Genomic DNA, 57,671 nt, shown 5'->3' with positions numbered 1-57,671 from the left:
AAGAAGATACGGATCGGTTTTGGTGAGATTCGGGTAAACAGCTTTTCAATTTGAGCGTAAAATAAAACCGTTAAAATGGCTGGAAATACTTGTGACGCATAGGCGATATTTTGTAAACCGAAGCCCATGAACGCTGCGCCATCTGTCAATAGTGTCGTTAGTTCAGGCAAAATCAAGGCACCGACAGCGGAAACCGCCACCAATTGGTTGACCTTTAATTTATTTGCCGTGGTGATCGCCACTAAAATCGGTAAGAAATACAATGGTGCGCCACCGATCAGATTCAAAATTTGATACGTCTGGCTCGTATTGTCCATCAATCCAGTGACAGAAGCAAGTAACAGTAAGGATTTCAAGACGCCCCCTCCAGCGACTGCTGGAATCAACGGTTGAAAAATCGAGATAATAAAATCAAGCAGGACCGCACCCCACGATTGTTTTTGTTTCGTTTCACTTCCTCCATCCGCTGTTAGCTCATGACCTAACACGTTCATAACCTCATCATACACTTCGACGACATCATTGCCGATGATGACTTGGCATTGGACATTTTGTCGCACCCCAATCACGCCATCGACTTTTTCCAAGGCATCTTTTTGTACGAGGCTATTGTCTTTTAAGGTAAAGCGCAAGCGTGTGGAGCAATGTTCCAAATGTGCGATATTTTCTTTTCCGCCAATCAACTCAACGATGGCAGTTGCCGTTTCTTTTACATTCATAATTTTCTTCTCCTTTAATTAGTTTTCCTTTGTTGGCCAAACAAAGAAAAAAGCAGGCAGCACCTACAAAAACATTGAACGGAATCCAACGATCCCTTCCATGTTTTTTATAGGTCCTGCCTGCATTACCAGTCACATGCCTGTTTTATTACTTGCATAATACCATGCTTTATTTGAAAACGCAACCACCGTTTGAAAAATATTTTGCTAAGCCTTTTGCTGAAACGACAAGTTTGCTACACTTAGTGGATAATCAGTTGTTTCGTCTTCCTTGGCTTGCACCAGAAGCAAGAAGAACAACGCTGGCTAAACGTATCACAAGAAAGGATGAATCGGATGACTCCATTGAATCACTCATTGCATGTTGCCGTCCCAACAGCATTTGATCATGCAGAAAGACTTGACACGAAAAGGACGATCGCTCATATCTTGCAACTGCAAAAGCAAGGGATCAAATCGGTTTTGGTGTGCGGCTCCACCGGTGAACAGCACTCATTGACCTTGACAGAAAAAAAACAGCTTCTACATGCCTTAGCGCAAGAAACCAGCTGGGCAGCCGATTTCGAAGTCCTCTTCGGTTTAGCTGGCATCGTATTTCATGAAACGCTCGCGTTGGCAGAAGCAGTCAGCAAAAATCCCCGAATCGATGGTGTGGTTTTAGGCTTTCCCCCTTATCTTTGCCTGACGCAAAAGGAAACCGTGCTCTATGCTCAGGGATTGATCCATACTTGCGAAAAACCAGTTATTTTATACAACAATCCCCGCCGCACGGGCTTTGATTTATCTGCAGAAAGTATCTTGACCTTGATCGCTGACCCTCGGGTGATCGGCTTAAAGGAAGCTGGCAGGAAGGAGCGAGTGCCTCAACTAAAAACAAAGACGGCTGCCGATTTTCGTTTTTATGCTGGTGGTGAAGCGGACTTGGCGGAAAAGGTCGCACTAGGGTTTAACGGGCTGTCATCAATGGCAGGAAACCTTTGTCCCAAGGAGATCCAGGTGATTTGGCAGGGCTTATTGAAAGGTGATGCAACGATTTCTACGTCGAATGAATGGCAGAATATGGAACAAGCAGCTGCTGGCGATCCAACCAATACCATCAGTTACCTTCCGTGGCTCAAGCAGCAAATCACCATTGATGGACAGCCCTTTGGCTTTTGTCGTCAGCCGCTAGGTCTAGAAACAATTGATCGGTTTGGCACTGGCTCAATTCCCCCTCATCTAGCACATGAAAGGCAGGAGAACCAGACAAATGAAGATTGATGCACCGATTGATCCACAACTAAAGCACTATATTGAAAGCTCCATCATCCCGCAATACAACCAATTGGATAGCAGTCACTCCCCAGCGCACGTCCACCAAGTGATCCAAAATAGTTTTGAAATTGCTGAAACATTGCCCGTTGACCTGAATATCGTCTATACGGTAGCTGCCTACCATGATATCGGCTTGCTCTATGGCCGCAAAAACCACGAAAGCAATTCCCGCAAGATCGTTGAACAAGATGCTGTGTTGCCACGCTTTTTCTCTCCTCCAGTCATTTCAATGATCGGCGAAGCTGTAGAAGATCATCGCGCCTCGCTGCCCTATGAGCCTCGCTCGCTTTATGGCAAAATTATTTCCGAAGCCGATCGCGACTTAGATTTTGAGCGAATCCTCAAGCGAACCTTGCTTTTTGCTTATGAGAAAAAGCAGCTGACAGATTTAGAACAATTGCATCATGAAGCGTATCAGTACATTTCAAAGAAATACGGTCCTCAAAGTGAGCTGAAGGTTTGGTTGGATTATCGCAAAAACCAAGACGGTTTGGCGATCATCTATCAAAAATTAGCACAACCTGAAAGCTTCCGTCACTCCTTTGAAAAAATCGTGCCGTTAGTTATCGCTACAAGCAAAGAAACTGACGATTGACACTTTGATCCAGCACCAGACTTCAAATAGGAACCCTCTGATTCAGCGCCGCAGTTGTGTCTGCACTGAATCAGAGGGCTTTTACTGTTATTCTAAACGTTCTTTCTCCACTAAAAACCCCCGCTCCTTCGTTGCTCCTACGCGCCTATTCAAATCAAAGGGTAGCAAGTGGTTTTCTTCAATCAACAGTCGCCCCTTCTAAATAACCTTCCTTTTTTCACCGAATTTACTCTTTGTAAGCAAGATAGTTTGCTGAAAATAAAAAAAATGGTATTTTTATTTTATCAAGTGATAAAATATTAGGAGGAATCGTTATGTTTTTGGCAATCAATGAAATACGCCATTCCAAATTGCGTTACGCCCTAGTCACAGGGGTCATGTTTTTAATCGCCTATTTGGTCTTTTTTTTAACTGGGTTAGCTTATGGGTTGGCTCAAGATAATCGGATGGCGGTCGACAAATGGGAGGCAGATCAAATTTTGTTGACCGAAGAAGCAAATGATAATTTAAACATGTCGATGCTTCCTCGCAGTCTTTATGATGAAGTCGATGCACCAGAAAAAGCAGTTTTGGCGCAAACCGCTGGAGTTGTGACCAAAGAAGACAACGGTGAAAAAGTCGATGTCACCTTTTTCGGCATTGATCCAGATCAATTTTTAGCACCCAATATTACCGATGGCGAGATGTTTGCTTCAGATGATGAAGCGGTCGCCGACAGCAGTATTGAGGAAGAATACGGGATTTCCATTGGTGACACCATCAAATTAGCAGGCAGTGACAAAAAATTGAAAATCGTCGGTTTTACAGATAACGCCCGCTTCAGTGTCGCTCCGGTCCTCTACACCTCGATCGGTGCTTATCAAGAAATTCGTTTTGAAAAAGAAGATGATTCTGAAAATGCCCGTATCAACGCGATCGTGACTCGCGGCAAAATCAAAGAAGTGCCAGATGATCTGGTCGCTACGGATATCAGCAAATTTATTAATGAATTGCCTGGTTACAACGCACAAGTGCTGACCTTTGGCTTTATGATCGGGTTCTTGATCGTGATCGCTGCCATCGTTATCGGTATTTTTATCTATGTGCTAACGATGCAAAAATCAGAAATTTTTGGTGTCATGAAAGCTCAAGGGATCTCTAGCCGCTACATTGCTTTTTCGGTGATCGCCCAAACGTTCTTATTGGCAACCTCGGGTGTTTTGATCGGTGGTTTGGCAACGATCGGTACCGCCCTCGTGTTACCTGCGGCAGTGCCATTCCAAATCAATCTATTATTCTTTGCTAGTATCAGTGTCATGATGATTCTGATCGCGATGCTAGGTGCTTTCTTCTCGGTGCGAACGATTGTAAAAATCGACCCATTGAAAGCAATCGGATAGGAGGAAAAAACATGAGTGCCATTGAATTCAAACAAGTCAAAAAATCATTTAAAGATGGGGACGCGACAATTGAAGCCTTGAAAGAAACCAACTTTTCGGTAGAAAAAGGCGAATTTGTCGCCATCATCGGTCCTTCTGGCTCTGGGAAAAGTACCTTTCTAACGATCGCCGGTGGTCTGCAAGCCCCCTCTGAAGGCGAAGTGTTTATCAATGACGAACCCTTCAGTAAACAAAAAGAAAAGCAACGGGCAAAAACTCGTTTCAAAAAGATCGGCTTTATTTTACAAGCTTCCAACCTTGTCCCTTTTTTGACGGTCAAAAAGCAACTCCAATTAGTGGATAAGGTCAGCAAAGAAACCCAAGAGCAATCAGCAACTGAATTGTTTGAACAACTTGGGATCGAAAAGCTGCAGAACAAATACCCCGATGAACTTTCTGGTGGTGAAAGACAGCGTGTGGCTATTGCCCGAGCGCTCTATCATGATCCCACCATCATATTGGCAGATGAACCAACGGCGAGTCTTGATTCAAAAAAAGCCGTCGAAGTCGTCAAAATCTTAGCAAAAGAAACCAAAGAAAAACAAAAAGCCACCATTATGGTGACCCATGATACCCGTTTAACAGATTATTGTGATCGGGTTCTCGTCATGAAAGATGGCGTTTTAGAAGAAAAAGAACACACGAAAAAAGAAGCCGAATCAGATGATTCGCAGAAGGAGCAAGCATGAAAAAAATTATTGTTGTCGGTGCGGGCGTGTCAGGATTAGCTGCTGCTGTCCGTTTGCAAAAACTTGGCTATGACGTCACCCTCTACGAAAAAGAAGGTCAACCTGGGGGCAAAATGAATCAGATCAAGGAAAACGGCTTTACCTTTGATGTGGGCCCCACCATCGTGATGATGCCTGAAATTTATCGTGAAGTGTTTGAATTTGCTGGCGTTGATCCGAATGACTATATTCCTATGGAGAAAGTCGATCCGATGCTGCAGCTATATTTTGCCCAAGACGAACCGCTGACCTTCTCAAATGACTTAGTAGAATTGACCAAAACGCTAGAAGCGATCTCAGAAGAAGATGCTCAAGGCTATTTTGCCTTTTTAGCAGATATTTACAAACGCTATGTGATCGCCAAAGAGTCCTTCATCACCAAGTCGTTTCGGACATGGCGAGATTTTTACAATCCCAAATCATTATGGGCAGGGTTAAAGCTGCGAACGTTTAGTGACGCCTACTCTTCCATTTCTAAATTTGTCAAAGATGATCGCCTGCGTAAATCATTGGCGTTTCAAACCTTGTATATCGGTGTCTCCCCTTACCAAGGGCCGTCCCTTTATACGATCATCCCTATGATCGAGTTGATGTATGGGGTCTATTTCATCAAAGGCGGCATGTATACGTTAGCCACTGGTATGGCACGTTTGTTCCAAGAATTAGGCGGTACGATCCATTACAATACGCCGATCGATGAATTATTGATCGAAAACAAGCAAACCAAAGGCGTTCGTGTCAATGGAGAAACGATCACCGCAGATGCCGTGATTTGTGCGGCTGATTTTCCTTATGCCATGGAAAGCTTGATTCCTGATGAATCAAAACGTGGCAAATACACCAATCAAAAAATCGCTTCGATGGATTACTCTTGTTCTTGTTTCTTGCTTTATTTAGGTCTGGACAAAAAATATGAGGATAGCGCACTCCACAGCATTTATTTTGCCAATGATTTCAAACGCAATGTAGACGATCTTTTCGAGGCTGGCAAGCTGCCAGAAGATCCTTCCTTCTACTTGTATCGCCCAACCCTGAAAGATGCTTCCTTAGCACCTGATGGTCAAGAAGGTCTTTATGTTTTAGTCCCAGTACCTGAATTATCTAAATTTGATCAATGGACGGATGAAACGATCCAAAGCTACCGCCAGCAGATCATTGGATTATTAAAAGAAAAAACGATCTTTACGGATATCGATGAACACATCGTGTATGAAAAAATGTATACGCCAGATACGTTCAATGATCGGTTCAATGCCTACAACGGTGCGACATTTGGCTTGAAACCGACCTTAGCCCAAAGCAATTACTATCGTCCCCATAATAAATTTGATTATGCAGAAGGCCTATACTTCTGCGGCAGCAGTACGCATCCAGGAGCGGGTGTGCCAATCGTGATGCAAAGTGCCAAGTTAGCTGTGGAGGAGTTGTTAAAAGATGACCGTTAAATCATTAAGCGTCTTTGATGAATACGACAACGATTTTTTATACTGTGAGGCCATCATAAAAAAGCATTCGAAAAATTTTCATACCGCCTTTTCTCAATTGCCAAAAGACAAAGCCCGCGCCGTCTATGCCGTCTACGCCTTTTGCCGACGTGCCGATGATGCCGTCGATGAAAAGCAAGACCCATTGTTGATCGAAGCCATGGAAAAACGCTTGGAAGAAATGCAAAAACAAGTATCAGACGATACGATCGACTTGCCGCAAGCCGTCAAGGAAGAAGATCCTGATGAAGCCATTTGGCGGGCATTGACCCTTTCTTTCCAACAGTTTGATCTGCAATTTCAACCCTTTTTCGACCTATTGGTGGGGCAAAAACAAGACCTTGACTTCCAGCAGCCCACCTCTGAAAAAGAGCTTTCTGACTATAGTTACTACGTAGCTGGCAGTGTAGGTCTGATGCTCTTGCCGATTCTCTCGCAAGCAGCCGCTGCGATTCAAGAGCCTGCCATCAAATTGGGTGAAGCGATGCAGCGCACCAATATTTTACGTGATATTGGCGAGGATCTGCGGATGGGCCGCATCTATTTGCCGCAAACGGTCTTGGCGCAATACAACCTTTCGCGAGAGGCTTTAGCAGCTGGCAATCAAAACCCGCAGTTTATCGAGATGTGGGAACACGAGGCGCAACTGGCAGAGACGCTTTATCAAGAATCTTTTGTCATGATGCCGCAAATCGATGAAGATTGCCGTGAAGCTCTATTAGCAGCTGCTTTGATCTATCGGGAAATCTTGACTGTGATTCGCAAAAACAACTATCAAGTATTTGCTGAAAAAACAGCGGTACCGAAACAACGGAAAATCCAACTTTTGTTTACCGCGAAAAAAATGCTTCGTCAGGAACGTTGGGAGGGCTGACTTTGAACTTGCGAGAAAAAATATTACGAGTGGCAGAGAACCTGTTTATGCAGCAGGGGTATCAAGCAACTTCTACTAGACAGATCGCAGAAGCCGTCGGCATCACCCAACCCAATCTTTATTATCACTTCAAAGGCAAAGAAGCCATCTATTATGAAGTGATGGTCTCTTTGGCACAAGAGGTTTCTGGAAAGCTAAATCAGACCGTTGAAGATACTTCCTTGACGATCTCTGAAAAAATCTTGAACATGTTTCTTTTTTTAAGAAGTCGGCATCGGATCAATTTTTATATGATGATGCACGACATTCAGCATACCGTTTCTGAGGACACTTCTAAAAAACTGTACTTGCTTTGGCGGAAAAATTACAAAGAACCGTTTCTTGACTTGTTTCGTCGCAGTGATTCCAATCTCCGTTCGGATGTCGACCCAGAATTTGTCACCAGTCAATTGTTAGTACTGATGGCGGCTCATTTGGACTCACCAGAAAAAGAAGACAAGATGCCAGAAGCGATCGATTTGTTTTTATTCGGTGCACTAGGCAATGGGCCAATTGCGAAATAGCTGGAACGTTGGCTTTTGTCCCGAGAATAATCATTCGACGAATTTCTGACAATCGCGTACACTGATCCAGTAAACAGAAACTTAAAAGGATGGATGTACATGTCAAAAAATCGAATCGAAGCCTTTACCGATGCGGTCATTGCGATCGTAATGACCTTATTAGTATTGGAATTGCACCAGCCCGAAGGCGATACCTTTGCTTCTTTTTTAGGAGTGGAACAGCAATTTATTATTTATTTGATCAGCTTTGTGATGTTAGCGATCTACTGGAACAATCACCATCATCTGTTTCAAGTAGTATCTAAAATCGACGGTTGGACCTTGTGGGCGAATCATTTGTTGATTCTGGCACTGACCCTCTTTCCTTTTGTAACGTCATGGGTCAGTCGTTATCCAGTCGCTCTTGCCCCACAGCTGCTATACGGGGCTGTCATTTTATTGACGGATTTCAGCTATTTCCTAGTTGGAAAATCCTTGGTTCGTGCCAATCCTGACAATCAAGCCATCGTGGAACTGTTTCGCGGATACAAGAAACTCTACTTTACGTTGTTTATCAACGTGCTGGCATTGCTCCTCGGCTGGCTGATCCATCCCCTATTTATCATCACACTGGATAGTCTTGTACTATTGTTGTGGGTGATCCCTGAGAAAAAAGTAGAAACCTTTTTAAAACAATAAAAACACTTGCGTCCTTCTCCTAAAAGCGGTGAATGATTGCGCACAAGCAGCCGATTGGTCTACTTTTGCGCAGTCATCCATCAAGAGAAGGACGCAAGTGTTTTTTCTAGCGAATTAAGTCTTTCCCTGGTGCCTGTAAGACTTGTTCAACTTGTTCTTTGGTCGTTAAGGGGACATCTCCCAGCATCGTATGAGCCAAAACTGCATTCGTGATAGCAAAATCAGCGGTGCGTTGGAGCGACCATTTTTCGGCATAGCCTAATAATACGCCAGCAGCATAGGCATCCCCTGCCCCGATCCGATCCAACACTTGCAGCAGCTGCGGTGCCGTTTCATAGGTATCTTGTGCCGTAATGATCCTTCCGCTGATAAACTGCTTGTCTTCCACGGCTAGACGCCGTGTCCCGCAGAACCATTCTAGTTGATACTGGTCAATAAAGGATTGGATCAACGCAAGCTCGGCGCCTTCGGTTTCCTCTAAGGGATAAGCCAAGAGCTCCTCCAAGTCACGGACAGAGCCGAAAACTAGATCACAATAGGGTAGGATCGTTTCATACCGTCGTTTCAGTACCTCCCGATTTAATTCTTCATTCAAGCTTGGACGGAAGTTGAAATCAAAGCAGACGCGAATCTGCTTGGCATGGGCCTGTTTGGCCAAAGCCAAAGCTGTTTGCCAGGTTTTCTCAGTCAAACTAAGAGAGATCCCGCAAATATGAATGAGATCGACCGTTTCTAAAAACCCATCGATAGCATATTCTTCTGGACCTGAAACGCCAAAGGAACTATGATGTCGATTTTGATACGTCACATAGGTCGGACGAGCGCCGTAGCCGATCTCGGCGAAATAACTGCCGATATGACTATATTTTTTGCCAACAAATGCCGTTTGAATCCCATAGGAACGCAAGCTGGCTTTTGCCGTATCTCCTAATCGGTTGGCTGGCACCTGCGTCAGCATCGACGTCGTCAAGCCGAAATGCGCCAAATTGCCTAACAGATTGACCCCTGTTCCCGTAAAATCCATCCGCAAAGAGTGGGTCTGTTCCAACGTTCGATATTCTGGTGGCGTCAACCGCATCATTACCTCACCGTAAGCACCGATCCGCATCATTGATCCCCCCTATTTGGCTGCTGCCAACACCTTTTTCGTCATTTCTGCTAATGTCTGTACATCTCCAGGGCGTGTGTCCCCTGTTTCTCCATCGATGATCGAGCTGTAAATATGTGGAATGATTTTTTTCACTCCTGCATCAACAGCGATCTGCAAGATTTCTTCAAAGTTTTCTAAATCGATACCGCCGGTCGGTTCCAAATAAAAATCATTCGCGGCACAAGCCTCGGCTACCGCTTGATATTCTGCTTTATGAGCCAACCCTTTCATTGGAAAATACTTTATAGAACTAGCGCCCATGTCTTTTAATAAAGCGATCGCTGTTTCAACTGGGACTTCTGCAGATGGAGTTTGTGAACTCAATGGACCAGTCGCAATATTGACATAGCCGACTTTTCCCGTTGGTGAAACAAGGGCATTGACGATCGTTTCAGATTGTCCTAGCAAAGCTCGTGAGGTCCCCGCTCCCGTGAACACTTGGTTAACATGCTGTGGTTGAAGAACAGCGGAAATTCGGGAGACCATTTCACTTTGATTGGGGTCGCCAGCACCAAGCCCTACAGAAAGGGCATTATTTGTTGCCACTTGATAGTTCTTCATGTCAGCGATAGCCGCCTCGTCACTATCATAGTTTTTTGATAAAACACCTAGGACGATGTTGCCCTCTGCTGCTTCGTAACAAGCTTTCGCATTGTCGATGGAGTTTGCTAACACATTTAGACAGACACGGTCAGCGAAATAATTGGGTGAAGTTTTCATTTTTGGGTTGCTCCTAACATAATTTCTTGTAAGCGATCAGTGATCACTGCCATTTCTTGTTCATTGACTGCTCGGATATCAAATTCAATAATGCCGTTATTGGCTTGGTACTCACGGGTATAAATCGCTGGTTCTCCTGCTTTTAGCGCGTCGATCACTGCTTTGGCACTTGGTTCTTTCACTTTAACACTCGCCCGATAAATGTCTCTGCCAGCGCTGTCTTGAACGATTTTTGCTTCGAAACCAGTGATTTCATTGATTGCCGCAATAAATGGTTGCAGACGCTCTTGCATCGAAGCGCCAGATTCTGTTCCCTCCGCTAGATAATCCGTCACGGCTTGGGTAAATCCGAGAATATTGTCTTTACCGATTTTCATTGCTCGACCTATCCCTTTGGATTGCAGGCGCACCCAAGAGACATAGGGCTGCTTGCCGATCACTAAGCCAGCACTCGGTCCTGAAAATGCTTTGGCACCTGAATAGATCACTAAATCAGCACCAGCTTGGGTATAGGCAAACAAATCTTCCTCAGCAGCCGCATCAACGATCAATGGAAGATCGTGTGCCTTGGCAACTTGGGCCGTTTCTGCTACCGTCAGCATACTTTTTTGAACGGTGTGATGACTCTTTATGTAGAGGATCGCCGCCGTTTCGGGTGTGATCATCTGTTCAATGTGCTCGGGTGTACACATATTGGCATAGCCTGCTTCCACTACCTTCCCACCACCTTGTGTCACCATCACTTCCACTGGTGTGCCATAATCTACGTTGTGGCCTTTGGGCAAGATGATCTCCCGCTTACTGATTTTCTCACTATATGGATGATACAAATGATAGCTGTCGCCTTGACCGATGAGTGCCGCCACTGATTGGGCGATCCCCGCTGAAGCGGAAGAAACGATCTGTGCATCTTCCGTTTTCAACAATTCTGCTAAATAGGCTCCGGTTTTTTCTGCTAGATCTGCCATTTCAAAGAAATGCTCCCCGCCGTAGCGCTGGGCTGCAAGCACACTTTCGCTGACTTTCGAGACACCTAGAATCGTCATTTTGCCAGAAGCATTGATGACTTCTTTCAAGCCTAATTCCTCAATATTCAGTGTCAAAAAGTTCCCCTCCTATCACCGCTTTTTGCGGCACGATCTGTTGTGTCGTGATTCGGCGATTGCCGTTAGAATCCGTCAATTCCTTTTCGCCCGCTTCAAAGCGGAAAATCGTAAAATCAGCATCATATCCCAATGCGATCTCGCCTTTGTTCTGTAAATGAAATTGCTTCGCAGGGGCACTGGTCACCTTCTCGATGATCTCACGCCAATCATACCCTACGACCGCTAATTTTTCCATAGTCGTCGCTAAATCAAAGACTGGTCCATTGGTACGATTGCGAATGTAGATATCTGTACTAATGGAAGAAGCCTTCAGCTGATTGGCAAAGGCTGTCTCCGCCACGTCAAAATTGAAACTGTCTGTCCCATGACCAATATCGAAGACCAAGCCTTTTTCATAGGCAGCAAAGACGAAAGGCTTGATGGTTTGGTTTGTCTGATCCAAAATCCCATTGGCTTTGCCGTTAAAGCAATGGGTTACCACATCGCCTGTTTCCAATTCAGCGAGAATCTCTGCTAAATTCGGTGGTGCTGAACCAATATGGACCATCAAAGGCAGCGGTTGATTTTCAGCTTGGATCGTTTTCGCTAATTTTAACGGCGTGATGCCATTTTCGCCGATCACCGTTTTGCTCATTCGGGCTTTGATCCCGACGATAAAGTCAGGAAACTTCTGCAGTGCTTCTTTGACCAATTCTTTTTTGACTTTTGACAGATCCGCAAGTTCATCCTGCTCTACGATCCCCCATTTGGAAATGTTGACTAAAGCAAAGACATTGGTTTTGGCTTCTTTGGCTAAATCATAAAACCGATGGATATTTTCAGCGCCCGTCGTCCCCGCATCGATAACGGTCGTGACGCCTTGTTTGACACCGATCTCGTCTGGATAATCATAATAGAGCGTCATTTCCTCGAAACAATGGACATGGTCATCGATCCAACCAGCTGACAAGAACTCCCCTTCTGCTAAGGTCAGCTCTTGTTTCGCCTGCTCCTGCAATGTGGGTGCCAGAGCAGTGATTTTGCCGTCTTGAATCCCAATATCAAATACTTCTTCATCGATCGTGCGGGCTTGACGAATAATCATATCAAACATTTCGTTACACCTTCCTCTCTGTGAAAGTGAATTTCGACCAAGGATGGATAAAGGGCAGCAGAACTAACTCTTGTTCGACGATCGAACCGATTTTATTTTTTCGTGGATCTGAGTGAGGCTCCAGCACGACTTGCAGCTCGTTTTTGTACTTGCCAAAACGATCGTTGCCGATCACAACGTCCCCTCGTTGAAAGACGCCTTCGTGGTCATGGACAGGATTGTCATGGTTCTTATACTTTTTACGAACTTCTGTGGAACGGATCATCCGATCGGTGATGTCGCCTCGACGGTAATGCTGCTCGTCCAGGGCGATTTGGCGTTCAACTTCATTGATTTCAGGCACAAATTCAATAGCAAATGCAGTCTGGTAGCGATCAATCGCTCCTAGCGCTGCCAATTCTGCTTCAGAAGCATAAGCATTTCCGATAATGACATCGTCGATCAAGCCTGTGGCAAACAAATGCTTTGCAGCTGTTTCTACAGGCATTTTCCGGTGCATTTCTAAGGTCGGTAAGCCATCATTGATATCCCAAGGTCCGATCGTTCCCGTTTGAGAAGAGATAAATGCGGCGGTTCGAATGCCTTTTTCCTTGAAACGACGACTGCATTTTTCAAAGAAATCATAGGGCAAGGCAGTCCCTTCTTGCGGATAGAAATTGTGGCAGCCATATAAGTAAGGAATGTTGGCTTGATAGGTCAAAATATTGTCTAAATACGCCACATCATTGCTCATATTCAATTCAACAGCTAAGCCAAAGGGATTGTAGGTCAACATCGCTTCTTTATTGCCGTCAAAGCCTAAATCTAAACGAATCCCATCGGCACCTAGTTCATGGAAAAAGGTCAAGTCATCATAGGAGATGCCTAGTTCCGAAAAGATGGCTGGTGCCACGTCTAAAATCGTTTCATAGCCTAATCCTTTGGCAAAATCAATCAACGCTTTAAATTTTTTCTGCACATTTTCTTTGCCGTCACTCACTTCCAGCATACTCATAAAAATGCGGCTAAAGCCATAATCATGGGCTAATTGCAGATAGGCTTTGTCTGTTTCAAAATCACTGTGATCGGGATACACCGATACTCCTAGTTGTCTTTTCAACTTATCTCATCCTCATTTCTTCATAAAAAGCAGTAAAACGTGTCAGTAAAAGCGAACTGCAAACAATCGTCGCCGTTATCGTCAAAAATGGTCCCCACGGAAACTGACGGCTCAGTAGGATCGCTGCAGCAACGCCAAGAATCCCGAACAAAAGCATCCGCCAAAACGGCACTTCTTGAATTTTTTCCCTTGTGCTGATTTTGTTAACCAAATTTGACAACCAAAAAATAAACAAATGGCATAAATCCCCATGTTTGCACCTCACTCTTTTTTGTCTTGCTTAAGCGGCTGTTTCTTCTTCTTGTTCGCGGGCAATCTGCTGTTTCTCAAAGACTTTAAAGAATGGGTAGTAGATTGCGAGTGTGATAAAGAAGTTGACGATTACTAAAATCGCTGCTGCGATACTCCAGTCCGTACTCATCCAGGCGGCGATTGGTGCTGGAATGGCAAACCCAAGTCTGGCAGCCATCATCGGTACGACACCCGTAATAGTCGCGAAGTAAGAAATCGTTGTCGTAATCAATGGTGCCACCAAGAACGGAATGCCTAAGATTGGGTTCATTACGATCGGTGCACCGAAAATCACTGGTTCATTGATATTGAATAAGCCTGGCAAGATGGATAAACGGCCCAATTGTTTCAAGTATTTTGATTTGGAGAAGAAGAACAAAACGACCAACGCTAAGGTCGTACCGGCTCCACCGATCCAGACGAACCATTGTAAAAATTGTTCCGTAAAAATATTAGGCAATTCATGCGCATTGCCAGATGCTTGGAACGCTTCCATATTTTCAGCGATGGAAATATCCCAGAATGGACGAATGACAGGACCCATGATGGCTGGTCCATGAATCCCCAGTACCCAGAAGAAACAGATCAAGAAGACAGTCAATAAGCCACCAAACAAGCTGTTACCAGCTAGCACGTCTTTTAACGGCATCAACAAGTTACTTAAAAAGCCATTGATATCAAAGCCTAACATATGACGGATCACCCAGAACAAAATCAGGATCGCTCCTCCAGGAATCAACGCCATAAATGAATTCGTTACTTCTGGTGGCACACCATCTGGCATTTTGATGGTAATGTTTTTTACGATAAAGAAACGATAGATTTCAACGGACAAGATCGCCGTGACAATCGCGCCAAACAAAGAGCCTGAGCCTAAGTTTGCCACATTGATATAGCGTCCTGCATCAATGATGCCTTCCACAGAATCGAAGACTCGCAACGGTGGTGCAGCGGTTACAAGAAAGGACATCGTTGCTAAGATACCCGCAGTCAATGAATCCAGCTTGTAGCTTTTTGCTAGCGATGAAGCAATCCCATACGTTGCATACAATGCCAATAATCCGACTGTATAACGAAAGGGAATATCCAAAACTTCCCGATACGGTTCGATCACCGCAGCGACTGATTCGATGGGAAAATTCAGTAAGATCGTGAAGAAAGACCCAACGATCGTTAACGGTAACGTAGCGATGATCCCCTTACGAATCGCTACCATGTGCCGTTGCATCCCCACTTTATTTGCAATCGGCATCAACTTCTGTTCAATAAATTCTACAAACCCTTTCATAATTGCCTCCTTAGTTTATAACATTATAATGTTTATACAAGGATAATAGCACAGAGGATCTGGGTTCGTAAATAGTTTTTTAAACAGTAGATAGAATAATCTTTTCGCAATAACATTTCCTACAGTAACCATCAAGCGTCCTATCGTTGTCCTTTCGGTCGATACTGATACATAAAACGATTTTGGATGACGGTACAATTGATAATAAGTAACAAAATGAAAACTGGTGCCAAAGGAGTGCGGATCAACAAGAAAAACAAACTGAGTAAGAAAAGTAAGGAAACAAGTAATAGTTTCCAAAAAGCCAGCGTGATTTTGGCATTATTTTTTTCTAAAAGAAGATGGGTCAGAAAAATCAAGAGCAAACAACTCACTACTAGAACCATTCTACTCACCTTCTTTAGCTGTTTCTAGCTCTTGCGCCACTTGAAGTTTCTCAAATGCTTTAAAGAATGGATAGTAAATCGCTAATGAAACGAAGAAACAGACGAAGACCATCAAACAAGCAACCCAATTCCAATTTGAGGTAATCAATGCGCCAAGAGGTGCGGGAATCGAAAATGGTGGTTTGACCATCATCTTAGGCATCCAATCTAAAGCGGTAACGATATAGACTAAGATAGTATTAGCGATTGGCACAAGAATAAACGGAATTGCCAACAGTGGATTCATCACAATTGGTGTCCCAAAGATCATCGGTTCATTAATATTAAAAATCCCTGGTAAAATGGAAAGACGACCCAATTGTTTTAAATAGTTTGAACGAGAGAACATAAACAAAACAACCAATGCAAGCGTTGATCCAGTACCACCCATTTGCGCATACCATTGATAAAATTGTTCGGTAAAAAGATTTGGTAGATCAAAGGCAGACATACCGTTTTGGAATAATTCCGCATTTTCTAAAATTGCTTGATCCCAAAATGGACGAATGATGGGTCCTAAAACGGCATGGCCATGAATACCCAATACCCAGAAAACGCAGATAACAAATTGTGTGATGATACCGCCAACCAAATTATTGCCTGTTAAGAAACCTTTTAAAGGAGAGATGGCGATCGTCAGTAATCCATTTAAATCGAAGCCGAAAAAGTGGCGCGGAATCCAAAAGACTAAGATAACCAGCAAGGTTGGTAGGAGTGCCGCAAAGGATTCGCCTACAACAGGCGGTACGCCTTCTGGCATCTTGATTTCCAAGTTTTTTGCTTTTGTAAAATGATAAATCTCTACTGAAACTAGCGCCGCAATGATCGCACCGAATAATCCTTGTGATCCAAGTGAAGCGATGGGTAAATACCTTCCTGCAAGTACGGCATCTCCTGTCGTGCTGATGCCTTCCGCCAAATTGATCGGAACGACCATTAAAATCGTCGCTAACATGGATAAAAACCCACTTGTTATTCGATCGAGTTTGTAACTAGCACCTAAGTTGGAGCCAATCGTAAATGAGGCATAAAGAGACATTAACCCCACCGTAAATCGAAAAGGAATGTCAAGTGCCGGTAAATAAGGAGCGACCCATTCGGTATAACCAGGAATCGGCAAATTTAAAATAATGGTGAAAAAAGAGCCAACGATCGTGAGCGGCAAAATAGAAATCAACCCATTTCGAATTGCCTGCAAGTGCCGCTGCTGTCCAATAGCATTGGCAATCGGTAATAACTTCATTGCAACCGAGTCTAAAACTTTCATTATAAAACCCTCCTAAAATTCGTTTGAAAAACCATTTTTTTGAATCACTTCTTTAAACCATAGACCAGACTTTTTCATCGTTTTTTCTCCCGTTTCTAAATCCAGACGATAAAAGCCATAGCGATTTTTGAACGCATTCTGCCAACTCCAACAGTCCACAAATGTCCACATGTGATACCCCAGACAGTTACTCCCCTCCATCATTGCTTGATGAAGCTCAATTAAATGCTCTTTTAAAAAAGCAATTCGGTAGTTGTCTTGCACTTGCCCCCCTTCGATAAATGTTTCTTCTCCCTGGATTCCGATGCCATTTTCTGAAACAAACCAATCAATATTCCCATATTCTAACTGGATTTTTTTAGCGATATCATACAAGCCATGAGGATAAATCTCAATCCCCCTTGAAGTATTCATTCTTCTGCCAGGCATCTCGTAATCATCGTAAAACCATTCTGGTGCGAAAACTCCCTCGGGATTAGGCAAAGATTCTTTGGCTTTCACTCGCCGTGGACGGTAATAATTGATTCCTAACAGATCAATCGTTGTTTCAGCAATCAAGGCAAGATCTTGTTCTTCCACTCGTGGCATTTGGTTGTAGCGCGTTAAAATAGCCTTTAACTCCTGCGGGTAACGACCTTTTAAAATCGCTTCATTAAGCGAGCGAGTATAGAAGAGGTCTGCCATTTCCGCTGCTTTTAAGTCGGCAGGATGCTGGCTTCTTGGGTAAACTGGAATCACATCCATAATGATACCGATTTTTCCTTGATATGTTCCTTGTCGAAAGACCTTAACTGCCTCACAGTGAGCAAGGATGATATGGTGAAGTACTTGCGCCGCTCGTTTAAAATCAACTACATAAGGATAGTGTCGGTCATGCAAATAGCCGGCTTCTGCTGGAATCATCGGCTCATTAAAGGTAAACCAGTACGCAACTTTCTCATGAAATAGATCAAAACAAATTTTTGCATACGCCCGATACGCTTCGATGACCTCACGATTTTCAAATCCGCCGATTTCTTGTAATTTCATTGGCATGTCAAAGTGATAAAGATTGATAAACGGTTTGATGCCTCTTTGATTTAACCCATCAAGCATTCTGGTATAAAAGTCAACAGCTTCTGGATTAACTTCCCCTGTACCTTCGGGAATAAGACGTGACCAAGAGATCGAAGTCCGAAAAGAATTAAAAGAAAGTGCCGCCATTCGATCCAAATCCGCTTCCATTTCCTGATAAAACCTTGATGTATGTTCTGTTGTAACTCCTTCAAAAAACCGATGGTTATAGTTTTTTGATGCATAATCCCAAATGTTTTCTCCTTTATTGTCTCCAGCAATCGTTCCTTCTGATTGTGTCGCACTTGTTGCTGCACCCCAGAAAAAGTCCTTCGAAAAATTATACGCCATGTCGCCCTCCTACAATTCCTTTTTTACTAAGCGAAGCATCCGCTTACATTCTTGAACAACGAAAGTATAGCATGAAGTAAAATCAATATAATGTTATAATCCAAAATAGAAGACGTATTCATCCCTTGTCATTTGTTCCACAAAAAAAACACTTTGTTACGGAGGTGCATCATGCTTTTTCTTGACTACAATCCTGAACTTACTGCACTAGAATACGAGGTTTACCGATTTGTATCAAAAAACTTGGCTTCAGTGTCTAAAATGAAGATGAAAGAACTTGCCAAAGAGACCCATACCAGTACTGCTAGTATTAGCCGCTTTTGCAAGAAATTTGAATGTAATACGTTTACTGAATTTAAGATCAATTTGCGCTTTTACTTAGATTCTCTCGTAAAATCTAAAATATCCGATAGTGATGAATCCCAAACAATTGATTTCTTGAAGCGAGTAAACCAGCCCTTTTTATCTGAAAGAATCGATCGAGCAACAGAGATTCTTAAGAACAAAAGCTTCGTGCTATTTATTGGATCAGGCTTATCTGAAACGATTGCGGAATATGGCGCACTCTATTTTACTGACTTGGGAAAAACGGCATTAAAAGTTGACGATCCCTCAAATTATCCTATCGACTGGTTTCCAGAAGACATATTGTGCAAAACCGGTATCATTGTTTTGTCTATTTCTGGGGAAACACAAGAAATGATTCGATACTTACAAAAGTTAAATCAAAAAGATTGTCAGATTATTGCCATCACGAATACTGAAGATTCAACCATAAGCCAGTTATCCGACTTAACGGTGCCCTATTACATCGAAAGAGAGACTATTTTTAAAGCCAGTCAGAAAAAAGAGAAAACCATTGAACTGACTTCTCAACTACCAGCAATCTATTTAATTGAAAAAATTGCCAAAAGAATACGCCTATCAGAAGAACTTCTCTGATAGGCGCAGGTAGTTTCATTTATTCAGCGATCTTCACAATCTGTAACTAAATCAAATAAAAGTTCCACCAAATAAATGGCTGGAATTTGTGAGGACAATGAATCAGCTGCTTGATTATCGGAAAAATAATAAGCAAAGTTTCGCTCAGAAAGTTTGGCAATTGACGTTGTTGAACGATTTGTTAGTGAAATAGTCGAAATTCCAGCGGTGGTACATTCAGTAATCAAGGATTCAAGGAATGGATCGGCGCCTTTATTAGAAAAAACCAGCAACGTGGCTTCGCTACTTAAGGTTCGCCAAACAGATTTAATCGGTGCTGCTTCTTCCTCTACGCTCACGATCTTATCTAAACGTGCAAACTTTTGTTGGGCATAGGTCAAAGCAAGTGTTGATTCCCTATCACTGGCTAAGATCAAAAGTTTTGTCTTGCTTATTCGTTTAGCAATCGTTAATAATGTTTCTCGATAGAAGGATTCATCCATACGTTCAAAAAAATAGTGCAGGGCTTTTTTATCTTGTTTGAATAATCGGTCAGTCTTTCCTTGTTTCTGTAACGTCTTTTTCAGCTTGATTTTAAATTCTGAAAAACCTTCGCAATCAAATTTTCGACAAAACCGTAGAACAGTCGTTGAGCTAGTTTTTGTTGCATCCGCCAACTCACGAATAGACATCGAACAGACTTCTGCTTGCTGATTTAATACGTACTGAAATAGTTGCCATTCTTTCTTACTAAATGACTTATTCTCGGCAGTGAGTTCCATCAGTTTTCTCCTTGCTGCGCACCTTCGCCTTCAAACCATCTTCTTCTCATAAATAAAATCATCCATCACAAATCCTGAACCAATCGTAACGGTGCGTTCAGAAACACGCGTAAAGCCGCGATGCTCATAAACAGCGATCGCCTGCTGGTTTTGTTTGTTGACGTTTAAATGCAGTGTTTTGCCTGAGGCGATCTCCTCATACCAATCAAAGACTTGGCTGGCATAGCCTTTGCCTCTAGTGGATTGATGGAGATACAATTTACTTAAATAAATCTGTTGCTGCGTTTCTTCATACGCTGTATATCCTACTGCTCGGTCTCCTTCTAATAACAAAAGATAGACTGCTCCTTGCTGGACTTCGTTTTGAATCGCTGCTGGTGATTGGTAATGAGCCAGCATATACGCGACTTGATCGGACCCAATGATAGGTGTAAACACTTCTGGCCAGATTTCTTTGATCAAACGATCCAACGTTTGGAAATCTTCAGGTGATTGAACGATTTTTTTTGTGATTGCCATAAGAACCCCTTCTTTCTGCTGCACGAAACAAAAACTCGTTTATAAATATCTCTATTATAAGGGATAAGGAAAAAAAAGAAAGGGCACGTGGAACAAAGACCCCAAAATGTCTCAAAAGATGGTAAACTAGAAGTGAAAAAATGGTGACGAAAAGGAGGTAGCAACACGATGCAGCTCTTGCAACTACTTTTACTGGCAATCATTTTTGTTTCGTTCTTCATGGCGTTGATTGGCTGGGTTTTATCGATGACCAACGGCTTGATCTTCTCTCGTTCTCCTCAGCAATTTAAAGCGCATGCCCATGATCCTAACTATGAAAAAGAACGACAAGCAGGCAAGCGCTTGAAAGAGATTATATTCCGACGCATTGTTCCTCTAGGAATAGCCTCTTTGTTCGTCTATGGGTTAATCGCACTATTAAACGTCCTTTAAAAGTTTTTAAAAAGACTCAAACAAATCAAAAAACAACCGGCATCTTTTCCTGTTGATCAATGCGCCTTTCGCTTTCGCTGAGGGGAACATCAATGCATAAGATGCCGGTTTGTTTTTTATTTGCTTACTGCTGCTTTAGAGGCTTGAACTTTTTTCAGTAAAGCGAAGAGGACTTGGCTATCATCAATAGCCGCAATATATTGTTGGCAAAGTGCCATCATTTCTTTTTCATCCATTTTATCTAAAGAAATAACTAATTCATTTTCTACTACCTGCTTATTATTCATAGGGCTCCCTACTTTCTTCCTTTGTTACCTCTAGTTTGCCATGAATAAGCAGGTTCCGTAAGAACTTTTCAGTTTACAAACAGGAAACGGGTGGTTTACATCCTTGTCCTATCAAGGTTTTGCCAGAAAATTTATTCGGTAGCAGGCTCGATGTGGATGTCAGTATCAAACACCTGAAAACGATCAGCTAAGAGATCTTCAATAGCATCTGCTACGTTATGACTCTTTTCAACCGTCAAAGATTTGTCCATCGTCACGACGACATCGAGAAAAACATTGGCGCCATACATTCTTCCTCGAATCGATTTGACAGATTTCACTTCAGAAAAACCAGCGATTGCCGCTTCATACTCCACGACTAACGATTCATCAAACCCATCAGAAAGTGAAAAGGCACTCTCACGAAAAATATCGACGGCGGTTTTGATAATCAAAAGAGCTACCACGATCGCAGTCAAACTGTCCAACCAACCGATACCAAATGAGGCGGCAAAAATAGCGATCGCCGTTCCAATACTCGTCCACGCATCGCTGCGGTTGTCTTTAGCAGCTGCTAGCAGAGCGGAGCTTTTTACGCGAGCGGATAATCGCTTATTATAGTAATACATGCCATACATCAAAATAGCTGAAATGATACCGACGACTGCCGCGATCATATCGGGACTTTGCGTTTCTCCGAGTAGAATCGTTTGAATGGAAGACCATAAGACCTGCAGACCGACTGCCAGCATAATCAAGGATGTTACGAGACTTGCCACGTTTTCTGCTTTCCAATGACCATATTTATGGTCTTCATCTGCTGGCTTTTGAGCCAAACGCAAACCAATCAAGACAGCGATCGACGCTACGATATCCGTCGCATTGTTCAACCCATCTGCCCATAGTCCTTCAGAGTTTGCCAAACGACCGATGGCAAGTTTGGCGATGGAAACCAAAATGTAAGCAACGATACTTAAGATGGCGCCTCTTTCTGCTTGTTTTAATTCTGCGTATCTTGTTTGATTCATGTCATCCCCTCCAAATAGTCAACTTGAAAATAATAGCTGAAATTTTCACAGTTTGCATCATTTATTTGAGAGATTTTATTTTTTAGGAGCGGCAAACATTCACTTCTAGTGAAACGAATTTCTGTTCTGAGGACACCAAAAAAGCAGGACCCATAAGGGACTCCTGCTTTTTCTACTTTTTCTTTCACAAAGAAGCATGGCTACTCATTCACCAACAACTGGCGATTTCTTTCACTGAATTTCTCATTGTGGGATGAAACCATCGCCTGTGGGACACTGGTCGGTTCTAAATAGTGTTTGATTTGGTTGACTGCTTGCGCAGCATCTTGAAAGGCTCCCGCCAAAAGATTCACTTTGCCTTTGAAATAATGAATGTCGCCCGCCGCAAAAACACCGGGATGGCTAGTTTTTGTAGGAATCTCGCAATTGAGGTAAAAGTCTTCATGGCGTGCAAGATCAAAGGAGACTTTATCTAACAAGCCACTGTCACGGTCATACCCGTGTTGGATCAGTAGATGATCACATAAAAAATCGATCGTTTCATGGTTGGCACTGTTTTTTAGTCGTAGAACCATATTGAATGTTTCTGCTTGATTCACCCCATCGATGGTGTGATTCATCAGCACTTGAATCCCTTCTGCTTTCATCTTCTTTACTTGTGCTTCATGGGCTTTCAATTTTTCTCCTCGGTAACACAGGGTGACTTTTGCACCATAAGACACTGCTTCGATCGCATAATCCACTGCCGCATCACCGCCGCCAGAGATCACTAGATGCTTGCCTTGAATCGCTTGCTGGTCAGGAAACTGATAGTGGATATAGTTGTCGACATTATTATGGATGAAACATGGCAATTTTTGCGGAGAAACGACACCGCCGCCGATACAGACTAAAACGGTGCGTCCAACATGGGTCCTCCCTTGGTCATCCACTGCATAAAAAAGGTCGTCTTCCTTGGTCAATGAAATGATTTTCGTTTTCAGATAGATCGTTGGATCAAACAACTTGGCCTGTTCAATCAAGTGTTCTTTGACTTTCTTTCCCTTGGTGGGCGGCAATGCACCCACATCCCAGACCATTTTTTCAGGATAGAAATTGATCTTCCCGCCTAATTCGGCTTGTGCTTCAAACAATACGACCGATAGATCACGTAATCCAGCATAAAAACTCGCATAGAGTCCAGTGGGTCCTCCGCCGATAATCAGAACATCTGCTATAGTGGTCATTGGCTAGCCTCTCTTTCGTAAATGAAAATCATTCTCAATTAGTTAGTTCGATTATAGACAACGATCGTCCATTTGTAAAGAATTTTCTGAAAACAAATTAATTATGTTTACCAATTATTTTTCTTTACATTGTAAAGAAAAAAGCCTTTTCCTGAACTTCTGGTAAAAAAAAGATGAGCAGATTGTTATTTTTTCTCATTTTATCTAGTGATATATTTGTGATCGTCCCTGACTTCAAGGTATACTCTTAGAAAGTAGGTGAAAAAATGGAAGTTGAAAAATGTTACGCGCCCTTACCGGACGGGTCTGTCCTCTATTACGAGAAAACCGGTTCAGGACGCCCTCTTTTTTTATTGCACGGAAATGGCGGCAGCAGTGCCTATTTCTCAAAGCAGGTCGACGCCTTGCGTCAAAAACATCAACTGTATTTAATCGATAGTCGAGGGCATGGCGAATCCACTAATACGCAGAAGAAAATCGATTTTTTTAAAATGGCAACAGATCTTTTAGCAATTATTCAGCAAGAAAAGCTAACGAAAATCGCCTTACTAGGATTTAGCGATGGTGCCAATCTGGCGATGGTCTTTTGCCATCTCTACCCAGAGCATGTCAGCTGCATGATTTTAAACTCTGGCAACACGGAACCGCGAGGTGTGAGGCTCTTTTCTCGAATCGGCAGTGTCTTGCAATATCTGATCGTTTGGCTTTGTTCCCCATTCTCCAAAGGCATGCGGGGCTTTCTGCCTATTTTGGGATTGTTGTTTCGTCCAATCGGTTTATCTACAGCCGATTTGAAGCACCTCAGTGTGCCGACATTGATTTTGGTCGGCAAACGTGATTCGATCAAGCTTTCCCATTCTTTTTATATTGCAAACAGTATTCCTCAGTCCAATTTTATCGTCGTCAAAGGACAAGGACATAGTTTTGCACGAAAAAATCCAGAAGTATTTAATACGAAAGTTTTATCTTTTTTAGAAAAGGTCGGTGAATAACTATGAGAATCTTTACTTGGCTCCGCGACCACCGCTCACTGTTTAAAACCCTCTTCTTAATTGCAGTCGCCGTGATCGTGTTCGGCGAGCTGCTTTCGTTAAGCAAGACGATCTCGATTGATCAACTAAAACAATTGTTTGCGCAGCTATCCCTTTGGCGAGTGGCTTTAATGGCTGTCATTGGCTTACTGTGTGTCTTTCCCATGGTCTTATATGATATCGTCTTGAATCGCTTGCTAGGGGACAAACCTGATCGCCGTTATTTACTAGAAACCAGCTGGATCATCAATACCATGAACAATTTGATCGGCTTTGGCGGTTTCATCAGTATCGGGTTACGGTCGGAATTTTATGGCAAAGGAAAAAAAGGCAAAGACGTTGCCCAAGCAATATCGAAGATTTTTATCTATTTGATGTCTGGTCTTTCGATTTTATCGCTTGCTGCGCTGGCATTCGTCCTCTTCGGTCCCACGACCGATTATCTCCAACAGTATTGGATCTGGCTTTTAGGCGGCAGTCTTTATTTTCCAATCGTCTATGCGCTTAGTTTTTCCAAAAAAAATGCCTACTTAGGTGGGCTGCAACGACGCGATCGTCTGCAGCTGATCGCCGCTTCCTTATTGGAATGGCTAGGTGTTTTTGCCGCCTTCTTTACGACGGGTCTGTTGATGGGTCTCTCGGTCGATGTGTTTCAGCTGTTGCCGCTTTTCATCGCTGCTTCCGTGATTGGGATCGTCTCGATGATTCCCGGGGAACTGGGAACCTTTGATGTCATGATGATCATGGGAATGGGTTCACTACAGATTCCCCGTGAAAGTGTCATTGCCTGGCTCTTGCTGTTCCGTCTGTTTTATTACATCATTCCCTTTTTGATCGGTTTGCTTTTTTTCTCAAAAAATGTCGGTGTCTCCCTCAACCAGCGCTTTTCTGGTATTCCAAAAAGCTTGTTGTTGGAAGTATTCCACAAAATCGAGGTGTTGTTGCTTTATCTGACTGGAACGATGTTGGTGCTTTCCGCCACGATCCCAGAAGCCTTTGATCAAATCAAATGGTTAGCCCACCTCAATCCGATTCGCTTGAATTTTGTAATGCAGTACCCGAGTATCTTTCTCGGCTATCTCTTTTTGATTGCCGGTCGCGGCATCTCTGCCCGTGTCAGTCGCGCGTATGTGCCGACGCTTTTGTTGATTGCAGCAACGATCGGCTATGCTATTTTTGCGGGTTTCCGCTTTTCGACCATGCTGTTTCTTCTATTATTACTGGCGATCATGATTTTTTCAAAAAGCGAGTTATTCCGAAAGCAACTGGTTTTCGCTTGGGAATGGCTCACGATCGATGGTTTGCTGATTGGTTCATTGACGATCCTCTATGTCATTATCGGGGTCTACAATATGCCCCATATCAATCGGCATCCGACGCATCACCATTCGATGGATTTTTTGCTTTTCCCTTCTGAAAAATTATGGCTCCAAGGCTTCGTTGCGATTTTATTCGTCGCCGTTGCGATGCTGCTGTTTGCCCGCTACTTGATGGGACCAAAGCACCAACTCGGCGTCAGTGCCGCCACCGATAAAGTGAAGCATATTTTGAACACTTATGGCGGCAATAGCGACAGCCATCTTGTCTATTTAAAAGACAAGCAAGTGTACGTTTATCCAGAAATCGGCGAGCCGACGGTCTTTTTTCAATTTACGACCTTTAATAATAAATGCTTAGTCATGGGGGATCCTTCTGGGAAGCAAGCAGACTTTCCCCAGGCACTGGAAACCTTTCTAACAGAGATGGATCAGTGGAATTACTTGCCAGTCTTTTATGAAAGTAGTGAAGAAATGGTGATGTTGCTGCATGAATTTGGCTATGACTTTATCAAATTCGGTGAGAAAGCCTATGTGGATCTGCCTAGCTTCACTCTCTCAGGAAAGAAAATGAAGGGACAGCGGGCATTGAACAACAAGATCACCAAAGAAGGCTTTACCTTTGATGTGCTCACTCCACCCTTTTCAGCCGAAACCTTTGCCACCCTTAAAGAAATTTCTGACAACTGGCTAGATGGACGGAAAGAAAAAGGGTTCTCCCTTGGATTCTTTTCAGAATCCTATCTGAGTACCGCACCAATTGCAGTCGTCCGTAATCAGCAACAAGAGATCGTCGCGTTTGCTTCCTTTATGCCAACTTATCAGACAGGCTTAGCTTCCATTGATCTGATGCGTCACGATCCTGAAAAAGCCCCGAACGGAACGATGGATTTCTTGTTTATTCAGCTGTTTGACTATTTTAAAGAACAAGGCTACCAACAATTCGATTTAGGTATGGCACCATTAGCCAATGTTGGTACTTTCCGCAGTAGTTTCTTACAAGAGCGGATCGCCTATCTCGTTTACACCTTCGGGTCTCGCTTCTATTCCTTTGAAGGATTGCGGGAATACAAACAGAAATATGCCGCTTCTTGGTCCCCTCGCTACATCTTATATTCTCGGGACAGTTGGATCGGTTATGTCATGATTGCCCTGTTGATTGTCGATAATCAAGCGGCAGACAAAACGAAATAAAAAAGCTCAAATGCGCCGGTTTATTCTCGGAGCATTTGAGCTTTTTTAATTGTTGCGCTTAGAAGTTATTCTGCTGATTTAGATGGTGCGTTTTCCCAAAGTTGTTTGACGACTGGAATATTTCCTAGTTCCGTCATATTGGATGGCAGAATGACCGTGTTGGTATTGCTGTTGACCACGTCTTTAAAGGCTTCGATCCCTAGATAAGATAAGGAGCGCTCGTCTAGCTGGCTTTCTTTGATTGCTTCATTGATAGCTAAAATCCGTTTGCGTTCAGCTTCAGTGATTTTCGCGATTCGTTCCGCTTCTGCCTCAGCATCGATCCGTACACGTTTTGCCCGCGCCTCTGCATCGATTTGGGTTTGTTCTGCCCGAGCTTGCGCGTCGATCGTCATTTGAGAAGCTTTGGCTTCGGCACTTAAGACTGAAGAAGATTTCTCCCCTTGGGCTCTTGTGATCATGGATTCTTTGTCTCTTGAAGCTGTGATCAATTTATTCATTGATTCAATGATTTCTTGGGAAACTTTGATTTCCCCGATATTGATCCGGTCGATCGCTAACCCATAGCCAGCAGTGATGTCTTTGATCGAAGTAAATAGAGCCACGTTGATTTCTTCAGTTCCATTTAGAACCTCGTTCAGATCCATTTTCCCGATGATCCCCCGTAAGTTTGATTGGGCATCTTGAATCATTGAGATAACGGAGTTTTCATTTTCGTAAACAAAGGCACGAACATCTGTGACGTGGTATTTGATTGCTTCATCGATCTGCACGATTACGTTGTCTTTTGTAATTGCACTTTGCGGTTCGATCTCCAGAGGAATCTGTTTCAAGGACACTCTTTCTCTTACGGTATATAAAATCGGAACAAGAAAATGAAGACCTGGTTCCAACGTTCGAACATATTTCCCAAAACTTTCCACAACTTTGACTTCCCCTTGACGAACGATCACAGCAGTGCTTGCGATCAGCCAAATCAGAATCACTAATACGAAGATAACTAAAATAATTTGGATAATGATCATTGTAAAAACCCTCTTCCATTTTCAAATAATGTATTGTTAACACGGGTCAATAAGACACCGTTTTCAACCCCGATAATCTCTAACATGACATTTTCAGCAGGAATCCCTGCAATCACCCGATATTCTGTGTAGGTGCCATAAAGACGGATATAGCCTGAATAATGATCCGTCAGCGATCGAAAATAACGTCCAACCGCGCGTTGTTCCATGTAGTCTACGATGATTTTCCACCCTCTTTGCCTTCGTGCAGGTTATTTTTCGTTTCAATTGATTCGTTCATTCTATGACAAGTGTTACTAACTATAATAGCACGTTTCACCCAAGAGGACAGTATACATTTCATAATTCCCTCCTTTTTAGAAAAAAAGACGAGCTGAAAACAAATCCCTTGCATTTACCAATTAAATTGCATACAATCTAATTGTACAAAATATAAAAATCAGGAGTGAAGAAATAATGAAAAAAATGTATTCGACAAAAATGATCAACACTGGCGGCCGTTCAGGAGAAGTTCATAGTCCCGATCATTCATTTGAACTAAATATTACTGCACCTGGCAAACGTGTTGAAAATGCCACCAATCCAGAACAACTTTTTGCGGCTGGGTTTAGTGCTTGTTTCAATAGTGCCCTTGAATTAGTGAAAAGCAACAAAGGAATCGACGGTGCTTCGACTGTCAGTGCACAAGTGACCCTATATGCAGAAAGTGAATCAAGCTTTGTTTTAGGCGTTGAGATCGAAGGTCAAATCGAAGGTTTATCAACAGAGGAAACACAAGAATTGCTTGAAATCGCTCATACCGTATGTCCTTACTCAAAAGCTACAGCTGGCAACATTGAAGTGACTGTCAAAGCCGTTAGCGAGTAGACTTTCGTTGAAAAAACAGCTATGATAAGAGGCGGATGTTAGAAAAAGGGGTGAAAACATGAATGTCTTAGCGTTAGAAAACCAATTGTGTTTTCCTCTATACGCCGCTTCAAAAGAAATTATCAAACAGTACAAAGACTTACTGGACCCGTTGAATTTGACCTATACCCAATATTTAGTGATGTTGGTGTTATGGGAAGATGAAGCGATCAGTGTCAAAGAATTGGGGAAGCAATTATGTCTAGATTCTGGCACACTGACACCGGTTTTAAAAAAGCTTGAAGCAAAAGGATACCTAGTAAGAAATCGAAATCAAGACGATGAACGTTCCTTGCGGGTCACATTGACTGATTCAGGCAAAAGACTCCATGAACAAGCACTAGAGATCCCCTACAAAGTAACGGAATTCTTGCCTCTTGAACCGGAAGAACTGTCAGTCCTCCACGAATTGACGACCAAAATGGTCCAAAAATTTCAAGAACAAGAAAAATGATCCGCTGTTTTCACAGTGGATCATTTTTTTATCTTTTAAACCTTCACTAACAAACAGCGAAGAAAACCAGATGACCTACGAAGCTTTGGTTTTCAATTCGCCAATAACATTTCGCAACTGAGTTAATTGTTCTGGGTCTTCAATTTTTTTGATCGCAATTTTTACCAGTTCAAAAATTTGTTCCTCCGTCAAACCACTTTGCAAAATCTCCAATTCGGTGACGGCTGGTTGGAAACGACGAGCCAAAACTGACCCACTCATCTTGATACTTGCGATCTCAAGTATCCCTTTATTGACTAACTTACGAATCACTGACAATGACGTGTTGCGATTCAAGCCGAAGCGTTCACTAAATTCGGTACAGCATAGCGGCTCATCCACAGCCCAAAAACAAACTAAGACTTCCCACTCTTTTTTTGAAAAACTCAAGTAATCCATAACTGCTCCTTTCCATGCCAATCAGGCTGGTTCTTATTTTCTAATCAAAACAATCGCAGCTATTGACATAAGCTATCTATCCTCTTCATTTTACGATTGTTTTTTCTTTCACTAAAAGGATTATATACCAATAATAATCTATTTTATTCATAATTTCAAAATAATTTTTATTTTAATGATAAATAACACGTTTAATTCTCCTTCTTCTCCATAAAAAAAAAGCGACTAGATGCGCTAGTCGCTTTCTTTTCTATCAAGTGATCCTAAGAAGAACCGCTTATTGGATGTTGAAGATCAGGCTTTCGTGCTCTTTTTCTTTTAAGGAATAGCCACAAAACTCTTTATTCAAATTCGGATAATCGCGTTCGATCATCTGAATAACCTCGATTTCCGTCAAAAATTTGTCTTCCGACAATTGCAGCGAGTTCAACAAGACAAAGCGTGAATCATAGCCTAAAATCTCTGGCATCAATTGCCAAAAATTTGAGTGATCAATTTGTTGGATCGTTTCTTCAAAGTTAGCAATCAATTGTTGTACATGATCATAGACTTTGGGATAATCAGATTTTAACAAATCCAACAGTGCTTGATCGACCACCTTATCCAAATAAGCCTTTGTGTCCGTATAGATTATTGAAGAAATCACTTATTTCATCAATCCTTTCATTCAAATGCCATATTCGACATCGTCAAGGATGGCTCCCTGTTCCTATATATAGCATATTATCGGTGATTTTCGTTCTCAGATTAAGGACAGAATCAAGAAAAAAAGGAGAAGTCGTTTTTGATTCCTCAATCTTACTCCACAATAGCAAAATTTTGCTGAACTGATAAGCAAAGCGAATCAGCAACATCTGAAAATGAGAAATTTGTCAGATTTCCCTCCTTTTTTAGATAGATTGCCTCTCTTCTATACGAAAAATCAGCCGCCAAGGATCGCATCCTTTAGCAGCGATCGATTTGAACCAAACAACCAGCAGCCCTTATTGCCCTTCACAAAAAACGGAGACAGCATAATCTCAGACAGAACCTTCAGCAACATGTATAATTAAAGTAGAGAAAGTCATCAAAAATAAACGAGACGAGGAGTGGAGCAAAGATGAAGAACCATTGTAAATGCGGCAAGAAGTTAACTGGCAATGAAAAAAGCTGTCCGGACTGCAAACGCAAAAAACAGCAAACTTTAGATTCCTTGGAAAAATTCGTTAAATACGGCAGTTTTGCTTTAGCAGGCCTATCATTAGTTTTAAAAATTGCGAAAAGTCGACAAAGTTAGCAGTGATCGACTGAGAACTTTAATAAAAAAAACGCCGTAATGGCGTTTTTTTTATTCGTCTACAATCGTACTCTCCAACTGCCAATTGACCGTACCAGTATACGTCCCCGGTTGAATCAAATCAAAATCAGGAACAAATCGTAAATAGCAGTTGTATTCATTTAAAGCAAGGGCCAAATCAGCCTCGCTGTCGGGAAGCTGCTGAAAAAGGATCGTTTCTTCTTTCGTAACTGTTGCCACCAAGTGATCGTCGAGCGGATCATAGATCACGAATTGGACTTCTTCTGCCAACTGCTGCTGGTCTTGCAAGAAATCAGTCATTTGCCCACTAAGTTGCCAAGTCCCTTCACTGCTGTTGCTGATAGACAGCAGTGCCGAGGTTTGATCAAACGAAACAGGAAGATAGGCAAAGCCATCACTTCGGATCGATCGTGCGAGCTCATTTACATTGATTGTCGGTCCGTTGATCGACTCCGGCGCACTGAGAAATTGTACACTGCCTCGAAAATCAATGCCATAATAATGGGTTTCTGATTGATTTCCTTCTGCATCGATCACAAAAGCAGCAAGATAATAAGTGGTGCCCGGCTCCAGATTCGCGGTATCTCGTTCCAACGTGTATGTAAAGGGATCTGCCAATGTGGCACGCTCTATCTGAGCTGTTTCTAAGAAATCTGCCTCCGTCACCGTCTCTGCTTCCGTAAAAAAATCCGTAACATACAAGCGTGCTTGCGTTGAATTGCGGTCATCGATGGTAATCGGGGTAAAGCACAAACGGTTTTCCCGCACGATCTGCTGGGTTTCTTTCGCTTCTGCTAAGGTAGGCACACCCGTTGTCAGCGTGGGCGGAAACACACCGGTCATCGTGTAGGAATGCGTCTCAGGGCTGCCAGATACGAGACTCGATACAAAGGCATTCCCTTGGAAGGTCGTCTGCACAGGCACCGTTTGATTCAAGTTCTCATTGAGCGGCGCCCCCGTATAGGTAATCGAATAGTGGATCAGATAGTCATTCCCTTTGGCTAATGCAGGTAGGGTCGCGACCAACTCACCAGCTTCAACGCTAAAATCAATCGGCGTGCCGCCTTCTGGCATACCATTTACCATCAAATCAGGACCACCGAAATACACTGTCTCATCGACTAAAGAAAAGCCTTCTGGGAGAAACGAACGCAGCTTGATGCCTGCTTCCAACTCCGTTAAATCACTGGTGTCCTTATAAGAAAGATACGTGGCATAAGTAATTGTTTTTTGCGCATCAACGACTGGTGGTTGACTCAGAGCTGTCTCAGTATCTAGCAACAGCTTGTTGGGGTCACGTTCAAATACGCCTGTACGCAATTCCATATCGACCAAGCCTTCGACATCAATGAATGCCACTGCTTTTTCTTGGACATTTCCACCATTAGCACCAGTAAAACCAAAATAAACCGGCGCATTGTTGGTCAAGTTCACGTTCGTTTTGAACGTATCATCCACGGGTACCGTGACATCGACCCCAAAATCTGGGACAGAATAATGCAAGGTTTGATTGGGCTGATCGAAAGTAACGGTAAACGTATGCCACTGGCTATCAGAAATCTTGGTGACAGCGACAGGATCAAGATGGTTGACGACCTTGTATGTCGGCAACCAACCTTCTGTCGTATAGGCTTCATTTGAACCTGGGAAATTCCATGCGATATGGTGGCTATTGGGGGCATCGCGATCCATGGCACCATGGACCCCAAAACTGCCAGAATTATAGAAGGTATCAAATTCAATCGCAAAGCTTTGCGGAATCGCACCTGTATTCAGAGGATCCGTCCCCCCCGTATTGGACCAGACACCAATCGTTGAGCTTGCTTGTTGCGCGAGTGCATTTAAGCCACTGCTTTGCATAACAAAAGCTAAGCCATCGCTATCAGCAGCTGCATTTTCGATGCAAAAAGCCATTTCTAAACGAAATGATTGGGTAAAAGAAACCGCTTTGTTGAACCAAACGCCTCCACTGATATTTGATGTCACGCCATCATTGATCTGAACATAATTATAGCCATCCGATCCTTGCGGAGAACCAGCTTGACCCACCGTAGTGATCAAGGTTTCATCGATCGGTAATGTCGCAAAATCCGGCTCAACGACGGTAGCCTCCACAGATGCGTTTCCTGTATGAAATAAGGCGATACCTAACAAGAAGAAAAGTAAAAAACGTGTCGTAAGAAATTTTTTCATCGTCATCCTCCGCTTTGTTTGATCAAGTACTTAAATGAAGTCTTCTCATTCCTGCTCTGTTGTTTCCTTTGATTTTTTTCGTCGCAAATACATCAGGAGCAATAGACTGGAAATAAGCAGGAGAATGACCACTGCAACAATATATACCCAACGGTTGCTGTGAAGAGAGCCTGATCCCACGATCGTTTTTCGATTGATCGTTTCAGCTTCTGGGCGAGAAACAGTGACGCTATCCTCAAAAACCCACGTTCCACGTGGGGCACTCAGCTCGATTTGAATGTGGTAGGTTCCCGGCTCTACGATTTCTTCATCAAACGCGCTATAAAGATCCAGTGTAGAGTTTGGGCCAAATTGAAAACTTTCTGCTGTAAATCCCCCCACAACGCTGTCACTGTCTTGCTCACGAATCACAGTCTTAACAGCAATCTTCCCAAAAGCCACTGGCTGATCATTTTCAATGCGGCTTTTTAGGGATGCGATGCCGTCTTTTTCTACCGCCTCACTTTCGATCAAGGAAAGTTCAGGATCAGGTAGCGCATCTAACTGCTGGCGAAGGCGGACACCTTGGACGATTTTATAGGTTGACGTAAGACTTGTTTCCTCCGCTTCTTGCCCCTCCTTTTGTTCTTCTTCAAAAGAAAAGGCACCTAAGATTTCACCTGTAAAACGCTTGTCATTCATTGAAAGAGGAAATACCACTTGGCGTGTTCCCCCTGGTTCAAGCTGAATCATTTGATTTGGTTTCTTTATCAAGGTCGTGAAAGACACACCGCCAAAATCCTCTGCTGTTTCGGCTGCCTGATAAGCGATGATCCCAGTAGCAGCTGTGTAACTATTCAGTGCGGATGCTTGTATCGTAAGGGTTTCCGAACTCGTGTTATGAAGGGCAACGGTCAAGTTCTGTTCGGTCTCATGATTTACCAGTAAGTCGAAATAAGTGACGTCACTGACTTGATTTTGGGGAAGTTCAGGGGTTACAGTGAACCGTGTGGTCTGTGCATGACCGGTGACTTTCGTAACGCAACACAAACTGATAAAAAAACTAATGAGTATGAAACACTTGATTTGTTTTTTCATTGTCGCCCTTTCTTTCCTACTCTGCTTGATACGTGTTCGCTAATGTCCAAGTGATCGTGCCGCTATAAGTGCCGCTGTTCACATTTTGCTTCGGTACGGTTAATGAAGCATTGGAAAAGTTAAAGTCATTGGTTGCTAAGCCAGTTGTGCCATTAGCAGAAGCAATCAGCGTTGGGTCTGTTGCCCCTACCATCAATTCGGTGCCCGCGACTAGCGCTGCATCGCCAGAAGCCGTTGTACCATTCAAAGTGACTTTGGCATTTGCCAGCTCGTTATCGCTCGCATTCGTCATTTTCGATAATTGCGCCGTCAACTGCCAGCCAGCTTGATTCGGCCCACGGTAATCTGTGATCGATGTCACTTCATTCGACGTTGCTTGAATCACTTGTTCATCGGTAGCGATCTCTTGGATACTGCTTGTACCGAAGTTAAAATTAGTCACCTGATCCAGTGACAAGATTCCTTGTTCGATCGTTAGCGTTGCTTGACTCGTCATTGAAGCCGTTGGATTCGCTTCTGCTGCAGCTGCCGCAGTCGGCGCCATTCCTAAACCCATTCCGACCAAACCTAACATTACTGCCTTTTTGTTCATTTTCATCTCTTCCTTCATTTTTTTTAATGAGAAACCGAGGTTAATCGAAAAAAACAGCTTTAAAAAATAATAATTTAATTGGTGTTTTTTCATTCTATTCTCATCTATCATAAGTATAATCCATCATGGTTATCATACGGTTCACAGATTTAGCGTAAAAAAAACGCCAAAAAGGAGAATCCCTTATGTATCGAGAATTCATTTCTCCCGCAGAAGAAAAGAAATTAGAGATTTTCAAAGTTGTCTGTAATTCCAATGGCGTGACATTGGTCCAACTGTCAGAAGTTTTGAACATCCCACAAAAAAGTCTGCAAAAATATATTTATTTTTTAAATGAAGATTTGCAGCTGCTCTCCCCTCACCTGCTTCTATCAAAAAATCATTACAATCAGTATTTTGTTGAGCGAGCATATGATGATGAACCTTTCTATGCAAAATTGATGTACCATTATTTGCTCAACTCCACACAATACACCTTGATTCACTACTTGATTGGGCGCCCGCAAATGACCTTGACGCAATTATGTTTGGATTTGCATGTCAGCCAATCGCATATGTATCGGTTGATCAAGAAAATCAACCAACTATTGGACAAATTTCAAATCCAAATTCGAACAGACCTGAATAACCGCATCGTTCTTGCTGGAAAAGAGCTAGATATCCGTATTTTCACCTACAGTTTCTTGACTCAAAGCGCGCCAGCTGACTTGTGGCTATTGCCGAGCGTTTCCCATAAAAATGTCGAAGAGTTTACAGCGTTCTTTGCTGTTTCTCACTTTGATCCGTTGACGAAAAATAAACTCGCTGCATTTTGGCAAGCAGTGGTCAGCCGAACGATCCAGAAAAAATATTTGCCAGCGATCCCTGAAAAATACATGGGATTGATGAATTTTTATTGTTTTTTACCAGAGGAAATCCTCGAATCGCTTTTTTTGAGTGCCGATTATGCCACAGAAAAGACGCTTCAGTCAGAATATCTTTACTTAAATTTCTTTTTGCATGTCTTTTTGCCAGGGGTGATTCCCCAAGCGAAGAATCAAGCGATCATCCAAGAGATCAAACATTCTGATACCGATCTTGTGCGCTTTTTCACTGCAATGATCAAAGATTGGCACGATACCTTTGCTCCAAGTCAGGAAGTCGCCGAATTTGAAAAACTATTAAGCAGCTGTCTGCTGGTCTTCAACCTATCGATCATTATTGGTATCGATCTTCTGGAAGTGTGGCAACTCGAACACCAACTGTTGACCGAAAACACTCCTTCGAAAGACAAAACCTATGAAGCAATCTGCAAGCTTTTACTGACCCATGTTGAAAGGTATCCATTTGCTGACTTGGACAAAAAGTATTTTGAACAGACACAGTTGCCTTATCTTGCGCATCTCTTGTTTTTAGAAACACAGATGAATACGCCCCCGACCGTGTCGATCTATATTCAAACGACGATCCAATACCGCACGAAGCAAATGATCGAGACAAGGATCCGTTCGATTTATTCCAAAGCTTCAGTGACTTTTGTTAACCAGATGGAAGCAGCCGATCTTTTGATCACCGATAGTTATGAAGAAGTGATTTTTTCCGAAAAATTAGTCTTACTGTCTAACCTGCAAGCCGAACAAGAGTGGGCAGCCGTTTTTGCAAAGATCAATCAACTGATGATATCCAAGATGTTTGCCAAACAAGGAAAGTAAGCTGCCGATTCCATTTTCATCCCCAAAAAAAGCCCGAGCATCTTTGCTCGAGCTTTTTTCCTACAAATTTATCCAGGGATTGTTAAGCGAAGAAGCTACCACCCGTTACACTGTACACTTGACCAGTTACATAGCTTGCTTCATCAGAGGCTAGGAAAACGTAGACTGGTGCTAATTCGACTGGTTGTCCAGCACGTTTCATCAATTCTTTTTGACCAAATTCTGGGATCGCAGATTGTGGTTGGCCACCAGAAATTTGAAGTGGCGTCCAGATTGGACCAGGCGCAACGGTATTGACCCGAATGCCTTTTTCACTTAATTGCGCAGCTAGCCCTTTACTAAAGGAAGTAATGGCACCTTTCGTGGCTGCATAGTCTAAAAGATGGGCGCTTGGTTCCGCACTTTGGATCGAAGTGGTCGTGATGATGCTTCCACCAGCTGGTAAGTAATCCAATGCTTCTTGGACTGTCCAATACATCGAGATGATATTCGTTGTAAAGGTGTCTTGAATTTGTTGCGTAGTCAACTCTTTGATGTCCTTCACTGCTTGTTGCATCCCAGCATTTAGAACCAATGTATCTAACCCGCCTAATTCTTTGGCTGCTTCATGAACCAATTGACGAGCGAAGGTTTCATCTTTCAAATCTCCTGGGATCAAGACTGCTTTGCGTCCAGCTTTTTCAATGACTGCTTTGACTTCTTGCGCGTCTTCTTCTTCAAAAGGAAGATAGTTGATTGCAACATCGGCGCCTTCTTTGGCAAAAGCGATCGCTGCTGCTCGACCAATACCAGAATCACCACCGGTCACTAATGCTTTGCGTCCAGCTAATTTGTCTGAACCTGAGTAGCTTTCTTCCCCGCAATCAGGTACTGGCTGCATCTTTCCTTGAATCGCCGGTGCTTCTTGCACCTGTTTTTCAAATTTGCCATCATAATACTTCGTTAACGGATTGTTGATTTTTTCTGACATGCTCGTTTCCTCCTTGATTATTTCTACTTCTTATTTGTCATCGTTTATTATGACCTTACTTAAAAGTGTAAAGGAAGATGGAGGGAATGAGAAACGAAACGCTCACCAGAAAAAAAGCATCCGTAAGAAAACGGATGCTTAGTATAACGAAAAAGCTGCATGACTCAGTAGTGAGAACGCCCCCAGGCATCTCATCATTCTGCTGGGAAATCGTAGTGAAGTTTCTGTGTGCAGTGGTTGATTTTGCTACTTTTCTAGCAGTTCGAGCAGTGCCCGACGAAAGGCCTCCATCTCCTTTGCGGTCTGTAGAAAAACATCGGGATGACTGTGGTGGCTGTCGATCATCCAGCGTTTGGTGTCTGTAATATGTGCTGAAACTTTCTAAAGTAATAAAAAGCATGCTCGTTTTCTAAAAAAAATGCTGTTTATTCGCGGTACTAAAAACATTAGCGGGTCTTCACATATCCTTCTGATTATTAACTATTTTTTTCACAACCAATGGATATTATTTTAAAAAAATGAATATTTACGTTATCCTTTTACTCAAATAAGAAAGAATAAGGAGAGATAAAATGATCCAACTTGCTCGCTTGATCTTTTGGGTACCAGTCATCTTTTTTTCGTTAGGTTTGGTCTTCCTAACAAAACGACTGCCGCGTTTCACATGGGTTTCTCTAACGATCACTGTTTCTTTGATCATCTTTGTTTGTAAAATCTTAGAATACTCCTATGTCATGCCAGATATGAAACTAACCGTTTATTTTATGGGTTTCTTGATTTCTGCTAGTCTGCTTGGGTATATTTTTTATTTGCGTAGTAGAAAACGTTGACTGCAGCTGCGCCTGACTCGCGCCAAAACGCCCTCTTAATGCCTTTTGACTATAACAAAGACGATCTATACCTATGAAGCAGCTCCTTTCATCCCCTTCGTAAGGATTACGGCTCATGATCCCCTTTCGAGGGGATTTTTTTATTGTTCATCCTCACTCATTCTTATTCAGTTTACTTTGATGAAAAAATCACTTTTCGCCGATCACGGCATGCCAAGCCTTTCTCTCTGATTCCTTTCGTTGTGACACTTGCGATCCCAAAGAACACATTGTCTTCCTAAACAATTAAATATATAATGAAATTGTAAATTACCACATCATAACAAAGAATCATCAAATCTCTTGAAAGGAGCGTTTCCTATGAGCTGGCTGACCTTTGTCGTCCAACCACTGACCCTGTTGTTTTTTCTTACAGTATTCTCTCTTGTCTATTTGATACCCGAATCCTTTGTGCCTAAATTAAAAATGAAAAAATGGGCGTTGACTGTTTCATTGATCTTTCTAGCATGGCAGCTGCTAACCCCCTTTCTCTTCTTTTTTTACTGAGCACATCAAAAAAGCGGCTCTCACAAAAGAGAGCCGCTTTGGTTTAGTTTTTAATCCTGTAACAAACTACCGCCATTGGTGGCAATGACTTCTTTGTACCAGTAGAAACTATCTTTGCGGGAACGGTCAAAGCTGCCGTTTCCTTCATCATCCGCGTCTACATAGACAAAGCCGTAGCGTTTCGACATTTCTGACGTGGAAGCCGATACTAAGTCGGTACAACCCCAAGGCGTATAGCCCATCAATTCCACACCATCTTCGATCGCTTCATACATTTGTTCGATATGCGCCTTCAAATAATCGATGCGATAGCTGTCATGGATCGAACCATCCTCTTCCACCGTATCCAAGGCACCTAAGCCGTTTTCAACGATAAACAACGGTACTTGGTAGCGGTCGTACAAGTTATTCAAAGTCACACGCAAGCCGATTGGATCGATTTGCCACCCCCAGTCAGAGGCTTCCAAGTAAGGGTTTGATTCGCCTAAAGAAAAGTTGCCAGCAGTTGCTTCGCCGCCTTCTTCAGGATTGTGGCGAGCAATAGAACTCATGTAGTAAGAAAAGGACATGAAGTCGACAGGGTATTGCGCAAGAAGGTCTAAATCGCCGTCTTCGAAGGTCACTTCGATGCCATTTTCTTTAAAGAAGCGCTTCGTATATGCGGGATACTTCCCACGAACTTGGACATCAGAGAAGAAGAGATTCTCGTGGTCACGCTTGATTTCTTCCATCACATCTGCTGGATTTGGTGTAGCTGGGTAAGCTTGCATTCGTGCCAACATCATCCCTACTTTGATGTCAGGATTGATTTCGTGGGCAAATTTTGTTGCTAAACTAGAAGCCACAAATTGATGATGCACGGCTTGATACATGTCAGAAAGGTTTTGTGTGCCGTCTTCGGATAACAAGGCACCACCAACATAGCCAGAGATCCCCATGATATTGATTTCATTGAAGGTCAACCAGTATTTGACTTTGTCTTTGTAACGGGTCAACACGGTTTCTGCGTATTTGACGAACAAATCGATCACTTGGCGATTTTTCCAGCCGCCATAGTTCAACGCGATCCCGATAGGTGTTTCGTAGTGAGAGAGGGTCACTAAGGGTTCGATCCCGTATTTCGCACACTCATCAAACACATTGTCATAAAATTGCAAGCCTTCTTCATTTGGCTGAGCATCGTCACCATTTGGAAAAATTCTTGACCAAGCGATGGACAGACGGAAGGTTTTGAAGCCCATCTCTGCGTACAAGGCGATATCTTCTTTGTAGCGATGGTAAAAATCTGACCCCCAACGTTTTGGATACAAGCCTTCTTTGTCATTTAAGGCAAACAAAACTTTTTCCCGTGTCATTGGTGCAGCAAATTCTGCCATGTTTTTGCGGTCTTCTGGTTTGACAGCGATCGCTGTATCGGATGTCGCTGGACCACGTCCGCCTTCGTTCCATGCTCCTTCAAATTGGTTGGCTGCAGTGGCGCCGCCCCATAAAAAGCCTTTTGGAAATTGTTTTTCTGTCATGATTAGCCTACTTTCTTTTTCTTTAATAATCGACACAGCAGATCAGCAAGAAAGCATTCTTACTGATCCAGCGACGTGCCGTTAAACGCATTTATTTTACGACTTCGATCAAATCGTCCTGCGCTGTTACTTCTTTTGACTGTGTCGTTTGGATGTCACTGTAGTCGTTAGAGTTCGTGACGATGACTGGTGTCAGCAAGGAATAGCCTTCCGCACGAATCGCCTCTGTATCAAAAGAAATCAATTTTTGACCAGCTTTGACTTTGTCTCCTTGGTTGATGTAGGCAGTAAAGTGATTGCCTTCAAGTTCTACCGTATTCATGCCGATGTGGATCAATAGTTCTGTTCCATCTTCTGTCACTAAACCGATGGCATGTTTTGTTGGAAACAAGATTTTGACTTCTGCATCTGCTGGCGCAGTGATTTCACCGATTGCTGGTTCAACTGCGATCCCTTTTCCCATAGCACCTGAAGAAAAGACTTTGTCTTCCACATCTGCTAAAGCAACCACTTGACCAGTTACTGGGCTTTTGACTGTTTCATCTTTGACGCTGGCAGAAACGGTTTTTGCTTCTGGCGCTGGCGCTGCTGGTGTTGCTTGACCGTCGACTGGTGAATCAACAGTTGTATACAATGTTGGTACTTTCAACAACATCATGATGATAAATGACGCTACGATTGCAATCACTGTACCGATCGCCAAGTGGATCACACTATGGAAGCTGCCTGTTGCTGGATCAATATATGCAGGATACAAGAAGATACCCATACCACCCATTGCATAACCAGTGACGTTAAAGATTGACAAGTAGATACCGACGAAACCTGAAACTAAACAAGAAACGATAAATGGTGTTTTCATTGGCAACGTGTACCCATAGATCGCAGGTTCAGTCACACCGAAGATCGATGAGATCAATGCTGGCATTGCGCCTTGTTTGACTTTTGGTTCTTTCGTTTTCAACCAAATCGCTGCTAACACACCCGTTTGCGTGAAACATGGTAGCACAGCTGCGGTCAAAATAATCGAAGAGCCGTTTTGCGCCATATCCATGATCGCCAATGGCACAAGACCCCAGTGAAGACCAAACATAACTAATACTTGCCATAATGCCCCTAAAGCAAAGCCGTAAATAATTGGGCTGAAATCGTACACTGCTTGGAAAGCAACACCGATCCAGCTAGAGGCTGTATTTGCGACTGGACCTACCACAAAGAAGGTCAACGGCACAGTGATCAAAATCGTTACAAACGGAACCACAAACATTTTGACTACGTCAGGTGTGACTTTGCGCATAAACTGCTCAATTTTTGAAGCGACAAAAATCGCTAAAATAATTGGCAATACGCTGTTGAAGTAGCCGCCTGCTGGTAAGGTCAAGGTTAGACCGAAGACTTTGCTCGCTTCAGCCACACTTTCTGCTAAGCCAGGATAGACCATCGCCCCTGCGATCGCTAATGCTGTATAGGTGTTCATCTTGAATTTCTTCGCTGCAGTGACGGCTAAGATCATTGGTAAGTATTGGAACAAACCATCGCCTAAAGTATTCATTACTACATAGATACCATTGGTCGCTTCCATCCCAGTTGCTGCCAGCAACGCCGTGATCCCTTTTAAGATACCGGCTGCCGCTAATGGACCTAAGAACGGTTGGAACAGGCTTGAGATAACATCGATAAAGCGGTCAAACAAGCTGCCTTTTTGCCCGTCGCCTTCATCGATATCAAGACTGCCACCATCGGCTAATCCGCCGACTTTCAACACTTCATCATAAACATCTGGCACATGATTGCCGATAACGACTTGGTATTGTCCGCCTGCTTTGACGACGGTCACGACACCGTCACGTTTTTGCAAATAATCAGTGTCCGCTTTGCTTTCGTCTTTTAAGTGGAACCGTAAGCGAGTCACACAGTGTTTTACAGATGAGACATTTTCTTTGCCACCAACGTGGGCCAAAATGTCTTGCGCTAATTCAGTATATTTTGCCATTTTGATTGCTCCTTTTTTATTGGTCATTTAATAAAAATAAAAAGACCAGACATTTCTACAATAAACAAGCATGAGAGACCCCCTAAAAAAAGAGTGACGGGTTTCCTCATCGAGTATTGTAAGAAAGTGCAGGTCTTGCCAGCCGAACTGTAACGAATCCATTTCCATTCTTAGGTTAATTTTGAGTGAGCAGCTAAGTTACCGATATGCAGAATCAAATACATCAATTCCATATCGTTGACATGCCAGCCCTTTTGTTCAAATAAGTATTCTTTGATCGAATCTGCGGTTTCTTTTTCTTTTGGATAGCTGCTGAAGGCCAAGGCAATCATTGGATTTGCCAATACTGGCTCTTCTTTTTCTTGACTTTGTCGAATTAAATAATAGCGAATGTGGGTCACGAACCGTTGGAAGTAAGAAGAATTCTCATCAAACTCGATGTTCATGCTGTACTTAACGATCCGTAAAATATTGTTCGTCAACTCGGTGTGCTCATAAGCACTTTGATTGGCGCTTTTTTCAATTTGCGCATTGACGAAATGCAAAGTGATAAACGCAGCTTCTTCTTGTGAAAAATCGGGATACAGCTCTTTGCGGATCAACTCGACCGCTTGGACACTGACCGCATATTCCTTGGCATAGATTTTCTTGATTTCCCAATGCATGGGATTGGTCAAAACAATTTCTTGCTTTTGACGACTGATGGCAAACAAGATATGATCCATCAGTGTGAAATAAACATTTGGATTGAAATCGGTTCCAACACTATCCCGAAAAAGACGCACGATTTCATAAATGACGGCCATTTGTTTTTCGTCAGCCTTTGTCATGACTTTCGACATATGTTCCACTGTCAAATCATCTTCTGGATAGTATTTTTTTTCGATTCGCTCAGCTGGAATCGGGTCACCCGGTTTCGTTTGAAAGCCGATCCCTTTTCCCATTAGGATCACTTCAACTTCATCTTCTTTTGAAAGTACAACATTGTTGTTGATCCTCTTGATAATCTTCACGAACGATCCTCCTTGATCAGCATAGCCCGTAAAAACGTTGCATCCTTTGACGTCTATGCAGAAGGTCTTGTATTTTTTTCTTTCTCTGACGTGCCGTTAAGTGACGAGGTGATTGACTGCTCCAGAAAGTGTTGCAGGCTATCGTCAAACCTAGCTGGCAGTTCATTGCGTTTACTTCTCCCCTCCTTTGCTGATCAATGACTGGACCTTACCTTGGAACCGGTTCTTTTTTTAGCTATTAGAAATAATGGAGCAAAAAAAGAAGACCAAAGCAAAAAAGTGTACAACCCAAGAAACTTTGGGTAATCAACGCACTTTTTTCCTCTGGTCTTGCCTGCCGAACAGTAACGAATCCAGTAATGAGAACACTCTCATGTTCCGTTGAGATAATAGTACTCATTCTAAGAAAAAATGTCAACACTTTTTTTGCAAACGTTTTTCTTTTTTCCTTTTCGGCTTTGTTTCACTCTTATTTGAAGTGGATTTTTTACTGATAGTGAGAGATTTTTCTGTATAACCCCTCTGTGACAACTCTTGCAGATTTTATCCAACAGCACACAACAAAAAAAAACCGTAATCTTCGTACATTACGGTCATGGCTAGAAGGATGATGCTTTACAAAAAACGATCAATCACAAAGAATCAAAGAATTGGGGAAGGTCTGGTGCATGACAGACATTCAATGTGACTGACCGCTTTTAGCGATTCATGCGCTTCATGACTTCCACAAACGAAAAGGTGTCTTTGAGAGGGGGAAGCAATCAAATAACCTTTCGATTCTTCAAGATGTTGCTCGATCCTGCGATAAAAACCGCAGAGAGCGAGGAATATGCTGTTCCTATCATAAAGGAAACAGTCACAAGACTTATCATTGAAAGGTCAACGATAAGGTTTCGCAGAAAAGGCAGTACTAGTTTTTAAATGGGTTGATTTCCCAAGGGCCGAATGGTTCAAATTCCATGAAAAACTACCTCCTTTATTATTTGCTATACCTTATTATATTTGATAACATGTTATTAAAATCACATTGTTCAGAAATGCGTCACAATTAAGGAGGTCCCCCATGAAACAGCAAGGCTCTTTAATCAAAAAACTGCGCACAGATCGCAAAATCTCGCAAGCCAAGCTTGCCGAAGGTATTTCCTCACGTACCACCCTTTCTTCATTCGAAAATCGTAAAACAAACCTCTCTTCACAAACCCTGTTTGACTACTTAGACAAAATGAATATTACGGTTCATGAGTTCAGTCTGTTGATCGACAGCGAAGCCACGGATCAGAAACGTCAGCTAGTGCAAGATTTCTATACCCGTTACTATGAGCGAACACTGACTCTCGACTACTTGACTAGCCTGGAAAAACGCTACTTTGAGACACAAAATTTTTTCTATTATTCTTTATATGTCCAAGGATTGCTGCTGCTCAACCGTGAATCATTTCTGATGAATCAAGGAGCTTACACCCAAGAAGTCGAACTGGTAAAGCAATACTTGTTTGATATCGAAACCTGGGGGCGCTTTGAGTTAAATTTATTTTCAAATTTGTTATTTATTTTTGACCAAGAAACGATCAGTTATTACTTAGATCATGGGATCAAAAAAATCCTTCACTACGCCAATGATCCATTTTATGCAAATCTGTTAAGTGTCGTGATCTTAAACGGCTGTGCCTTTGCCAGCGAAAATAAAGATGCCTATCTACTTAACAAGTTTCTGCTTTTGTCTGAACCGCTACCCAATACTCCTCTCTATTTTTATTTAAAAATCCATCAAGTGCTGTATCAGGAAATATACTCGTATTTGCAATCCGCTCAGTTGAACAAAGAGATTCTAAAAAACACCTTAGTCGTTATTGAACAAGCCGGTTACCAGAACCATAAAGACGATCTCCAACAGTTGCTTGCTGCTGTTACCAATCGTGCGATTTAGCCGCTTATTAAATGGGCATTTATGTAATGCTATCTAACAAAAAAAGCTGATCTTCCAACGGAGCTCAGCTTTTTCGTCAATGTCACTCCAACCCGCCCACGAAACAGCCGCTCGAAATGAAGGGGTCAACATTCGACTTGCTTCTTCCATCTGCATGGACCAAGAAAAAACCAGTTAGGTTTTAATCCTAACTGGTTTTGTTTGGCAAAAGCAACGAGCATGCTGCTGCCGATTCATTTGTGTAATTTACTAACCGATTAACGAGATTCTGAAGTCACACCGATGGTTGCCCATGGGTTATGATCGGCGTCAAATGCCCAGGTAAAGTTTGCGACACGATCAGAGATCGGTAATACTTGGTTACGATAAAGTGTTGGAATACCAAACGCTTCTTCCAACATATATTCTTGCCACGCATCAAACGCTTCTTTACGTTTTTCTTCATCAAATGAGTCATTTGAATCGATGGCTGCCAACAATTCTGTATTGCGATCAGACTCATAACGAGTGTAGTTAAAGGCAGAATTTGGTCCCCATAGACCGGTTGGAGACGGGTCGGATCCTGTTCCCCAAGCAGCTAGATAAACATCGATGTCTGGATCATCATTTTTCAACTTGTCGTAGAAGGCTTGGAAGTCGATCAGACGCCCTGTTGAGTACTGAACATCCAAACCGATTTCTTGCCATTGTTGAACATAGTAATCCGCCAATGGTTGGGCAGTTTCTCCACCTGCCATTGAAGCAAAATTGATGGTCAATTTGTTGCCATCTGGATCTTCACGGAAGCCGTCGCCATCTACGTCGATAAAGCCTGCATCATCTAGTAATTGATTTGCTCTATCTAAATCTAAATGGTATCCTTCAAGCTCTGAGTTGTGCAATGAGCCATAAACTGGCGGGATCAGTGTGCTAGCATTTGAGCGTAAGCCATAATAGAAACGCTCACCAATCGCATCATTGTCTACTGCATAGCCCATTGCTTGACGTAACGCTTTATTTGCCATCTTTGCATCTGGATTGTATTCGACACTATTTGTTTCTTCATTCCAAGTGCCCAATTTGAATCCAAGGTACGTATAGGATTGTTCTGGACGGCCTAAAATTTGGTATCCATCAGTATCCGCATAGGAATCGTAAGTATCAGTAGGCATTTTCAGTGCAAGATCATATTGTTTAGCATTCAATGCTTCATTGATCGATGCGGAAGGAACGCCACGCATTACAATTTTATCTAACGATGGTGTAGCACCGTAATAATGCTCATTCGGAGTATATTCAACCGTCTCTCCTGGAACAATGTTACTCATTTGGTAAGGACCAAAGCCAATTGGGTTGCTACGAACAGGATCACTAGATTCCATATCTGCAACTTCAATGCCTTCAAAGGTATGCTTTGGTAACGCCGAATACCAGACACCACCACCTAGTTGCATCATTCCTGGATGCATTTCTTTAAACTCAACTTCAACAACTTTATCGCTGACAGCGGTAATTCCCGAAATCGTATCTGAATCTCCATTGTGATACTCTTCCATTCCGACCACATTCGTAAAGGTATTATCATAACGGATTCCTGTATAGTCTTTGTGACCAATTACTTCATATGAGAAAATAACGTCTTCGGCTGTGACATCTACCCCGTCTGACCACTTCAAATCATCTCGTAAAGTGATCGTTGCTATGTTATTCTCAATATCTAAATCAAGATCAGCCGCTCCACCATCAACGATTTTAAAATCTGCATCTCTTAAAAAGAGCTGTTCGTGACTTGGTAACATAAAATCATTGTCATAAGTATCTTGATAGAACTCCCATTGGAACAATCCTTGGAATTGAGTATCCATGACGACTGCCACATCCAATGTACCGCCATCCATTACTTCACCATCGTTCACTACTGCCAATGGCATAGTACCGATATCTGATGCTGCAGCGTCTGATGACGACTCTCCTGTATCTGTCGAACCTGTTCCACCTCCGTTACTTTGTCCGCAAGCCCCTAAAACAAGCGCTGCCAATAAAGTAATCATGCCAAACTTCGTTTTCTTCATACTCTTCCTCCTTATTTAAATCCCTTCCTCGTGATTCAGTGATCACTCGATCTTCGAATAAAAAAACCAAGCAAACAGTTTTTTTTATCTTAAAATGGCTTTTTTATTAGAAAATCTGAACGAGATTAACTAAATTATAACAATTTTCGTAAAATTCTTTCTGTCAATAATTTCACCGATTGATGAAATTATTGAAAAAACGGCGATTCTCCTTGATACATCGCCGTTATTTTTATTCGCATTTTCTTAAATTTTTCTTTTTCTCCCTTTTTTGGTTCTCATTTACCTTGTTCTCCCGCTGCTTAAAACTGTCAAAAAATACTTTTTTGTCGCTAAAAGGTGTGATACTATGAAAAAAAGGAGCGTTCAATGAAACTATGGCAGATAAACGAGTTTTCTTACAAACAAAATCGAAACCCTTTGCACCTATCTCACAGCTCTTAACCCAGCGCTTGCTTTTGGCGTATAGCATCGTCTTGATCCTCATTGGCTTGGTTGCTTCCCCTCCTCAAGCTTTGTGGCAAGGCTCGCTGGCAATCTTAAATGCCCCCAGCAATTTGATTTCTGATTATTTTGCGATCGGCAATCTTGGAAGCGCCTTTTTAAACAGTGGCTTATTGACATTGATCAGTATCCTCCTTGCGAAAAAGCAAGGAACGATTATTAGTGGACCAATGATCGCTGCTTTTTTTACCATATCTGGCTTTTCTTTTTTTGGAAAAAACATCTTTAACTCGATTCCCATTCCACTTGGTGTCTATTTATACTCTTACATACAGCAACGCCCCGCTACACAATATTCACTGGTTGCCTTATTTGGCAGTGCCGCCTCGCCGGTCATTAGTTACTTAGCATTCGGTTTAGGGTTGCCTTTACCCGTCGGGATCGCTTTCGGTTATGGCATCGGTCTATTGATCGGTTTGGCGCTCCCTCCTCTAGCAGCACAATTTTTACAATTCCACCAAGGTTTTTCTTTGTATAATATCGGATTTGCTGCTGGCATCATCACTATGTTTTTCACGAGTTTTTTACGCCTGTTCGACTTAGAAGTCTATTCAAACAAACAGTTGACGACGGAGTATCACTATTATCTGACTGGGTTCTTGCTCATTCTTTGTCTTGCTATGTTTCTTATCGGGTATCTTCTAAATCAGCGATCCCTCAAAGGCTTGCCTGAGCTTTTTCAAACGTCAGGGAAATTAATGACGGACTATGTCACGATTTTTTCCCTTGGGGTCACGATGATGAACATGGCGATGATGGGGATGTTGATGCTGTTCTTTGTCTTCTTCTTACAAGGCGAACTATCTGGTCCCCTTTTAGGCGCAATATTGACCGTGATAGGCTTCAGTGCATTCGGGAATCACTGGAGAAATAGTTTGCCTGTCATGGTTGGGGTGGTTTTAGCAACCAAGGTCGGTTTGACCTCTGATGTATCGACCTTCAGTTTATTGCTGACAGCGATCTTCGGCACCAGTCTAGCCCCCATCAGTGGGTATTATGGTCCAGTTGCTGGCGTAATCGCTGGGGTGGTCCATGCAGCCTTGGTCACAAATATCACCTATTTACATGGAGGATTGAACTTATACAATAATGGCTTTTCCAGTGGATTTGTCGCGGCAGCAATGGTACCATTGTTAGATGAATACCAGCAAATCAGAAGGCGGAGAAGAAAATGATTGAAAAAGAACGGGCACGGCGAATCGTCGATGAAGTGGTCACCTACTTTTTGTCCCATGACTGTCAAAAGATAATAAGTGAGATGGCCTTTGAAGCAGAGGGGTTTAAAGCAGTTGTGCAAGGTCAATTTCCAGAGCAGCCCTCTGATTTAGAACATTTTATCGACATGCTCAACACACCAAGAGATAGCACGTTAGAAAATTATTATGTGGAGCTGTTAGGCGGTCATCAAACGATCCATGAAGAAAAAGATTACTATCTATTAGGATTAATGATCGACGAAGCATCCATCATGTACGAGGATGAGCAATTGATCGTTGAATTGTATCGCAAAAAATACAATTGAAAAGCCCTACGCAAAAAACGTTTCTAAGCGGTGACCTTCACCCTTTAGAAACGTTTTTTGTTCGTTTGTCGTGACAAAAATGAAAGTTTATTGATAGATTTTTCACACTACTTTTCAGAAAACCAGCGTTATACTTTCATCATAATAAAAAACGAGGTGACCGATAGATGAAAAAACTTCTGATTGGACTTGCAGCGCTCCTCCTCATAGGGTTCGGCGCATTGCAAGTCGCACAAACCGTCATCATGGGCGGCGACAGCTACTATGTCCAAATCACCACAGATGGTGAAAAGACGACTTCTAAGGATGACAATGGGAATGTCTATACGCAATACCATTACGAATTGCCAGGGTATGATGAGAACGGCAAAAACAAAACCCTTGATTTCAACGGTTTCCAAGAACGACCATTGCGCAAAGAAGCCTATTTGAAGCTTACTTGGAATGAAAAAAAAGGGGTAACTGGCTATGAAGAGGTCAAAGAAAAAGACATCCCAGCCAAAGCATTAACCCAATTAAAAGGAGCGTAACGCAACGATGGAAAAAATTATTCAAGCAAATGAACTGACCAAAGTATACGGAAAAGCCAACGAAAAACAAACCGAAGCCTTAAAAGGTATCAGCTTTGATATTGAAAAAGGCGAATTCATTGGGATCATGGGGGCTTCTGGCTCAGGGAAATCCACCCTACTAAACATTCTTTCAACTTTGGATCATCCGACAAAAGGTGCCATTCGCATCAACAATAGCGATATCACCAAACTAAAAGGCGATGCCTTGGCAGATTTCCGCAGCCGTGAAATCGGCTTTATTTTCCAAGACTTCAATCTATTAGAAAACTTAACGGCTTCAGAAAACATCGCTGTGCCGTTGTCTTTACAAGGAGTCAAACCAAAGATCATCCAACAACGAATCAAACGAGTCGCAGAACGCTTGTCCATCACACATATTCTCGACAAATATCCAGCAGCGATCTCTGGTGGACAAAAGCAACGGGTGGCAGCCGCTCGAGCCTTGATCACGGAACCAACGATCCTTTTCGCGGATGAACCGACAGGTGCCTTGGATTCAAAAAGTGCGAAAGACTTATTGAATATGATGGACGACTTGAATACCAATGACCAAGTGTCGATTTTATTGGTCACTCATGATCCCCTTTCTGCCAGCTATTGCCAACGTATTTTATTTATCAAAGACGGAAAGATCCATCAAGAAGTCAAACGTGAGGATCAAAGCCGCGAAGCGTTTTACCGCCAGATCCTTGTCATTCTAGGAAACTTGGAACAATAAGGAGGAAGAACACATGCTTTGGAAACTATCACTTACCGGGATCAAAGCTCGGTTGAAGGATTATATCGTCCTCTTTTCTGGTTTAGTCATGGCTTCAGCCATCTTTTATATGTTCGAATCAATGGCGAGCAATGAAGCCTTTTTAAAAAGCAACTCGATCATCAGTATGGTGGTCTTCGTCTTTCGTTTTGGCTCGGTCCTCTTAGGGATCATTACCTTTGCCTACATCTTATATGCCAATTCTTTCTTGATGGCGATGCGCCAAAAGGATTATGCCATGTTTATGATGTTAGGAGCCAAAGGACGAAAGATCGCCCAAATGATTTTTATCGAAACCTTTATGGTAGGTATCGTTGCCACCGCCGTCGGCTCTATCTTAGGGATCGGCTTAGCAAGTGGTGTCAATACTTTGCTAGTCAATCAATTAAACTTGCAGATCACCCATTATGCAGCATTTAGTCCAGAAGCATTGATCGTAACCGTCGTCTTCTTCTCGGTTCTCTTTTTGATTGCTGCCATCTTCAATGCATGGGCAATTGCCAAAAAATCGATTTTAGCATTATTACGAGAAACAAGCACGCCGGCACAAGTCAAACAACGGCCATTCTTGCTCTTCTTGCAAACCATTTTAGGACTTTGTTCCTTAGCCATCGGCTATTATATGATGAGCGATTTGATGACCTTCCAATTGATCGGGATCGGCATCGCCCTTGTCACGATCGTTCTTGGCACATACCTAGTCTTTCGTTCGGTGATCATCGCTCTTTTATCCCTATTAAAGAAGAACGATACGATCGCGTTGAAAAAGTTAAACAATTTCACCTTGTCACAATTAAGCTTTCGGATTCGTGAGTATACCCAGATGCTTTCGATGGTGGCGATGCTTTTTGCTCTAGCATTAGGTGCCTTAACGGTTGGTCTTGGCTTTAAAAACGAGATCCCTATCTTGGCAAAAACTGTTGCCCCTTATGATTTGTATTTGAACAATGCCCAAAACGCCTCTGACGAAAAAGTCAATGCGTTAAACCCGACCCTTGATGTGACCTACAGCATGAAAGAAACAGATGACACCATTTATTACGTGAAGGAACAATTCAACGAAAACAACTTGCTCAGCTCCAGTATGGATCAGTTGAGTGTCGATGTCACTTACAACAAGCTGACTGGCGATCAATTAGCTTCTGATGTGACCGCCCAAGACCAATTGCGTAGCTACCTCTTACCAGAACAACGAGGTAAGGAGATCCAAGTCGTCGATCAAACCGCTTTTGGTGCGGTCAATGCATCGGAAACCAGCTTGCGAATGGTACAAGTCAAAGACTTCCAAGCAAGCTACGATGGGCTGCGTGATTTGGCGCAAGCAAATCAAGACGCAAATTCTTCAGAAACCGCCGATATGAATTTCTCACAACGGGTCTTCGCCTACGACAGCTATAATGGGATTTTCTCTGGTTTTGAATTTATGGGCTTCTTCCTGGGTATCGCCTTCTTGACGATGTTAGCTAGCTGCCTGATGTTCAAAATTCTTTCGGGGGCAAACAGCGACATCCAACGTTACACGATGTTGAAAAAAATCGGTACCCGCACGCGTTTACTGAAAAGCTCGATCCGCAAAGAGATCGGCGTGCTCTTCCTAGTTCCTGGTATCTTAGGAATGATCCATGTCTTGTTCGGTCTAAAAATGTTCACCACCTTGATGATCGATCCGTACCATGACCTATGGCTACCTTTTGGCATCTTTATCGCCCTCTACGCCATTTATTACGTGGTGACCATTGGGTTATACACCAATATTGTTTTAAACCAAAAGAAAAAATAACAATCACTCTCTGAATTGCTCAACGCAAAGAGACCATCAAGCCATAAAGGGCATGATGGTCTCTTTCATTTTTTCTTTTTTTCTCGGACAAAGGAAAGTAATCTTAGGGTTTGACCCCTAGATGCATCGCCGCCGCACCTCCTGCATAGCTTTTGACTTGCAACACATCAAAGCCAGCTGCCTGAAATTCTCGTTTCAATGCCTCCTTGTCAGGAAAATCCCGTGCAGACTCCTGCAGCCAGGAGTATTCTTGATAGCTTTTGGCGAACAGTTTGCCAAATAACGGCATGACATGGTGAAAATAAAAAGTAAACAGTTGCCGCCAGCCGATCAGTGTGGGCTGTGATGTTTCGAGACAAACGATTTTCCCGCCTGGGCGCAACACCCGATGGATCTCTGCCAAGACTTGTTGGCGATCCGCGACATTTCTCAACCCGAACCCGATCGTCACATAATCAAAGTGCTCGTCTGGAAAGCTTAATGCCATCGCATTGCCAGTCTGCCACTGGATCTGCGTTTGTTGCTTTTTCTGGGCCTTTTCTTTGGCAACCGTTAACATTTCTTCGCTAAAATCAACGCCGGTCACTTGCCCCGTCGGACCGACCGCTTCATTCAATGCAAACGCCCAATCCCCGGTACCGCAGCATAAATCTAATATCTCCGCACCCATTGGTACTGCCATTCGTTTCATGGTATCCTTGCGCCACCGTTTGTGCAGCTGAAAGGAGATAATACCGTTCATTCGATCATAACGGGAAGCGATCGATTCAAATACATCATGTACTTTGGTTTCTTTGGCTGTTGTTGCCATTGCGGCACGTCCTTTCTTTGTTCCCTTCGTTTTGCTGTTGCTTCACGTGCTTCTGCTTTTTAGTCTAGCACGAAAAAACCTGCGGAACAAAAACCCTGCTTTCTCCTTTTCCTTCAGTCATTTCCCCACCAAAAAACAGCCTTTCCTACATAGATCCCCACGTTGTTGACCAAGGCAATTCGGTCAGCAACAAGCGGATCCAGCAGTGAAAGACTGTTCTTTTAGCTTTTAAAACAGGTTATTCACGTTTAATCGATGAAGTCCCAGATATTGTTCCAATAAGAAACACGGTCTGCGCCATTTTCGTCTTTGTAGCGCACAGAGATCAGATTACGGATGTCATGGACAGGAATATCAAGGGTGACAGAATCCGTGACGGGTCTTTGCTGCACGTTGTATGTTCGATAAAAGGTGCCATCCATATAGACGTCAAAGGTACTAAGATTGGAATAAAAAATCTGCAGCTGATTGTTATGAACAGCAAGGTTGATCAACTCACCAGTGACCGCGCGTGTACCTGTCTGCAGTGTGAGACTGTCTTCCCCTACCAGGATGTTTTCCGTCTCTGGCTGATTCCCCGAAACTCTACCGTTGATCGTTACTGGGGTCAGACCGTTCCCAGCAGCTGATTGTTCATCCACCCGAGCAGTCAAGTTCCATTCTATGCGATCTCCAGGTGCGATCGGGCGTTCTAAGTGGATCGTGATACGATCGCCAGAAAGACTAGCCGAGGCGACATTGTCTTGATACACGAGCGCATCGACATTTAAGAACGTCAATAAATTCGGCGAGATATCTAGCGTCACGACAGCATTTTCAATATCGTCTTTCCCAGAATTTCGCGCATCGTTGCTTTCTACGATCGTCCGCAAGATCATTTGATTGCCGACGGTGATAATCGGATTGCCTTCTTCATCACGATCAAAGCTTTGCGGTACTCGTAACGTAATCGATGGGTCAGAAGGTCGAATACTGTTGACTTCAAAGGAGAGCGCTGGTGGGAAACGATCATCGCCAATGGCATCACGATACCCTAAATAGTCCTCGTAATCGCTGGCGGACGGATTCGTACTCCCCAACTGTCCATTTGGTTCCGTCGTGGTCGTATCTGGTAACGTTCCTACGAAATCGTCGTAACGATCATTTGCGAAATCTTTTGCGTAAAATTCGATATACACATCCTCTTCAGGATCAAGGCGACGAGGCAATTGATACTGCCATGGCACGGAGTTGCCCTCTTCGGCATCAAGCGTAATGACATATGGGTCGCCTGAAGCATCACGGATCAATCCTTGTGCGGTACTCGCATAAATGGCGACGCGCTCTTTTGGCTGGTCGTCTTGCGGAGAATGAAAATCCATGATCCCCGAAACTGTTGTCGTCCGTTCATTAAAGACCTGATCCTCTGCCACTTGCAGACCAGTCGGTGGTCGTACATCCACGACGACCGCATCAGGCAAAGCGGCAATACTCTCTTCTGTTGCATGAATGAAAATCGAATCGTCAACATCCTCCATTCTGGGGTCTAATCCTCGGTGGGCACGCAGCACTTCAAAACGTTGACCTGTCTTGAAAAAGTCGTCCCGCGTCCATGCGATCACACCATTATGCACCTCACCAAAAACATCGACAGTTGATTTGGAGGAAAGCCATTGCGTTTCAAGCTGGTTGCCTGCTTCGTCCTTCAAAGCAACTTCCACCCAGACCTCATCATCCCAAGCATCGCGAATCGCCCCCGTGTATTCATACGGAACGACCGCTTTGGCATAAAAGGTTTTGTCGGCATTGGTCGGGGTCACTAAGTGCTGGATCATTGGCGGATAATTATTGGCAGAAAATCGCGTGTAGGCATTCCCGCCCCTAAAAGTCGTACTGTTGAACTCATTTGAAAAAGGCTCTCCCGGCTGCGGACTAACGATTTGTGCAAAATTGACATTGCCTAGTTGATAGCTCAATGGATTCCAGAAATTGTCTGGATCACCATCTAGATTCACGTCGTTACGTTTTTCCCATACCGCTAGTCCGACACGATTAGACGTAAAGGTACTATTGCGATTTGAGTTTGAGAACGCTTGTCCGCCATTGGGTCGATTGTTTCGAAAGTCATAAAAAAGTGGTTCATCAATCACAAAATTGCTTCTTGCGACCGAACTGATTATTCCGTTATTTGCGCCTAGGGTCCGACCTTCCATTCGAAAGGTCGCGTCTTTTCCAGCTAAGAACTCGGCTTCTCCGCCTTGCATCCAAACAGCAGGACCACGATGTGCATAGATGTGGATTCGACTGTTCTCTCCTTGTGCATGAAAGACCGAAGTTCCACTGCCATCAAGAGGAAATTGAATGCCTTGCCGACCAGCCGTGTCTGCACCATTACTGGCAGTAATGGTAGAATCGGCTGACGGATCAAATTCTCGTTCTTCATCATTGTACTGATCAAATACGGCAAAACCTGTTTCATCAATATAGATGCCATCATCTGCCGCAGTCCTGGTGCCTGCATGGTTAAAGATATTCAACTGACCGGCTGACTCCACATAGAATTCGTTGTTCCGCCCGTACATCCGCACTGCAGCCGCATTTCCGTGGTATTTGACGATATTCATTCTCCCTTGGTCGGCAAGCACAAAGGTCTGTTCCCCGACTAAGCGAAACCGCATCACTGAACCATACTCATGATGTTGACCTTCGCCAAACAAATTAAATTGCGACCCTTCCCCAGTTACCGTCACATTGCCGCCGAGTTTGGTGGTCGCTCCCGCTTTAGAGATTTGATTGACAAAAGCAGTGGTTCCTTTCGGTACACCATTCGTGGGACTGGGGGCTCTAGAATACGAGTTTACGACCGCCCCACCAGAAATAATCGTACGAGAAAACTTATTTTGCGTCTCATCCCGCCGTCCAATCAAGGAAATGATTGCGCCGTTTGCTCCCGCTAAGTCCATTTGTGACGAAGCATTTAAGACGGTACCTTCTCCATCGACTTCAAAAATCACCTCGTTAGTACGTCCTTCAAGATTTGCCCAAATTGCTTGGCTCTGGACACTGTAGAGGTCTACTTTAGAACCCTTATTGACTCGAAACGAGGTTGAAATATTATTGTTATCTGGTCGAAGCCGAAAAATCGGCCGAGTATTTGAGATCTTGACATCCGCCTCATCCGTGATCAAGACACTTTTGACATTAAAGCTGCCAGTATCTGAACTGTTGCCTGCGGCTGGATTCCTGTGAGCCACCCAATGGAACGTTCCGCGAATCTCGAGATTTCCTTGTTGCAAATAAAGGAAATTATTGCCCGTACTTCCCTCTAGCACACCACTTTTTGCCTCGATATTTTCTATTTTGACCGTCCAAAAAGCTGAAGCTGCCAAGGATTGTTGATAGATCAACGCGTTTAATCCTAGATTGTTTCCCTGAAAATCGATCGTCATATTTTTTAACTCAAAGACTGCTGGCAGACGATCATGGGTAGTCGTCAGTTCAAAGAAACGTCCAGTAGGATTCCAGCCATAGTTTGGTGTCCCGTTCGTGTTGAAACGCTTCGGTGTGGTTAAGGTAAAGCCATTCCCATCGATGGACACCGACCGATTCAACGCAGCTAATCGATTGTTGGCCTCATTCGTATAATCAGCGGTAATGTCTGCGAGAAACACGATTTCAGAGATCGATGAATCACTAAAAGCAGCCCGCAGCTCTTGATAGTCCGAAACTTCGGCACGCTCTCCTTGCGTCGCCCGTTCTGAAAGCAGTTCGACTGCCGCTGACTCATTGGTTTCCTGCTGCTGAACGTCAAGCAAGGCTGCTTCTTCTACAGCCTTGTCGGCTTCCAATCGCAAGGTTTGTCGTTCTTCGAGAGAAGGCGGAGCGATTTTTTGCAGCGTCCGATTTCCCCGCTTAAGGACAAATTCGATGGCGTCTTCTTCTCCTAAAGTGACTGGTAATGCCAAGGACAACGTTTCTTCCGTAGGCGCCACTTCGATTTCCACACCATAAACACCCTCTTGTTCAGCTGGATGCAAGGTCGCTTCTTCCAGCTCAAGCATTTCAAACATTTCTAATGACACCAGCGCTTCATGATTTGCCATCAAGAAAAGCGTCTCGCCTGCGGCTTGTTCCGATTCGATCGTCAATACATATTGTCCTGTTTCTGGGTCAAAGTGACCGGACACTTCATAAGAATTGCCACCATTGATAGCAAAGACCGCATACAAGACAGAAATAACGATAAAGACCCCTAATGCAGCGACAGCCAGTTTGATTTTCGAGACAGTCGC

53 protein-coding genes (2 of these 53 cut by a window edge) are annotated in these 57,671 nt (G+C 43.1%); 23 read left to right on the top strand and 30 right to left on the bottom strand.

The annotated features are described in order from the left end of the window. Positions 1-719 carry the start of a beta-glucoside-specific PTS transporter subunit IIABC gene (locus tag IGI77_RS06825; RefSeq protein WP_266166836.1) on the bottom strand. Its footprint begins 1,114 nt before the window's first position, so 719 of the gene's 1,833 nt are visible here — the first part of the coding sequence; the start codon lies at positions 717-719; its stop codon lies off the left edge, out of view. A gap of 336 nt (positions 720-1,055) precedes the next feature. Here IGI77_RS06825 and IGI77_RS06820 point away from each other — a divergent pair, with 336 nt between their 5' ends. The 8 genes from IGI77_RS06820 (at position 1,056) to IGI77_RS06785 (ending at position 8,373) form a co-directional block, all read left to right on the top strand. Further along, a complete protein-coding gene (locus tag IGI77_RS06820) occupies positions 1,056-1,979 on the top strand; it encodes a dihydrodipicolinate synthase family protein (protein ID WP_438769758.1) in 924 nt (307 codons plus the stop codon). Then, the gene (locus tag IGI77_RS06815) at positions 1,969-2,628 is read left to right on the top strand and encodes an HD domain-containing protein (protein WP_005225715.1); all 660 of its coding nucleotides are present in this window, start codon (positions 1,969-1,971) and stop codon (positions 2,626-2,628) included. Before IGI77_RS06820 ends, IGI77_RS06815 begins: the two co-directional genes overlap by 11 nt. 314 nt (positions 2,629-2,942) lie before the next feature. Beyond that, positions 2,943-4,007 (top strand): ABC transporter permease, encoded by a 1,065-nt coding sequence (locus tag IGI77_RS06810; RefSeq protein ID WP_005235249.1) that lies wholly within the window; start codon positions 2,943-2,945, stop codon positions 4,005-4,007. Between the two features lie 11 nt (positions 4,008-4,018). Continuing rightward, the gene (locus IGI77_RS06805; RefSeq protein WP_005225713.1) at positions 4,019-4,735 is read left to right on the top strand and encodes an ABC transporter ATP-binding protein; all 717 of its coding nucleotides are present in this window, start codon (positions 4,019-4,021) and stop codon (positions 4,733-4,735) included. Continuing rightward, the gene (locus IGI77_RS06800) at positions 4,732-6,219 is read left to right on the top strand and encodes a phytoene desaturase family protein (protein WP_005235239.1); all 1,488 of its coding nucleotides are present in this window, start codon (positions 4,732-4,734) and stop codon (positions 6,217-6,219) included. The genes IGI77_RS06805 and IGI77_RS06800 overlap by 4 nt, the downstream gene beginning before the upstream one ends. Further along, positions 6,209-7,132 (top strand): phytoene/squalene synthase family protein, encoded by a 924-nt coding sequence (locus IGI77_RS06795; RefSeq protein WP_438769757.1) that lies wholly within the window; start codon positions 6,209-6,211, stop codon positions 7,130-7,132. The genes IGI77_RS06800 and IGI77_RS06795 overlap by 11 nt, the downstream gene beginning before the upstream one ends. 2 nt (positions 7,133-7,134) lie before the next feature. Continuing rightward, the gene (locus IGI77_RS06790; RefSeq protein ID WP_010747950.1) at positions 7,135-7,695 is read left to right on the top strand and encodes a TetR/AcrR family transcriptional regulator; all 561 of its coding nucleotides are present in this window, start codon (positions 7,135-7,137) and stop codon (positions 7,693-7,695) included. A 99-nt stretch (positions 7,696-7,794) separates the two neighbouring features. After that, the gene (locus IGI77_RS06785) at positions 7,795-8,373 is read left to right on the top strand and encodes a TMEM175 family protein (protein ID WP_010747949.1); all 579 of its coding nucleotides are present in this window, start codon (positions 7,795-7,797) and stop codon (positions 8,371-8,373) included. 106 nt (positions 8,374-8,479) lie between these two features. Here IGI77_RS06785 and IGI77_RS06780 read toward each other — a convergent pair whose 3' ends face one another. The 10 genes from IGI77_RS06780 to IGI77_RS06735 all read right to left on the bottom strand — a co-directional run bounded on the left by IGI77_RS06780 (position 8,480) and on the right by IGI77_RS06735 (position 18,216). After that, positions 8,480-9,484, bottom strand: a complete 1,005-nt coding sequence (locus tag IGI77_RS06780) for a sugar kinase (RefSeq protein WP_005225708.1) — start codon at positions 9,482-9,484, stop codon at positions 8,480-8,482. 9 nt (positions 9,485-9,493) lie between these two features. Then, entirely contained in the window at positions 9,494-10,243 is a 750-nt protein-coding gene (dagF, locus tag IGI77_RS06775) for a 2-dehydro-3-deoxy-phosphogluconate aldolase (protein ID WP_010747947.1), read from the bottom strand. Next, positions 10,240-11,346 carry a DgaE family pyridoxal phosphate-dependent ammonia lyase gene (locus IGI77_RS06770; protein ID WP_010747946.1) on the bottom strand — a complete coding sequence of 369 codons (1,107 nt, stop codon included), beginning with the start codon at positions 11,344-11,346 and terminating at the stop codon, positions 10,240-10,242. Before IGI77_RS06770 ends, dagF begins: the two co-directional genes overlap by 4 nt. Further along, positions 11,330-12,442 (bottom strand): amidohydrolase/deacetylase family metallohydrolase, encoded by a 1,113-nt coding sequence (locus tag IGI77_RS06765; protein WP_087627287.1) that lies wholly within the window; start codon positions 12,440-12,442, stop codon positions 11,330-11,332. The genes IGI77_RS06770 and IGI77_RS06765 overlap by 17 nt, the downstream gene beginning before the upstream one ends. Positions 12,443-12,446: 4 nt before the next feature. Continuing rightward, positions 12,447-13,541: a DUF871 domain-containing protein gene (locus IGI77_RS06760; RefSeq protein WP_034695473.1), complete on the bottom strand. Its 1,095-nt coding sequence runs from the start codon at positions 13,539-13,541 to the stop codon at positions 12,447-12,449. A 1-nt stretch (position 13,542) separates the two neighbouring features. Continuing rightward, complete coding sequence (locus IGI77_RS06755; protein WP_232845326.1) at positions 13,543-13,752, bottom strand: hypothetical protein; 210 nt, start codon at positions 13,750-13,752, stop codon at positions 13,543-13,545. Positions 13,753-13,821: 69 nt separating this feature from the next. Next, positions 13,822-15,120, bottom strand: a complete 1,299-nt coding sequence (locus IGI77_RS06750) for a PTS sugar transporter subunit IIC (RefSeq protein WP_005225702.1) — start codon at positions 15,118-15,120, stop codon at positions 13,822-13,824. 140 nt (positions 15,121-15,260) lie between these two features. After that, a complete protein-coding gene (locus tag IGI77_RS06745) occupies positions 15,261-15,506 on the bottom strand; it encodes a hypothetical protein (RefSeq protein WP_010747943.1) in 246 nt (81 codons plus the stop codon). Position 15,507: 1 nt separating this feature from the next. Next, positions 15,508-16,812 carry a PTS sugar transporter subunit IIC gene (locus tag IGI77_RS06740; RefSeq protein WP_015509459.1) on the bottom strand — a complete coding sequence of 435 codons (1,305 nt, stop codon included), beginning with the start codon at positions 16,810-16,812 and terminating at the stop codon, positions 15,508-15,510. Positions 16,813-16,824: 12 nt separating this feature from the next. Beyond that, a complete protein-coding gene (locus IGI77_RS06735) occupies positions 16,825-18,216 on the bottom strand; it encodes a glycoside hydrolase family 1 protein (RefSeq protein ID WP_438769756.1) in 1,392 nt (463 codons plus the stop codon). Between the two features lie 171 nt (positions 18,217-18,387). Between IGI77_RS06735 and IGI77_RS06730 the strand changes: the two genes are divergently transcribed. After that, positions 18,388-19,158: a MurR/RpiR family transcriptional regulator gene (locus tag IGI77_RS06730; RefSeq protein WP_016620488.1), complete on the top strand. Its 771-nt coding sequence runs from the start codon at positions 18,388-18,390 to the stop codon at positions 19,156-19,158. A 23-nt stretch (positions 19,159-19,181) separates the two neighbouring features. On the opposite strand, the gene IGI77_RS06725 is transcribed toward IGI77_RS06730, so the two are convergent. Continuing rightward, positions 19,182-19,919 (bottom strand): MurR/RpiR family transcriptional regulator, encoded by a 738-nt coding sequence (locus tag IGI77_RS06725; RefSeq protein WP_015509457.1) that lies wholly within the window; start codon positions 19,917-19,919, stop codon positions 19,182-19,184. 30 nt (positions 19,920-19,949) lie between these two features. Then, the gene (locus IGI77_RS06720) at positions 19,950-20,438 is read right to left on the bottom strand and encodes a GNAT family N-acetyltransferase (protein ID WP_086338388.1); all 489 of its coding nucleotides are present in this window, start codon (positions 20,436-20,438) and stop codon (positions 19,950-19,952) included. A 168-nt stretch (positions 20,439-20,606) separates the two neighbouring features. On the opposite strand from IGI77_RS06720, the gene IGI77_RS06715 reads away from it, so the two are divergent. Next, a complete protein-coding gene (locus IGI77_RS06715; RefSeq protein ID WP_123833853.1) occupies positions 20,607-20,870 on the top strand; it encodes a hypothetical protein in 264 nt (87 codons plus the stop codon). A 116-nt stretch (positions 20,871-20,986) separates the two neighbouring features. Here the strand turns inward: IGI77_RS06715 and IGI77_RS06710 are convergent, their stop codons facing one another. From IGI77_RS06710 to IGI77_RS06700, 3 genes are all read right to left on the bottom strand, one after another. Further along, positions 20,987-21,157 (bottom strand): hypothetical protein, encoded by a 171-nt coding sequence (locus IGI77_RS06710; RefSeq protein WP_438769755.1) that lies wholly within the window; start codon positions 21,155-21,157, stop codon positions 20,987-20,989. 131 nt (positions 21,158-21,288) lie between these two features. Further along, positions 21,289-22,164, bottom strand: coding sequence for a cation diffusion facilitator family transporter (locus IGI77_RS06705; RefSeq protein WP_005225697.1), 876 nt, complete (start codon positions 22,162-22,164; stop codon positions 21,289-21,291). A gap of 200 nt (positions 22,165-22,364) precedes the next feature. Beyond that, complete coding sequence (locus IGI77_RS06700) at positions 22,365-23,390, bottom strand: NAD(P)/FAD-dependent oxidoreductase (RefSeq protein WP_005225695.1); 1,026 nt, start codon at positions 23,388-23,390, stop codon at positions 22,365-22,367. A gap of 266 nt (positions 23,391-23,656) precedes the next feature. On the opposite strand from IGI77_RS06700, the gene IGI77_RS06695 reads away from it, so the two are divergent. Continuing rightward, positions 23,657-24,382, top strand: a complete 726-nt coding sequence (locus IGI77_RS06695) for an alpha/beta fold hydrolase (RefSeq protein ID WP_438769754.1) — start codon at positions 23,657-23,659, stop codon at positions 24,380-24,382. Positions 24,383-24,384: 2 nt separating this feature from the next. Further along, entirely contained in the window at positions 24,385-26,931 is a 2,547-nt protein-coding gene (mprF, locus tag IGI77_RS06690) for a bifunctional lysylphosphatidylglycerol flippase/synthetase MprF (RefSeq protein ID WP_074931775.1), read from the top strand. 65 nt (positions 26,932-26,996) lie between these two features. Here mprF and IGI77_RS06685 read toward each other — a convergent pair whose 3' ends face one another. Together IGI77_RS06685 and IGI77_RS06680 are read right to left on the bottom strand one after the other, a co-directional pair. After that, on the bottom strand, positions 26,997-27,956 hold the full coding sequence (locus IGI77_RS06685; protein ID WP_010747934.1) for an SPFH domain-containing protein: 960 nt from the start codon (positions 27,954-27,956) through the stop codon (positions 26,997-26,999). After that, the gene (locus IGI77_RS06680; RefSeq protein WP_005225691.1) at positions 27,953-28,165 is read right to left on the bottom strand and encodes a hypothetical protein; all 213 of its coding nucleotides are present in this window, start codon (positions 28,163-28,165) and stop codon (positions 27,953-27,955) included. Before IGI77_RS06680 ends, IGI77_RS06685 begins: the two co-directional genes overlap by 4 nt. A gap of 247 nt (positions 28,166-28,412) precedes the next feature. Here IGI77_RS06680 and IGI77_RS06675 point away from each other — a divergent pair, with 247 nt between their 5' ends. Both IGI77_RS06675 and IGI77_RS06670 read left to right on the top strand, forming a co-directional pair. Further along, on the top strand, positions 28,413-28,823 hold the full coding sequence (locus IGI77_RS06675; protein ID WP_026008061.1) for an organic hydroperoxide resistance protein: 411 nt from the start codon (positions 28,413-28,415) through the stop codon (positions 28,821-28,823). A gap of 58 nt (positions 28,824-28,881) precedes the next feature. Further along, positions 28,882-29,316 carry a MarR family winged helix-turn-helix transcriptional regulator gene (locus IGI77_RS06670; protein WP_015509453.1) on the top strand — a complete coding sequence of 145 codons (435 nt, stop codon included), beginning with the start codon at positions 28,882-28,884 and terminating at the stop codon, positions 29,314-29,316. 75 nt (positions 29,317-29,391) lie between these two features. Here IGI77_RS06670 and IGI77_RS06665 read toward each other — a convergent pair whose 3' ends face one another. From IGI77_RS06665 to IGI77_RS06645, 5 genes are all read right to left on the bottom strand, one after another. Continuing rightward, positions 29,392-29,754: a hypothetical protein gene (locus IGI77_RS06665; RefSeq protein WP_005225688.1), complete on the bottom strand. Its 363-nt coding sequence runs from the start codon at positions 29,752-29,754 to the stop codon at positions 29,392-29,394. A 277-nt stretch (positions 29,755-30,031) separates the two neighbouring features. Further along, the gene (locus IGI77_RS06660) at positions 30,032-30,400 is read right to left on the bottom strand and encodes a DUF7006 family protein (protein ID WP_015509452.1); all 369 of its coding nucleotides are present in this window, start codon (positions 30,398-30,400) and stop codon (positions 30,032-30,034) included. 681 nt (positions 30,401-31,081) lie between these two features. Next, complete coding sequence (locus IGI77_RS06655) at positions 31,082-33,244, bottom strand: L-type lectin-domain containing protein (RefSeq protein WP_438769753.1); 2,163 nt, start codon at positions 33,242-33,244, stop codon at positions 31,082-31,084. 45 nt (positions 33,245-33,289) lie between these two features. Beyond that, positions 33,290-34,321 carry a DUF916 and DUF3324 domain-containing protein gene (locus IGI77_RS06650; protein ID WP_438769751.1) on the bottom strand — a complete coding sequence of 344 codons (1,032 nt, stop codon included), beginning with the start codon at positions 34,319-34,321 and terminating at the stop codon, positions 33,290-33,292. Positions 34,322-34,337: 16 nt separating this feature from the next. Further along, complete coding sequence (locus IGI77_RS06645) at positions 34,338-35,006, bottom strand: WxL domain-containing protein (RefSeq protein ID WP_438769750.1); 669 nt, start codon at positions 35,004-35,006, stop codon at positions 34,338-34,340. Positions 35,007-35,098: 92 nt separating this feature from the next. Here IGI77_RS06645 and IGI77_RS06640 point away from each other — a divergent pair, with 92 nt between their 5' ends. Further along, on the top strand, positions 35,099-36,604 hold the full coding sequence (locus IGI77_RS06640; protein ID WP_438769749.1) for a helix-turn-helix domain-containing protein: 1,506 nt from the start codon (positions 35,099-35,101) through the stop codon (positions 36,602-36,604). A gap of 82 nt (positions 36,605-36,686) precedes the next feature. Here the strand turns inward: IGI77_RS06640 and IGI77_RS06635 are convergent, their stop codons facing one another. Continuing rightward, a complete protein-coding gene (locus tag IGI77_RS06635; RefSeq protein ID WP_005225682.1) occupies positions 36,687-37,574 on the bottom strand; it encodes an SDR family oxidoreductase in 888 nt (295 codons plus the stop codon). A 572-nt stretch (positions 37,575-38,146) separates the two neighbouring features. Here IGI77_RS06635 and IGI77_RS06630 point away from each other — a divergent pair. Both IGI77_RS06630 and IGI77_RS06625 read left to right on the top strand, forming a co-directional pair. Further along, on the top strand, positions 38,147-38,404 hold the full coding sequence (locus tag IGI77_RS06630) for a hypothetical protein (RefSeq protein ID WP_005225681.1): 258 nt from the start codon (positions 38,147-38,149) through the stop codon (positions 38,402-38,404). 360 nt (positions 38,405-38,764) lie between these two features. After that, complete coding sequence (locus IGI77_RS06625; RefSeq protein WP_086294970.1) at positions 38,765-38,950, top strand: hypothetical protein; 186 nt, start codon at positions 38,765-38,767, stop codon at positions 38,948-38,950. A gap of 50 nt (positions 38,951-39,000) precedes the next feature. Here IGI77_RS06625 and IGI77_RS06620 read toward each other — a convergent pair whose 3' ends face one another. The 3 genes from IGI77_RS06620 to IGI77_RS06610 form a co-directional block, all read right to left on the bottom strand. Then, positions 39,001-40,470 (bottom strand): glycoside hydrolase family 1 protein, encoded by a 1,470-nt coding sequence (locus IGI77_RS06620; protein ID WP_096741354.1) that lies wholly within the window; start codon positions 40,468-40,470, stop codon positions 39,001-39,003. A gap of 91 nt (positions 40,471-40,561) precedes the next feature. After that, positions 40,562-42,463, bottom strand: a complete 1,902-nt coding sequence (locus IGI77_RS06615; RefSeq protein ID WP_010747921.1) for a beta-glucoside-specific PTS transporter subunit IIABC — start codon at positions 42,461-42,463, stop codon at positions 40,562-40,564. 170 nt (positions 42,464-42,633) lie between these two features. Next, a complete protein-coding gene (locus tag IGI77_RS06610; protein ID WP_005225677.1) occupies positions 42,634-43,476 on the bottom strand; it encodes a PRD domain-containing protein in 843 nt (280 codons plus the stop codon). A gap of 1,063 nt (positions 43,477-44,539) precedes the next feature. On the opposite strand from IGI77_RS06610, the gene IGI77_RS06605 reads away from it, so the two are divergent. Next, a complete protein-coding gene (locus IGI77_RS06605) occupies positions 44,540-45,403 on the top strand; it encodes a helix-turn-helix domain-containing protein (RefSeq protein WP_142964412.1) in 864 nt (287 codons plus the stop codon). Between the two features lie 257 nt (positions 45,404-45,660). Here the strand turns inward: IGI77_RS06605 and IGI77_RS06600 are convergent, their stop codons facing one another. Then, a complete protein-coding gene (locus tag IGI77_RS06600) occupies positions 45,661-47,454 on the bottom strand; it encodes an oligopeptide ABC transporter substrate-binding protein (protein WP_438769748.1) in 1,794 nt (597 codons plus the stop codon). Positions 47,455-47,831: 377 nt separating this feature from the next. Here IGI77_RS06600 and IGI77_RS06595 point away from each other — a divergent pair, with 377 nt between their 5' ends. The 5 genes from IGI77_RS06595 to IGI77_RS06575 all read left to right on the top strand — a co-directional run bounded on the left by IGI77_RS06595 (position 47,832) and on the right by IGI77_RS06575 (position 52,589). Further along, a complete protein-coding gene (locus IGI77_RS06595) occupies positions 47,832-49,133 on the top strand; it encodes a DUF1576 domain-containing protein (protein WP_270787609.1) in 1,302 nt (433 codons plus the stop codon). After that, positions 49,130-49,480: a hypothetical protein gene (locus tag IGI77_RS06590; RefSeq protein WP_010747917.1), complete on the top strand. Its 351-nt coding sequence runs from the start codon at positions 49,130-49,132 to the stop codon at positions 49,478-49,480. Before IGI77_RS06595 ends, IGI77_RS06590 begins: the two co-directional genes overlap by 4 nt. A 167-nt stretch (positions 49,481-49,647) precedes the next feature. Beyond that, positions 49,648-50,010, top strand: a complete 363-nt coding sequence (locus IGI77_RS06585; protein WP_074536882.1) for a YxeA family protein — start codon at positions 49,648-49,650, stop codon at positions 50,008-50,010. 7 nt (positions 50,011-50,017) lie between these two features. Continuing rightward, complete coding sequence (locus IGI77_RS06580) at positions 50,018-50,770, top strand: ABC transporter ATP-binding protein (RefSeq protein WP_005225671.1); 753 nt, start codon at positions 50,018-50,020, stop codon at positions 50,768-50,770. Between the two features lie 13 nt (positions 50,771-50,783). Continuing rightward, a complete protein-coding gene (locus IGI77_RS06575; protein ID WP_438769747.1) occupies positions 50,784-52,589 on the top strand; it encodes an ABC transporter permease in 1,806 nt (601 codons plus the stop codon). Positions 52,590-52,692: 103 nt separating this feature from the next. Here the strand turns inward: IGI77_RS06575 and IGI77_RS06570 are convergent, their stop codons facing one another. Together IGI77_RS06570 and IGI77_RS06565 are read right to left on the bottom strand one after the other, a co-directional pair. Beyond that, on the bottom strand, positions 52,693-53,400 hold the full coding sequence (locus IGI77_RS06570; RefSeq protein WP_015509440.1) for a demethylmenaquinone methyltransferase: 708 nt from the start codon (positions 53,398-53,400) through the stop codon (positions 52,693-52,695). A 248-nt stretch (positions 53,401-53,648) separates the two neighbouring features. Then, on the bottom strand, positions 53,649-57,671 hold the 3' portion of the coding sequence (locus IGI77_RS06565; protein WP_438769745.1) for a pectate lyase-like adhesive domain-containing protein. The gene runs 21 nt beyond the window's last position; the window shows 4,023 of its 4,044 coding nt (coding positions 22-4,044); its start codon lies off the right edge, out of view; it ends in the stop codon at positions 53,649-53,651.

It is taken from the genome of Enterococcus sp. DIV0213h (genome assembly GCF_051711285.1).
GTDB classification, from domain to species: Bacteria; Bacillota; Bacilli; order Lactobacillales; family Enterococcaceae; genus Enterococcus_D; species Enterococcus_D casseliflavus.
This window is presented reverse-complemented; position numbering and strand designations above follow the sequence as displayed.

Excerpts from the sequence above, each read along its gene's own strand:
- IGI77_RS06805 (WP_005225713.1), top strand. The coding sequence starts at position 4,019 with ATGAGTGCCATTGAATTCAAACAAGTCAAAAAATCATTTAAAGATGGG.
- dagF (WP_010747947.1), bottom strand. The coding sequence starts at position 10,243 with ATGAAAACTTCACCCAATTATTTCGCTGACCGTGTCTGTCTAAATGTG.
- IGI77_RS06600 (WP_438769748.1), bottom strand. The coding sequence starts at position 47,454 with ATGAAGAAAACGAAGTTTGGCATGATTACTTTATTGGCAGCGCTTGTT.
- IGI77_RS06605 (WP_142964412.1), top strand. The coding sequence starts at position 44,540 with ATGAAACAGCAAGGCTCTTTAATCAAAAAACTGCGCACAGATCGCAAA.
- IGI77_RS06585 (WP_074536882.1), top strand. The coding sequence starts at position 49,648 with ATGAAAAAACTTCTGATTGGACTTGCAGCGCTCCTCCTCATAGGGTTC.
- IGI77_RS06590 (WP_010747917.1), top strand. The coding sequence starts at position 49,130 with ATGATTGAAAAAGAACGGGCACGGCGAATCGTCGATGAAGTGGTCACC.
- IGI77_RS06700 (WP_005225695.1), bottom strand. The coding sequence starts at position 23,390 with ATGACCACTATAGCAGATGTTCTGATTATCGGCGGAGGACCCACTGGA.
- IGI77_RS06680 (WP_005225691.1), bottom strand. The coding sequence starts at position 28,165 with ATGGAACAACGCGCGGTTGGACGTTATTTTCGATCGCTGACGGATCAT.
- IGI77_RS06740 (WP_015509459.1), bottom strand. The coding sequence starts at position 16,812 with ATGAAAGTTTTAGACTCGGTTGCAATGAAGTTATTACCGATTGCCAAT.
- IGI77_RS06655 (WP_438769753.1), bottom strand. The coding sequence starts at position 33,244 with ATGAAAAAATTTCTTACGACACGTTTTTTACTTTTCTTCTTGTTAGGT.
- IGI77_RS06710 (WP_438769755.1), bottom strand. The coding sequence starts at position 21,157 with ATGAATAATAAGCAGGTAGTAGAAAATGAATTAGTTATTTCTTTAGAT.
- IGI77_RS06780 (WP_005225708.1), bottom strand. The coding sequence starts at position 9,484 with ATGATGCGGATCGGTGCTTACGGTGAGGTAATGATGCGGTTGACGCCA.
- IGI77_RS06665 (WP_005225688.1), bottom strand. The coding sequence starts at position 29,754 with ATGGATTACTTGAGTTTTTCAAAAAAAGAGTGGGAAGTCTTAGTTTGT.
- IGI77_RS06675 (WP_026008061.1), top strand. The coding sequence starts at position 28,413 with ATGAAAAAAATGTATTCGACAAAAATGATCAACACTGGCGGCCGTTCA.
- IGI77_RS06725 (WP_015509457.1), bottom strand. The coding sequence starts at position 19,919 with ATGGAACTCACTGCCGAGAATAAGTCATTTAGTAAGAAAGAATGGCAA.
- IGI77_RS06735 (WP_438769756.1), bottom strand. The coding sequence starts at position 18,216 with ATGGCGTATAATTTTTCGAAGGACTTTTTCTGGGGTGCAGCAACAAGT.
- IGI77_RS06815 (WP_005225715.1), top strand. The coding sequence starts at position 1,969 with ATGAAGATTGATGCACCGATTGATCCACAACTAAAGCACTATATTGAA.
- IGI77_RS06705 (WP_005225697.1), bottom strand. The coding sequence starts at position 22,164 with ATGAATCAAACAAGATACGCAGAATTAAAACAAGCAGAAAGAGGCGCC.
- IGI77_RS06625 (WP_086294970.1), top strand. The coding sequence starts at position 38,765 with ATGAGCTGGCTGACCTTTGTCGTCCAACCACTGACCCTGTTGTTTTTT.
- IGI77_RS06695 (WP_438769754.1), top strand. The coding sequence starts at position 23,657 with ATGGAAGTTGAAAAATGTTACGCGCCCTTACCGGACGGGTCTGTCCTC.
- IGI77_RS06730 (WP_016620488.1), top strand. The coding sequence starts at position 18,388 with ATGCTTTTTCTTGACTACAATCCTGAACTTACTGCACTAGAATACGAG.
- IGI77_RS06630 (WP_005225681.1), top strand. The coding sequence starts at position 38,147 with ATGATCCAACTTGCTCGCTTGATCTTTTGGGTACCAGTCATCTTTTTT.
- IGI77_RS06750 (WP_005225702.1), bottom strand. The coding sequence starts at position 15,120 with ATGAAAGGGTTTGTAGAATTTATTGAACAGAAGTTGATGCCGATTGCA.
- IGI77_RS06810 (WP_005235249.1), top strand. The coding sequence starts at position 2,943 with ATGTTTTTGGCAATCAATGAAATACGCCATTCCAAATTGCGTTACGCC.
- IGI77_RS06595 (WP_270787609.1), top strand. The coding sequence starts at position 47,832 with ATGGCAGATAAACGAGTTTTCTTACAAACAAAATCGAAACCCTTTGCA.
- IGI77_RS06800 (WP_005235239.1), top strand. The coding sequence starts at position 4,732 with ATGAAAAAAATTATTGTTGTCGGTGCGGGCGTGTCAGGATTAGCTGCT.
- IGI77_RS06635 (WP_005225682.1), bottom strand. The coding sequence starts at position 37,574 with ATGTCAGAAAAAATCAACAATCCGTTAACGAAGTATTATGATGGCAAA.
- IGI77_RS06820 (WP_438769758.1), top strand. The coding sequence starts at position 1,056 with ATGACTCCATTGAATCACTCATTGCATGTTGCCGTCCCAACAGCATTT.
- IGI77_RS06620 (WP_096741354.1), bottom strand. The coding sequence starts at position 40,470 with ATGACAGAAAAACAATTTCCAAAAGGCTTTTTATGGGGCGGCGCCACT.
- IGI77_RS06570 (WP_015509440.1), bottom strand. The coding sequence starts at position 53,400 with ATGGCAACAACAGCCAAAGAAACCAAAGTACATGATGTATTTGAATCG.
- IGI77_RS06720 (WP_086338388.1), bottom strand. The coding sequence starts at position 20,438 with ATGGCAATCACAAAAAAAATCGTTCAATCACCTGAAGATTTCCAAACG.
- IGI77_RS06615 (WP_010747921.1), bottom strand. The coding sequence starts at position 42,463 with ATGGCAAAATATACTGAATTAGCGCAAGACATTTTGGCCCACGTTGGT.
- IGI77_RS06580 (WP_005225671.1), top strand. The coding sequence starts at position 50,018 with ATGGAAAAAATTATTCAAGCAAATGAACTGACCAAAGTATACGGAAAA.
- mprF (WP_074931775.1), top strand. The coding sequence starts at position 24,385 with ATGAGAATCTTTACTTGGCTCCGCGACCACCGCTCACTGTTTAAAACC.
- IGI77_RS06795 (WP_438769757.1), top strand. The coding sequence starts at position 6,209 with ATGACCGTTAAATCATTAAGCGTCTTTGATGAATACGACAACGATTTT.
- IGI77_RS06715 (WP_123833853.1), top strand. The coding sequence starts at position 20,607 with ATGCAGCTCTTGCAACTACTTTTACTGGCAATCATTTTTGTTTCGTTC.
- IGI77_RS06650 (WP_438769751.1), bottom strand. The coding sequence starts at position 34,321 with ATGAAAAAACAAATCAAGTGTTTCATACTCATTAGTTTTTTTATCAGT.
- IGI77_RS06765 (WP_087627287.1), bottom strand. The coding sequence starts at position 12,442 with ATGTTTGATATGATTATTCGTCAAGCCCGCACGATCGATGAAGAAGTA.
- IGI77_RS06670 (WP_015509453.1), top strand. The coding sequence starts at position 28,882 with ATGAATGTCTTAGCGTTAGAAAACCAATTGTGTTTTCCTCTATACGCC.
- IGI77_RS06685 (WP_010747934.1), bottom strand. The coding sequence starts at position 27,956 with ATGATCATTATCCAAATTATTTTAGTTATCTTCGTATTAGTGATTCTG.
- IGI77_RS06785 (WP_010747949.1), top strand. The coding sequence starts at position 7,795 with ATGTCAAAAAATCGAATCGAAGCCTTTACCGATGCGGTCATTGCGATC.
- IGI77_RS06640 (WP_438769749.1), top strand. The coding sequence starts at position 35,099 with ATGTATCGAGAATTCATTTCTCCCGCAGAAGAAAAGAAATTAGAGATT.
- IGI77_RS06575 (WP_438769747.1), top strand. The coding sequence starts at position 50,784 with ATGCTTTGGAAACTATCACTTACCGGGATCAAAGCTCGGTTGAAGGAT.
- IGI77_RS06645 (WP_438769750.1), bottom strand. The coding sequence starts at position 35,006 with ATGAAAAAACACCAATTAAATTATTATTTTTTAAAGCTGTTTTTTTCG.
- IGI77_RS06745 (WP_010747943.1), bottom strand. The coding sequence starts at position 15,506 with ATGGTTCTAGTAGTGAGTTGTTTGCTCTTGATTTTTCTGACCCATCTT.